We start from the raw sequence: 53,331 nt of genomic DNA, 5'->3' as shown, positions 1-53,331 counted from the left end.
TCAGCTACTACGACTACTACCAGCCGGAAGCCTACGTACCGTCGTCGGATACCTTCATCGAGAAGGACAGTTCGATCAACGAGCACATCGAGCAGATGCGGCTGGCGGCGACCAAGACCCTGTTGTCGCGCCCGGACGCGATCGTGGTGGCGACGGTGTCGGCAATCTATGGCCTGGGCGCGCCGGAAGACTACCTGTCGCTGCGCCTGATCCTTTCCAAGGGCGAGCGCATCGACCAGCGCGACCTGATCAACCACCTCACCCAGCTGCAGTACACGCGCAACGAATACGAGCTGCAGCGCGGTACCTTCCGCGTGCGTGGTGAAGTCATCGACGTGTTCCCGGCCGAGTCGGATAGCGAGGCGCTGCGCCTGGAGCTGTTTGATGGCGAGGTCGAGAAGATCACGTTGTTCGATCCGCTCACCGGCGAGACGCTGCGCAACATGCAGCGCTTCACGGTCTACCCGAAGACCCACTATGCGACCACGCGCGAGCGTGTGCTGGCGGCGATCGAGACGATCAAGGTCGAGCTGAAGGAGCGCCTGGAGCAGCTGTACGCGCAGAACAAGCTGGTGGAGGCGCAGCGCCTGGCGCAGCGCACCCAGTTCGATCTGGAAATGATGGCCGAGGTCGGCTACTGCAACGGCATCGAGAACTACTCCCGGCACCTGACCGGCAAGAACGCCGGCGAACCGCCGCCGACATTGTTCGACTACCTGCCGGCCGACGCGCTGCTGGTGATCGACGAATCGCACGTGACCATTCCGCAGATCGGCGCCATGTTCAAGGGCGACCGTTCGCGCAAGGAGACGCTGGTCGAGTTCGGGTTCCGGCTGCCCTCGGCGCTGGACAACCGGCCGCTGCGCTTCGAGGAGTGGGAAGAGCGCTGCCCGCGCAGCATCTATGTGTCGGCCACGCCAGGCCCCTATGAGTACCGCGAGGCCGGTGACGAGATCACTGAACTGGTCGTACGCCCCACCGGCCTGATCGACCCGGTGGTGGAGATCCGCCCGGTGGGCACCCAGGTTGACGACCTGATGAGCGAGGCCAACGCGCGCATCAAGGCCGGTGACCGGGTGCTGGTCACGACGCTGACCAAGCGCATGGCCGAGAATCTCACCGAGTACCTGACCGAGCACGGCATCCGCGTGCGCTACCTGCACTCGGACGTGGACACGGTCGAGCGCGTGGAGATCATCCGCGACCTGCGCCTGGGCAAGTTCGATGTGCTGGTGGGCATCAACCTGCTGCGCGAGGGCCTGGACATGCCCGAGGTGTCCCTGGTGGCGATCCTGGATGCCGACAAGGAGGGCTTCCTGCGCTCGACCGGCTCGCTGATCCAGACCATCGGCCGTGCCGCCCGCAACGTGCGTGGCAAGGCGATCCTGTATGCGGACAAGATCACCCGTTCGATGCAGGCGGCGATCGACGAGACCGACCGCCGTCGCGCCAAGCAGGTCGAGTACAACGAGCAGCACGGCATCGTGCCGCGCTCGGTGGCGCGTCCGATCACCGACGTGCTGGAAGGCGCGCGCTCCGATGCGGCCGAGAAGGAAGCAAAGAAGGGCAAGGGCAAGGGCAGGCCCGGCGTTGCCGAGGAGGGGAGTGACTATCGATCGCTCAGCCCGGCCCAGCTGGCATCCCGTCTCAAGGCGCTGGAGCAGCAGATGTACCAGCACGCCAAGGACCTGGAATTCGAGGATGCAGCCCGCGTGCGTGACCAGATCCGGCAGCTGAAGGAAGCGAGTCTGGGCTGAACGCGGCAGTGCAGCATCTTCTTCACAAAAGTGTTGCGCTTCACGGCCGGCATCCGTAATATACGCGGCCTGCACCGACGCAATCGCGGACGTTCAGAAGCAAAAACGGGCGGTTAGCTCAGCGGTAGAGCACTACCTTGACATGGTAGGGGTCACAGGTTCGAACCCTGTACCGCCCACCACGAAGTCTCTGGAAGGGGGCTGTCGTGAACTGCAAAGCCCGGCCCTGGCGCCGGGTTTTTACGTAGCAAGGCCAGCTTTCGGGCGGCAAGAACAAGATGGGCGGTTAGCTCAGCGGTAGAGCACTACCTTGACATGGTAGGGGTCACAGGTTCGAACCCTGTACCGCCCACCACCTGGCTCCCGGCATTGCCGGTGCAGCGGTGGATCACGACGGAAGCCGGCCTTGTGCCGGCTTTTCTCGTTTCAGGCATCGATCACGGTTCCACATGGTCAGCGTTGCACGACCAGGTCTTCGACGCTGATCATCCGCTGCAGCTTCCAGTGACCGTCCACGCGCTCCCAGAGCTGGGCGACGCGAACCGTCGCACCACGCGTGGGCTGGGCAACGCCGGGTTCGTGTTGCAGGGGCTGGTTGGCCAGCCTCAGGACCCGGTCCTGGCGCAGCCGGTAAAGCAGCAGGGAGGGCGAACCGCAATCCTGTCGTGCGACGTCCGGCTGCTGGGTTTCGGCACGCAGGATCTGGCTGCGAAGGGCCTCTTCAGTGGGCCCGTTGCCAGCGCCGAACAGGCTGGAGAGCAGCAGCATCAGGGCAAGCATCGGCATGGCACGGTGCTCCAGCGGGAAAGTGCACGCAGGCTGGCATGACATGTGGGGTGCTGCAGCCGGCCTGCGACGAAGGCCGGAATTGAACCGCCAAAGACGGCCGGGGGGCGATGAATCCGGGCCGTGCAGGCGTAGACTCCGGTCTACCGCGCAATCGCGCCGTCACTGCAAGGAGCTGCCGCATGAGTGATCACGTTCCGGTTTCCCGGCCCAATCCCATCATCGAACTGCTGTTCGGCGGCAACATGCTGGAGGGTACCTTCAAGGCGGTGATCTGGGTGGCCCTGCTGGCGGCAGTGCTGGCGTGGACCACGTTCCGCTGAGTCTTCCCGCTGCCTGCGGCAGCGGCGGCGTCGCAGGCCTGCGCTCAGGCGCTGAAGGCCTGGCGCAGGCTGCGCAGCGTGGCCTGGCGATGTTCCTTTGCGGTCGCTTCGCCCATCTCCAGTTCCTGCAGGCGCAATCCCACCAGCGTCATCGACAACGCGTAGCCGCGTGCCGCATCGGCAGCACGCGAAAGGCCCAGTGCGCGGCGCGTCAGCGCGTTCACGTGTTCCAGGTCGGGCAGCAGTCCCAGGTAGACGCGCTCGGCGCTGTCCAGGTCGGGGGCACGCAGGATCGCGTGCGCTTCAGCAGCAGGGGAGACGGAGGCCATGGGGGGGTCCTTGTCCGTTGCGGGCGCTCGATCAGAACGAGCGCATCAGGGAAACGAAGGCCGACGTCTGCGTACCGCGACGGGCCATCGGGCTGTCCTTTACTGCATCGCCGAACCACTGGTTGGCGACGACGCCGGTCGCGCGCCACTTCGTGCCCAAGGGCGTGCTGACTGCGATCTGCAGGCTCGGTGATGTCGCGCTGCCCGGGTTGTAGGCGGCAAGTCCCGAGCGCAGCGCTTCTTCGTCGGTGATGCCGTAGTAGTAGTCGAGCAGGCGCGCACTGGAGTGCACCACGCCGACCTTGGGCACCCAGGTGAAGCGACCGGCCTGGATCGGATAGCTGTAGTGCAGGCGCGACTCCATGCCACCTCCGTGCCCGGTGACCTCGCGCATCACGCTGGCCTCGACGATGCCCCAGTCGGCGCTGTACTCACCGTTGATGCCGGCCATGGCCGACATCTGCCGGCTGTGCAGGCGACGCAGCTGCGGATCGTTCACGTCGTCGGTCTTGAAGCGCAGCGTGTAGGGCGTGACTGCCGCCGACAGGCGCAGGCCTTCGCGCTTGTACAGGTACATGCCCAGTGAGCCCGGGCTGGCGAAGAAGCGCTCGCCCTGCCAGGCAATGGACGGTACGACCAGCGGCTTGACGTCGTAGTGGGCGTAGGCCCCTGAGGTCGCGCCGGCACTGATACCGGCCTGCACCCCCGGGTTCCGGTCGGCGGCGTGGGTGATCAACGGCAGGCCGATGGCAGCGGAGAACAGCAACGGGCGCAGCAGGGTCGGGGACAGCGACGGCATCGATCAACCACTTTGCGGGGGATGGCTGTGCATGGTGCGGGTACAACATTGTCAGAACATTGCGCCCTCGCAACTGGCATACGAAGACGCCCAAACCTGGCGCCAGGCACTATGATCGGCACCGTTTCCGGTAGCCGAGCCCCTGATGCGCATTCTCCTGGTCGAAGACGATCCCGATCTGTCCCGAGCCCTGCAGTCGGGCCTGGAGCGGCAGGGCGTGGTCGCCGACGTGGTCGGCAGCCTGGCCGAAGCCGCGGTTGCGCTGCGCGAGCCGGTGCATCAGCTGATGCTGCTGGACCGTCAGCTGCCCGATGGCGATGGCGTGGCTTTCGTCGCCACCGCACGCGCGCTGCGCCCGAACCTGGCGGTGATCATGCTGACGGCCAAGGGCAGGTTGTCGGACAAGGTCGAGGGCCTGGATGTCGGTGCCGACGACTACCTGGTGAAGCCGGTGGCGATCGAGGAGCTGATGGCGCGGATCCGTGCTGTCTCGCGGCGGCCCTCTGCGATGGTGACACCGAGCCTGCATCTGGGCCGGCTGGAATTCGACTTCGAATCGCTGCAGGCACAGGTGGAGGGCCAACCGCTGGCGCTGCCGCGGCGCCAGGTGCTGGTGCTGCAGGCACTGGCGATGCGCCGGGGGCGCACGGTCACCCGCACGGCACTGGAGGCCGCCGTGTACGGCTTCGACGATGAGATCCAGTCCAATGCGCTCGATGCGCACATTTCCAAGCTGCGCAAGGCGCTGCAGCAGGCCGGGGCGGGCGTTGAAATCCATGTGATCCGGGGCGTCGGCTACCTGCTGGCGGAGGCCTGAGATGGCGCGTCCGACACGTCCGATCCGTTCCATCACGCTGGGGTTGGCCTGGCGGTTGTTCCTGGCGCAGGCCTTCACCGTGCTGTTCGCCGTTGTTGCGCTGATCCTGACCTGGGGCGACAAGGACACCTGGGGCATGGACATGTTCATGGCCGAAGCCGTGGCCAAGGCCGTGCACAGTGAAGGCGGGCGGTTGGTGCTGGACCAGGCGCGCTGGAACAAGCTCGACGCCGAGGCCGGGGGCAACCTCTGGTTCGCGGCGGTCGACGACAAGGGTGTCTGGCTGGAACGCGGCACGATTCCGGCGATCCACGCCCCGCTGCTCGCGCGCCTGCCGACGCTGGGTGCCACCGAACTCGGCTCGCTGGTGCCGCCGTACCTGGACGTGGCGCGGGTCATGATCCGCAAGGAGGACGGGCGGCGCATCACGGTGATGGTGGGTGGGGCGCCGAAGGGCGGGTTGCTGGACGGTGCGCTGATGGTGCTGCGCCTGATCGGGCTGTGGTTTTTCCTGCCGCTGATCGTGATCACGCTGCTGGTCATGCCGACCGTGATCCACCGCGCGATGCGCGGCGTGCGCCGCTCCGCACAACAGGCCAAGGAGCTGGATATCGGCCAGCCGGGGGCGCGTCTGGATGCGCAGCTGGTGTCGACCGAGGTCGCACCGCTGGTGGAAGCCTTCAACGACGCGATCGACAAGGTGCAGCAGGGGTATGCCGCGCGTGACAAGTTCCTCGCCGATGCCGCGCACGAACTGCGGGTGCCGATTGCAGTAGTGCAGGCGCGCCTGTCGCAGTTGCCGCAGGGCGAGTTGAAGTCGCAGCTGTTGACCGATGTTGCCCGCCTCGGCAACGTCGCCGAGCATCTGCTCGACCTGCAGCGACTTGATCGTAATGTCGGCGCACTGCAGCGGCTGGATCTGGCGTTGCTGGTGCGCGAAGCGGCCGCCGATCTGGCGCCGCTGGTGGTGGGGGCCGGTTACGGCTTCGAAGTGGATGCACCCGAGATGCCAGTGTGGATCCATGGCGACAGCCTGGCGCTGGGGCGGGTGATCGCCAACCTGGTGCACAACGCCATCGTCCACGGCGGCGGACGCGGCACCATCTGCGTGCGCCTGGATGCACGTGGCCTGCTGGAGGTCAGCGACCAGGGCGCCGGTATTCCGGTGGGCGACCGTGAAGCGATCTTCGAGCCGTTCCATCGTCTGCGCGCAGCGGGTAGCGGTAGTGGCCTGGGCCTGCATCTGGTGAAGGAAATCGTGCAGCATCACGGCGGTTCGGTCAGTGTCGGCGAAGCTGCCGGCGGTGGTGCCAGCTTCCGGGTCAACTTCCATCGCGGCACCGTCCGGCGCTGACAGCCACGCGGGGAAATCCCCGATAGGCAACCTGCTACGTCCCTCGGCAGGCTGCTGGAATGGTTCCCGAACGTTCTGCTCCGGCACTGTTTGGCCCCGGCTGCGCCGCCGGCCTGGTGCTGGGCGCGCTGGCCTGCGTGCAGATGCCGGCACTGCTGCCGTTGTGGCTGAGCGCGCCGATGGCCGTTGCCGGCGTCGCGGGCTGGCTGCTGCGCTGGCGCGGCCGCGCGTGGGCTGCAGTCCTGCTCGGCCTGGCATGGGCAACAGTGCACGGGCAGTGGGCCCTGCACGGCCAGCTTCCACCCGGTGCGCCGCCGCAGGATGTGCAGGTGCGGGGGCGGGTGGCCGATCTTCCACAGAGAGGGCCCGGCTACACGCGTTTCGTGCTGCACGTGGATGAGACCGATGCGCCGCCAGTGCTGCGTGGAAAGCGCCTGCAGGTCACCTGGAACGACCCGTGGCGCGGATCGCCAGCGCACCAGGCGGAGGGCGGGCGCCACGCGGTTCGTGCGGGATCACATTGGCAGTTGTCGTTGCGCGTGCGCGCGCCACGCTCGCGGATCAATCCTGGCGGCTTCGACGGCGAACGCCATGCATTGCTGCGCGGTATTTCCGGCAATGGCACGGTGCGCGACCCCGGCGCTGCGCGTGAGCGCGCGCCTGCACAGGGCCTGCCGGCCTGGCGCGAGCGCAGCAGTGACGCCATCGCAACGCAGGTGGCACATCCTGCCGCGCGGTTCGTGCAGGCGCTGGCACTGGGCGACACGCGCGGCCTGTCCGATGCCGACTGGGAGCACCTGCGCGCGCTGGGCCTGACCCATCTGGTCGCCATTTCCGGTTTCCACGTTGGCGTGGTGGCTGGCTTTGGCGTACTGCTGTGTCGCGTGTCGTGGTGGCTGTGCCCGGTGCTGGGACGGTTCTGGCCTCGGCCGCAGGCGGCGGCATGGGGCGCGGCGCTGGCCGCAGCCGTCTATGCCGTGGCCGCCGGCGGCGCGCTTCCAACAGTGCGTGCGGCGCTGATGATCGGGCTGGTGGCACTGGCCCGTGCCGGGCGTCGCCCGGTGGGTGCGGGGCAGGGACTGGCCCTGGCCGCGATGGTGATGCTGCTGCCGGCGCCGCTGTCGGTGCTGTCGGCCGGCTTCTGGCTCAGCTTCGGGGGCGTGCTGTGGCTGCTGTGGTGCCTGCCACGAACCGGGCCGGACGGCGTCGGTGGGGGCCTGCGCGGCTTTCTGGCCGCCCAGGGCGTGGCCAGCCTCGGCCTGTTGCCGCTGTGCGTGGCCCTGTTCGGCGGCACCGCGCGCTTGGGGCCGCTGGTCAATCTGCCGATCATTCCGTGGTGGACCCTGCTGGTGGTGCCGTTGTCGCTGCTGGGTACCGGCCTGCACGCGTTGCATGATGGCGCCGGGCGCTGGGCATGGCGCGCCGCCGCCTGGCTGTTCGAGCTCAGCTGGCAGGCCCTGCAGCCACTGGCGCTGCACCCGCAGGCGATGTGGTGGCTGGCCGAGGCACCGCGCTGGGCGGTGCCGGCGGCATTGGCGGGGGTGTTCTGGTGGCTGCTGCCACGCGGCGCTGGCGGTGGCCTGGCAGGCCTGCTGCTGTGCCTGCCGCTGCTGTGGCCCGCCCGGCATGCACCGGCTGAAGGCGAACTGGAGCTGCTGGTGCACGACGTAGGGCAGGGCACCGCGGTGCTGGTGCGTACGGCGCGGCACGCGCTCTGGTACGACGTGGGGCCGCCGACCGGCGGCGACGGCAACGAACGCATTCTGGTCCCGGCCCTGCGCGCGCTCGGACAGGGGCCGCCCCAGCAGGCGATGCTCAGCCATGACCATCTTGATCACACCGGCAGCCTGCCGAGCCTGCGAAGGCAGCTGCCCGGGCTGCAGCTGCTGGCGCCACCGGGCAGCACCATCGCCGGCGCTGCGCCCTGCCAGCAAGGGATGCAGTGGCAGTGGGACGGAGTTGATTTCCAGGTCCTGCACCCGGCACCGGGCAGCCGCCAGGCCGAGAACGAGGACAGCTGCGTGCTGCGCGTCGCCAGCCGTCACGGCGTGGTCCTGCTGCCTGGCGATATCGGCCGCCCGGCCGAGCAGGTGCTGCTGCAGGCGTTTCCGGCAGCACTGAAGGCGGATGTGGTGCTGGTGCCGCACCATGGCAGTGGCGGCAGCTCCAGCGCGCCGTGGGTGGCCGCCGTGGCGCCACGGCTGGCGGTGGTCTCGGCCGGGCACCGCAACCGCTTCGGGCACCCCCGCCAGGACGTGGTCCAGCGCTGGCAGGCGCAAGGGGCGGAAGTGCTGACCACGGCTGATTCCGGGGCGATCCGCATATGGCTTGGCGCACAAGGGCTGCAGCTGCGTGAACAGCGCATCCACGCATCCCGGTGGTGGGATGCCGCTGGGCGGGCGCGGTCGGCTGCTATCCTATCGCCGATCGAACAAGCGGCCGTTGGGCCGGAGGGTTGAAACGTGTGGGAACTGGTCAAGGCCGGTGGCTGGCCGATGGTGCCGCTGCTGCTGTTGGGCGTACTGGCTTTGGCGATCATCCTGGAGCGTTTCTGGTCCCTGCGACGTACTGAAGTGCTGCCGCCCGGCCTCGGCCAGGAAGTGCGCAACTGGGCGGCGCGCGGCAAGCTCGACCCGGCCCACCTGCAGACCCTGCGGGCGAACTCGCCGCTGGGCGCGCTGCTGGCCGCTGCGCTGGAAGCACGCAACCGCCCGCGCGACCAGATCCGCGAGCGCATCGAAGACACCGGCCGCCACCTGGTGCACCGCATGGAGCGTTTCCTCAACGCGCTGGGCACCATCGCATCGGCCGGGCCGCTGCTGGGCCTGCTGGGCACGGTGATCGGCATGATCCAGATGTTCCTGGGCATCCTCGACCATGGCGTGGGTGATGTGAACCAGCTGGCCGGTGGTATCGGCAAGGCGCTGGTGTGCACCGCCACCGGCATGATCGTCGCCATTCCAGCACTGATGTTCCACCGCTACTTCAAGGGCCGTATCCACGGTTACGTGGTAGAGATGGAGCAGGAAGCCAGCGCGCTGCTGGATACGCTGGATGGCCGCCCCGGCGTGATGAACCCTGCTGCTGCCACGCGCCCGGCCGGCGCGGCCACGGCGAAGGCCTGATCGATGCGTATCGGCAACGACCGATCCCAGGATGAGCCGCATATCGACCTGGTGCCACTGATCGACGTCATCCTGGTGCTGATCATCTTCTTCGTGGTCACCACCACCTTCGATGCGCGCTCGACACTCCAGGTGGAGCTGCCTACGGCCAGCCAGCAGCCCAGCAACGAGCAGCCGCGCTCGTTGAGCGTGCTGATCAACGCCGAGGGCCGCTACTTCATCAATGACCAGGAAGTGCTGCGCAGCGACGTCGAGTCGGTCAAGCAGACCATCGCGGCCGTTGCCGGCAGCGACCGTACCCAGCCGGTGCTGTTGCGTGCCGATGCCCGCACGCCCTATCAGGCCGTGGTGACCGCGCAGGATGCGCTGGGTCAGCTCGGCTTCCGCCGTATTGCCATTGCAACAGCACCCGAGGTGCGTCCATGAGTTCCAAACACGCGCCGGTGTGGCCGATCTACAAACGTCTGCTGGGATACACCCGTGCCTACTGGGGCATGATGGTCGCCGCCGTCATCGCCATGGCGGTGGAGTCGGTAGCCGGCTACCACTTCACCAAGCTGATGGAGCCGCTGGTCAACCGTGGCTTCGTCAATCCCGAACCGAAAATGGCGGTGATCCTGCCGCTGACCATCCTTGGCCTGTTCCTGATGCGCAGCGCCGCCACCTGGGTGAGCGACTACGCGCTGGCCAAGACCGGTCGCAGCGTGGTGCGCGACCTGCGTGAACAGGTGCTGGCCAAGTACCTGCACCTGCCGTCCTCGCATTTCGATACCGAATCGACGCCGGTGATGGTCAGCCGCCTCAACTTCGATACCGAGCAGGTTACCCAGGCCAGCGCCGATGCGCTCAAGACCGTGGTTGCCGACACCCTGACCATCATCGCCATGCTGGCGGTGATGCTGCAGATGAGTGTCAAGGTGACCGTGGCCATGCTGGTGGTGGTGCCGATGATCGGCGTGATCGTGTCTTACGTGGGCAAGCGCTACCGGCGCATCAGCCGCGGTATCCAGGACGGCATGGGCACGATGGCGCAGACCGCCGAGCAGTCACTGGCGGCCCAGCAGGAAGTGAAGGTGCACGGCACCCAGCAGCATGAGATGTCGCGCTACTCGCGCCTGGCCAACCGCATGCTGGCGCTGAACATGAAGGTGGAAATCACCCGTGCCGGTGCCTCCAGCGTGGTCCAGTTCCTGGCCGCGCTGGCGCTGGCGGTGATCGTCTGGGTTTCGACCCGTGAAGCACTGGCAGGGCGCCTCAATGCCGGCCAGTTCATGGGCCTGATGATCTCGATGACGGCGATCATCCCGTCGCTGCGCCGCCTGACCAGCGTGCAGTCCTCGATCTCCCGCGGTGTGTCCGCCGCCGAGCGCCTGTTCGACATCCTCGACATGCCGGTCGAGCGCGACGAAGGCCGCAACACGGTGCAGCGCGTGCGTGGCGAACTGGCCTTCGAGCACGTCATGCTGCGTTACCGCGAAGACAGTGGCATCGCCCTGGACGACATCAGCTTCGTGGCCAAGCCGGGTACGGTCACCGCCATCGTTGGTCGATCCGGCAGCGGCAAGACCAGCCTGATCCGGCTGGTGCCGCGCTTCTACGAACCCAGCGGCGGGCGTATCACCCTCGACGGGGTGGCACTGGACGACTATCCGCTGGCCGACCTGCGTCGCCAGGTGGCGATGGTCGGGCAGAAGGTCATGTTGTTCGACGACACCATCGGCGCCAACATCGCCTATGGCATGGACGCGACCGATGAACAGATCCGAGCGGCAGCTGAAGCCGCGAATGCCTGGGAGTTCATCGCACGCATGCCGCAGCAGCTGCAGACCCCGGTGGGCGAGAACGGCGCGCTGCTGTCCGGTGGCCAGCGCCAGCGCCTGGCGATCGCCCGCGCGATCCTGCGCGACGCGCCGATCCTGATCCTCGATGAAGCCACCGCAGCGCTGGACAACGAGTCGGAGCGCCTGGTGCAGGACGCGCTGCAGCGATTGATGCCCGAGCGCACCACGCTGGTCATCGCGCATCGCCTGTCGACCATCGAGCATGCAGACCAGGTGCTGGTGATGGACCACGGTCGCATCGTCGAGCGCGGTACCCACAAAGAGCTGCTCACCATGGGTGGCCTGTACCAGCATCTGCACAGCATGCAGTTCCGCGAAAGGCAGGACTGATGGCCGGCAAGGGTACCCAGACCCCGCCGTACTGGTACGACGGCACCCCGGTTCCGTGGGCGATGCGCCTGCTGGCGCCGCTGTATGCCGGCGTCACCGCGCTGCGCCGGCGCGCCTATCGGCGTGGCTGGCGCAAGCGCTACACGCTGCCGGTGCCGGTCATCGTGGTTGGCAACATCACCGCCGGTGGAACTGGCAAGACGCCGCTGACCATCGCGCTGGTGGAGCGCCTGCGTGCCGCCGGTTGGAAGCCGGGCGTGGCCAGTCGTGGCTACGGCCGCGAAGATGCCGACAAGCCGCTGTGGGTAAAGGCCGATACGCCGACCGCCAAGGGTGGCGACGAGCCGGTGCTGATTGCCTGGAAGACCGGCGTGCCGGTGCGCGTGGACAGTGATCGTGTTGCAGCCGGCAAGGCGCTGATCGAGGCCGGCTGCGATGTGATCGTCTGCGACGACGGCCTGCAGCACTACCGGCTGGCACGCGACATCGAGATCGAGGTGGTCGATGCGCAGCGCCGCTACGGTAATGGCCGGATGATTCCGGCCGGGCCGCTGCGTGAGCCGGTCAGCCGCGCCAGCGAGTGCGATTTCCGCGTGGTCAACCTCGGCCAGGCCGATGAGGAGACTGCAGCACAGGCCTGCGGCTTCGGCCAGTGGCCGATGGCCCTGCACATCGACAGCGCACAACCGCTGGCCGGTGGCCGTGCCCGTCCGCTGTCGTATTTCAAGGGCCAGCGCGTGCACGCCGTGGCCGGCATCGCCCACCCGCAGCGCTTCTTCGACATGCTGCGCGCGCGTGGCATCGGCGTCGTGCCGCACGCCTTCGCTGACCATCAGGCCTATCAGCCGCAGGACCTGTCCTTTGGCAGCCAGCTGCCGGTGCTGATGACCGAAAAGGACGCGGTGAAATGCCGCGCGTTCGGCAATGACTGGTACTACGCGGTCCCGCTGCGCGCCGAGCTGCCTGCCGCATTCTGGGTGGCGCTGACCGACCGCCTGGACAAGCTGCGACCGAACTGAGTGGCGCGGCGGCGCTTGCATTCATGCGCCGCCGGCCGCATTCCCGTTGTAACGAGCCTGCCGAGTACCGCCCCATGACCGAATTCGTCGTCGCCATCCCGGCCCGCTATGCCGCCTCGCGGCTGCCGGGCAAGCCGCTGCGCCCGCTGGGCGGTGAGCCGCTGGTGCTGCACGTGGCACGTCGCGCACTGCAGGCCGGTGCCGGCGAGGTCTGGGTCGCTACCGACGATCAACGCATTGCCGACGCACTGTCCGGTCTGGCCGAAGTGAAGGTGGCGATGACCGCCACCTCGCATGCCTCCGGTACCGACCGCCTGGCCGAGTGCGCGCGCATCGCCGGCTGGGCCGATGACACCGTCGTGGTCAACCTGCAGGGCGACGAGCCGTTCGCACCGGCGGCGGGTATCCGCTCGGTGGCCCAGGCACTGGTTGAAGGCAATGCGCCGATGTCGACCCTCGCCACGACCGTCGAAGACGCGCATACCCTGTTCGACCCGAACGTGGTGAAGCTGGTGCGCAACGTGCGCAACGAGGCGATGTACTTCAGCCGCGCCCCGATCGCCTGGCACCGCGATGGCTTTGCACGCAGCCGTGACACGCTGCCGGCCGGTCACAACTGGCTGCGCCACATCGGCATCTACGGCTATCGCGCCGGTTTCCTGCAGCAGTTCGCGGCGATGCCGCCGGGCCAGCTGGAGCAGATCGAATCGCTGGAACAGCTGCGCGTGCTGGAAGCGGGTTTCCCGATCAGCGTGGCGATCTCGCCCGAACCGTTCCCGCCGGGCATCGACACGCCCGAGGACCTGGAACGCGCCGAAGCATTGCTGCAGACGCTGGCTGCCCGATGAAGCTGCTGGTCGTCTGCCTCGGCAACATCTGCCGTTCGCCGATGGCCGAAGGTGCGCTGCGCGCGCGCCTGGACGCCTCGCCGCTGGCTGGTCGGGTGCAGGTCGATTCGGCCGGCACCGGCGACTGGCATGTGGGCGAGCCACCGGACCGGCGAGCGATCGCCTGCGCGGCCGGGCATGACGTGGACATCGGCGGCCTGCGCGCGCGCCAGCTGCAGGTCGCGGATTTCGACCGTTTTGACTGGATCCTGTGTGCCGATGAGGCCAATCTGCGCGATGCCGGTCGCTTGGCCACACCCGCCCAGCGCGAACGCCTGGCGCTGTACCTGCCGTGGTCCGGCGGGCAGGGCAGGGGTGCGATCCCGGACCCGTACACCGGCGGCAGTGAGCATTTCGAACAGGTCTGGACATTGGTCGACGATGCTGCAAAACGTGCCGTGGCACGACTGTTGCATGACGCCGACTCCGGCATAATCGGGCCATGAACGTCCAGCCCGTCCCGGACCTGCCCGAGTTCGCCACCTGGCTCAATGCCACCCCCTGCACCCTGACCGAACTGCGCGGTCGGCCGGTGGCGCTGTTGTTCGTCAACGCGGCTTCCGCCTGGAGCGCGCAACGCCTGGCCGAGTTCGGCCAATGGCTGTCGCGCCACCCCGGCAAGCTGCAGCCGCTGGTGCTGCAGGTGCCGCGCTTCGATTTCGAACGCGAGGCCGGCGCCGCATTGAAGCTGCTGCGTCGCCAGGGCCTGACGATGCCGGTGCTGCTTGATGCCGACTGGGATGGCTGGCGCCGCTTCGGCATCACCGCCTGGCCGACCCTGGTGCTGCTGGATGCGCAGGGCCGCGAACAGCAACGGCTGGTCGGGCAGGGTGCACCCGGTGAGCTTGAGCGTGCCTTGAACGCGCTGTGCGAGGGCGCACCGTCGGCGCCGCCGCGCGGCGGCAGCGAACTGCATCCGGAACCGCGCCAGGCGCTGCGCTTCCCGCTGGGCCTGGCAGTCAGTACCGAACGCCTGTACATCGCCGACAGCGGCCATCACCGCATCCTCGAATGCAGCCACGGTGGCCGCATCCTGCGCCAGTTCGGGCTGGGCACCGCCGATTTCATGGACGGCAACCTCGCCGAAGCCGCGTTCCACCGCCCGCAGGCGCTGGTGCTGGAGCGCGATTCGCTGTACGTCGCCGACACCGGCAACCACGCGGTGCGCCGCATCAACCTGTTGACCGGGATCGTCGATACCCTGTGTGGCAACGGCCGTCCCGGTGCGCCGGTGGAAGGCCCGGTCGCGCAGGCGCGGCAGGTTGCGCTGGACCATCCGGTCGGCCTGGCCATCGCCGACAACCAGCTGCACATCGCGATGGCCGGCGACAACCGCATCTGGAGCTACCACCTGGGCCAGCGCAGCCTGCAATGGCGCGCCGGCAGTGGTTCCATCGACGAGCGTGATGGCAGCGGGCATCTGGCTGCCTTTGCCCAGCCGACTGCGCTGGCCGTGGTGCAGCAGGTGCTGTACGTGGCCGATGCGCTGGGTTCCTCGATCCGCGCGCTGCAGTTGCGCGGCGATCTGGTGCAGACCCTGGTTGGGCAGGGGCCGTGGCGTTTCGGCAGCGAAGACGGTCCGCGTTCGGACGCCAGCCTGCAGTTCCCACAGGCCATCGCGCTGAGTCCGGATGCGCCGCTGTTGTGGATTGCCGATACCGGCAACGGCCGCCTGCGCACGCTGCGCCTGGGCGGTGGCGAACTGACCACCCAGCCGTTGCCACGACGCCTGCATGGCCCGGCGGGGTTGGCGGTAGGCGCCGGTGCGGTGTGGATCGCCGAGACCGACGCCCATGCCGTGCTGCGATTCGACCCGGACAGCGGCGTGCTCAGCGAAGTCCCGATCAGCGAATGACCGACGTTCCCGCCCCGGCCTTCGATGGCAAGGCCTTCGCGGCCCAGCTCAGTACCGCCCCTGGCGTGTACCGCATGTACGCTGCCGACGACACGTTGCTGTACGTGGGCAAGGCGCGCGCGCTGCGCAACCGTGTCGGCAGCTATTTCAACGGCAGCCCGAAGAACGCGCGGATCATGTCGATGATCTCGCAGATCGCGCGCATGGACGTGACCGTGACGCGCTCGGAAGCCGAGGCGCTGCTGCTGGAAAACCAGCTGATCAAGTCGCTGTCGCCGCGCTACAACGTCTCGCTGCGCGACGACAAGACCTATCCGCATGTGCTGCTGACCCGCGAGGACTGGCCGCGTATCGCGCTGCATCGCGGCCCGCGCGCCATTCCCGGCCGCTATTTCGGGCCGTATCCCGGCGTCACCGCGGTGCGTGAAACGCTGAACCTGATGCACAAGCTGTTCAAGCTGCGCAGCTGCGAGGACAGCGTGTTCCGCAACCGCTCGCGGCCGTGCCTGCAGTACCAGATCGGTCGCTGCAGCGCGCCCTGCGTGGAGCTGGTGCCGGCGCCGGACTACGCCGAGTCGGTGCGTCGCGCCGCACTGTTCCTGGAAGGCAAGAGCGACGAGCTGACCCGCGAACTGGGCGAGCAGATGCAGGCCGCCAGCGAGGCACTGGAGTTCGAGCAGGCCGCGCGCCTGCGCGACCTGATCTCCTCGCTGCGCAGCATGCAGACCCGCCAGTACGTGGATGGCCGTGCCGCGGATCTGGACGTGCTGGCGGTGGCCATGCAGGGTTCGCAGGCCTGCGTGCTGCTGCTGGCCTTCCGCGATGGCCGCAACCTCGGTACCCGCCCGTTCTTCCCACGTACCAATGGCGAGGAGAGCCCGGAGGAAGTGCTGGCCGCGTTCGTCTCGCAGTACTACATCGAATTCGAGCCGCCGCGCGAGATCCTGCTGGACCGCGAGATTCCCGACGCCGACCTGCTGGTCGCCGCGCTGTCGGCCTCGGCCGAGCGCAAGGTGCAGCTGAAGTGGAACGTGCGCGGCGAACGCGCCGGCTATGTGGAACTGGCCAGCCGCAACGCGCAGCTGACCCTGGCGACCGAACTCAACAGCCGCAACGCGCAGCACGCGCGCAGCGATGCACTGCGCGACATGCTGGGCCTGGCCGAGCCGGTCAAGCGTGTTGAATGTTTCGATATCAGCCACACCATGGGTGAGGCCACCGTGGCCTCATGCGTGGTGTTCGACGCCGCCGGTCCGGTGCGCGCACAGTACCGCCGCTTCAACATCAGCGGCATCGAGCCGGGCGACGACTACGCCGCCATGCGCCAGGCCATCGACCGCCGTTTCCGCCGTGCGGTGGAAGAGCAGGGCGTGCTGCCGGACGTGCTGCTGATCGACGGCGGCGCCGGCCAGTTGGCCCAGGCCCAGGCCGCGCTGGCCGACCTGGGCGTGGAAGGCGTGTTGCTGGTGGGCGTGGCCAAGGGCGTGGAACGCCGCGCCGGCCACGAAGCGCTGGTGATGCCCGATGGCCGCGAGCTGCGCCCGGGCGCGGCCAATCCGGCGCTGCAGTTCATCCAGCAGGTGCGCGATGAGGCGCACCGCTTCGCCATCACCGGCCACCGCGGCCGCCGCCAGAAGGCGCGGATGACCAGCAAGCTGGAGGACATCCCTGGTATCGGGCCGCGCCGCCGCGCCAGCCTGCTCAAGCATTTCGGCGGCCTGGTGGGCCTGAAAGCCGCTGGTGAAGCGGAAATCGCCAAGGTGGAAGGCATCAATGATGCCCTCGCGGCACGTATCTACGCTAACCTGCACGGGTTGGCCACGCCTGATGCGGCCGAGTAGAGAGAGAAGCACGCAAGCATGAAGTTGACCCTGCCCACCTGGCTGACGTTGTTGCGGATCGTGATGATCCCGGTGCTGGTGCTGGTGTTCTACCTGCCCTGCACCTGGACCAACTTCGCTTCGGCGGCGATCTTCGGCCTGGCCGCGATCACCGATTGGCTCGATGGCTGGATCGCACGCCGTTACCAGCTGGAATCGGCCTTCGGCGCCTTCCTTGACCCGGTCGCGGACAAGCTGATGGTGGCGGTGGCGCTGTTCTTGATCGTGCAGGGTCACCCGACGCCGTGGATGGCGTTCTGGGCGGCGGTAATCGTTGGTCGTGAGATCGCGGTGTCGGCGCTGCGCGAATGGATGGCCGAGCTGGGCCAGCGCGCCAAGGTGCGCGTGGCGATGATCGGCAAGGTCAAGACCACGGCGCAGATGGTCGCGCTGCTCTGCCTGCTGTATTCGGTGGCACCGAACGTGCCGGTGGAAGACATCTGGATGGGCTGGCCGGTGTTCCACATCGGCGACTGGACCCTGGCGATCGCCGCGGTGCTGACCCTGTGGTCGGGCCTGCAGTACCTGCACGCCGCCTGGCCGAGCCTGCGTGATGACGAGCGCGCGGCGCGCGAGCGTGCGCGGCAGAAGAAGCTGGGCAACTGAGCCCCGGGGTCGGATCCCTTTCCGCAGGAAAGGGCTCTGACCCCATCGGTGCGTCTATCCACGCATGGCGTGCATCTACTGAGGTATGCCGTCTTCGACGTGTACATGCTCCATCGACGCGCATGTAAACCGTCCAATGAAGAGGGCTTCGCATTGCTCTGGGCACTTGGGCGTGAAGGTGCCCAAGCGTAGCGCCCAGTCGTACGCGCCTTCATTCAATGGATAGCAAGTCAGTACGCCTGTCAGGGAGTGCTTGGCCGCCCATGTCAGTCCCGACTCCCGGCTGACGAAGACACCTCCGGCGAAGCGCGCGCCTGCGCCGTGGAAGACCCAGATGCCATGGATTTCGGTGTTGATGCTCATCTCCTTGGTAGATCCACGCCATGCGTGGAATCAGCATTTCAGTGACTTCGTGAGGCCCCGGAAAAAGCGCTTGACGCCATCTCCAGAACAGGTAAAATTTCGCCTCCCAAGCGGGAATAGCTCAGTTGGTAGAGCGCAACCTTGCCAAGGTTGAGGTCGCGAGTTCGAGTCTCGTTTCCCGCTCCAGATTCAAGAAAAACGCTCCCGCGAGGGGGCGTTTTTCGTTATGGGCCATCAAAGTGCCCTGAGGTGATTTCGGCCGGGGTATGAGGGTTGCTCGATGTGGTGTCCCCAACATCCGGCCTGTCAGGCCGGTCGATCATCATCGCGCACCAGACTTGGTCCTTGGCTCGCGAGGCTTGGTGTCCTCCAGAAAAATTTTCATCCATGCATCCATGACGCTGAAGACATCAATGTCGAATTCTGGAATTTCAGGATTCTCATGCCACCAAATCAGGCCATCCGAATCACCATGGTTGTCGGCGTTTACTGCGACATAGTCTCCGCCGCCGTTTGAGAATACGGTGATCCAACCTGCTGCAAAGGAGTCGTCTGACTCGTCGACCAGTTCGGAGATCCGTGACTGGTCGCCAAGGCGTTGCGGGCCCATGGAGCGTGCAGGAAAGAAGGTATATCCGTCGTGCACTTCGCGATAGAAGTCCTGCAGTCTCCTGGGCAGATGCTTGAACTCGAAGGTCTCTGCGGCTTCACCTTCGACGGGCTTTCCCCCTACGTAGTAGTAGAGACCATCTCCGTCGTGAAAGATGTACGCCAATTCAACTTCATCACCTAGTAGCAGTGCTGTGCCCAGCAGGCAGTCGTTGAACAGTGCAATTGTCGATGGGAATTCATTGGAGAATGAGCTCCAGCCAGCAGGAAAGACCGGGGCGACGTCGGGCCTGAGTCCGAAGTTCTCCCAGCTTCTGGGCAATGCGACATCTTGAGGTACATCATCGAGTGAAAGACATACCTTGTGATGGGGGAATGTATTGCCAAGGTCCTTGGCAATGTCATCAAGCGTAGTCATGTAATTCTTCCTGCAGCGACCCGAAATAGTTTCCTGTAAACCAATCGTCCTGCTGATCGATAAATCCGGCTGTCTCGAAGTTTTGAATAAGCATCTGCTCGGCCTCTTGGCAGTGCACTCATTCCGAATGGCTTGTCGTACGTTGCTATGCTGGGCGGAAAGGGGCCATACAAATAGTCCGAAAAGACGCAGCAAATGCCCATGTTCGAATCTAATGTGACCAGGGCATTTCCGAGCGACGAGGAGGGGCCTGTCAGCCTTTGGAACAGTGCCAGTCCTCCGACGCAGATCGGTCGATGCCGGAGGGAATAGACCAGTTGGTAGAGCGCAACCTTGCAAGGTTGAGGTCGCGACTTCGAGTCTCGTTTCCTGCTGCAGATTCAAGAAAAGCGCTCCCGCAAGGGGGCGTTTTTCGTTTGCGTCCAACGCGCTTCATTGCCACTTCACCGTCGCTCCATCGCCCCACCACATGAAGGTTGGATGCTGCATCCTTCGTTCCAAGGGTGACGCCGCGATGCTTCATCAATCCTCCGCCTACGACCACGATGTGGTCATCGTCGGCGCCAGTTTCGCCGGTGCCGCCTGCGCGCTTGCCGCTGCCCAATACGGCCTGCGCGTCTGCGTACTCGAACGCAAGGCCGACCCTGGCGAGCGCCTGCACACCACCGGCATCGTGGTGAAGGAGGTGATGGAGCAGACCTGGCTGGGGCGAATGCCGGAACACCTGGTGCAACGCGTTGCCAATGTGCGTCTGTATGCGCCGAACCTGCGCAGCGTGCTGCTGGCAGCACCGGGCTATTACTTCCTCACCACCGATACGCCGAACCTGATGCGCTGGCTGGCCAGCGAGCTGCGCGCGAATGGTGTCGACCTTCGCCTGCAGCAGTCCTTCACCGGCGCCCATCGCAGTGGTGACGGCTGGCAGGTGGAAGGGGCAGGGCGGTGCGCCTACCTGGTCGGTGCCGATGGTGCACGCTCACGCGTTGCCCCGCGCACCGGGCTCGGCAAGGTGCCTGACAACCTCTACGGCGTGGAACGTGAGTTCGCCGGCCTCCAGTTGCCGCAGGGCGACGCACTCCATTGCTTCGTCAGCAAGCGCTTTGCACCGGGTTACATCGGGTGGGTCGCACAGAACCCGACCGGGCTGCAGGTCGGCTTGGCGCTGCGCCATGACCCGAACCAGGTGCGGCCGCCTGATATCGATGGCTTTCTTGAGCACGTGCGCGATGTGGTCGGCATTCCGCCTTCGGCGCGTCCCTCGGCCACCCGCGCAGGGCTGGTGCCCTGCGGCCGGCCGGATGGGCCGTTCACCGGCCAACGCGTGATCCTGACCGGCGACGCGGCGGGCATCGTCTCACCACTGTCCGCCGGAGGCATCCATTCCTCGTGGCGGCATGGCTGGGCAGTCGGCGAGGCGATTGCCCGCCATCTGCGTGGGCAAGGGCGGGAAGCGGAACGGGTGGCGCGGCAGGTGGCGCCGGCATTCCATGGCAAGCGCCTGCTGCGCTGGGCGATGGATCATCTGCAGGCCGACTGGCCGCTCAACGCACTGCTGCATACGGCGGCCACGCGGCGCATCGCTGAGCAGGTCTACTTCCACCGCCGTGGCCTACGCACGTGATGCGCAATTCGATGGCCATCTAATTCCATGATTCTGTATTTATTTACGTGAATACACATATAAGCAACAAAATTAGGGAATTAAATTCATTGGACAGGAGTGGTGTCGATTCTATAATTTGGGTGCCAACTGGCATGGGAAGAGGGTGGTGAGCGCTATGTTGGATTTGGGCTTCAGCAAGCCCGGCGAGGTCGTCAAGCGACTCTGCGAGCGCTTGCGCACAGAGCGCATGGCGTTGGGCATGACACAGTCGGATCTGGCCGGGCGTGCCGGCATTGGGACCAACACCGTGTCCAATCTGGAGGCCGGGCGCAATGTTGGCTTCGAGGCGGTGGTCCGCGTGGCGATGGTCCTTGGTCGGATCAACGAACTCGAAGCCCTGTTCCAGCCAAAGCTGGACAGCATCGAAGACATTCGGCGCTACGAAGAGGCCGCGAATCGCCTCCGGACGAAGAGGAAGCCCCGCAATGCCTGAGCAAGTGAATGTCTTCTACGAGGGGTGGGGAGAGCGATGGCTCTGGGGAACGCTGGTCTCCACCACCGCCCTGACCGGTCGCCCGCTGATCGCGTTCGAGTACAGCAACGAGGCCAGGCAAAGGGGGCTGGAGCTGTCTTCGTACAAGCTGCCGCTGGCCGGCCCTCCGTTGCGGCGGGATTTTCCGGACCATCAACTGCAACTGCCCGGGCCCGTGTATGACGCCTTGCCAGACGGCTGGGGCATGCTGCTGATGGACCGCATGTTCAGGCGCCGAAGGATCAGCACAGCACGCATCGGCCCGCTCCAGCGTTTGGCCTGCATCGGTGGCAACGCGATGGGGGCCATGACGTTTGAACCTGTGGCACCCGAGGGCGAGGCGCCGCAGGTCCACGTCCCGCTGGAGCAGCTTGCCGCCGAAGTGCAGGAGGTGCTCCGGGGAGAAGGTGGCGAATTTCTGCAGACCTTGCTGCTGGTGGGCGGCTCACCCCAAGGTGCAAGGCCCAAGGCACTTGTCTATCGCGATCCGCAGTTCGGTGGGTTCACCACGGCCGCCGAGCCAGGGTTCGAAGCCTGGCTGGTCAAGTTCCCGGCCAGAGAAGAGCATGCCGAGGTGTGCGCCATCGAAATGGTCTACGCCGAGTGCTTGCGCAGGTGCGGCATCGAGACCCCGGACACGCAGTACTTCAGCCTGCCCAATGGGCTGGCCGCGTTCGCCAGCAAGCGCTTTGATCGCCACGATGGGTTGCGTGTACCCATGCAGAGTCTTGCCGCATTCACGGGCGCCAACTACCAGACGGCGGGGTCCTTGGACTATGTCAACTTCCTGCGCGCGACCCAGCTGTGTACCAATGACGTGCGGCAAATGGCCGTGGCCTTCGCGCGTGCGGTCTTCAACGTCGCCTTCAACAACCGGGACGACCATCCGAAGAATTTTGCCTACATCATGTCGCCGGATGGGCAATGGCGCCTGGCCCCGGCCTACGACGTGACCTTCTGCGAAGGACCCAACGGATATCACCAGATGGACGTCATGGGGGAGGCACTGGCGATTTCCCGTGCTGACATGCTTCGGCTTGCCGAGGAAGCAGAAGTGCAGCAGGGTGACGCCAGTCTGGCGATTGACAGCATCTGCGAGGTGGCCAGCCAATTCACCGAAATCGCCAACGGCATGTATTCAAGCGTTATTGCTCAAGACACCTTGAGCATGATCCAAGGGCGTATCAACGAGAACGTGGCTCTGCTGCGGCAAGTCCGGCCTGGCCTGCGGACCTGAGGCCCGGGCGCAGGGGCCTGAACGCCCCCCTTCACTTCACCTGAAAATTCCTGTTGACGCCGTGCAGCAATATCGACACAATAGCGCTCCTTCGACGCAAGTCGAACGGAATCTGCGGGAATAGCTCAGTTGGTAGAGCGCAACCTTGCCAAGGTTGAGGTCGCGAGTTCGAGTCTCGTTTCCCGCTCCAGATTCAAGAAGAACGCTCCCGCAAGGGGGCGTTTTTCGTTTGTCACACCGGTTGCACCACCGCCGCGCTAGCGTGCCTTGCCGGGCAGGGCGCTGCACCAGGTCCGGGCATCCTGCCGGTGGAAACCGGGGCAGCGGTTGTCCTGTGGGATGTAGACGTAGGGAGCGTCATCTTCGTAGGTGAAGTGGTAGTAGTAGGTCCGGTCCTTCCCGTACAACCAGTAGTTCGACGAGCCCTGGTTGATGGCATACGGCTCGAACGTGAAGATTGAGGATTCGGCGGGAATGAAGTTGCTGCGCTCCATCAGTAGCAGCGTGGCGTTCGAGACCAGTGGGGTGGTCAGGACGAGCACGATCACACCGACAGTCGCTGTCGTGATCGAGCCAATCAGCAGCCAGCGGCGGGGACGTTTCACGGTCGGGCAGCATCGAAGCAAGACAATGCCGCAATGTGCAATACGCTGTGAAAGTCGTCCAGTGTTCCGTGCCGGGAACGCATTGAAAGCGTAGTGAAAGACTGGGTCGGCGTTGCCTGAACCGCACGCGTGCTGTGACCTTTTTCGGACCAATTCTCCATGTTCGCTCCACAATCGCACGGTAGCCTTCATGCTCCTTCTACACGTTGGCGGGCTGGTGGTCAGGCGTATCACTTCAGTGGCAGTGCCCAAGGCCGGGCACGGACTCTCCCTGCATGCAGTGCTGCGCCCTGGTGCGTTGTTGGCAAGCCTGGCCCTGGCCGGCTGCATGTCGGTGCCTGTTCCGGACCTGCCTGACCGCACGCCCAGCACCTGGACCCAGGTGCCGCAGGGCCAGGGCGTGGCAGTGGATGCCAGACAGTGGTGGAAAGTGCTGTCCGACCCGGCACTGGATGGCCTGGTCGACCAGGCCATCGCCGGCAATCTGGACCTGCAGCAGGCTACGCTGCGCCTGCAGGCCGTTCGGATCGTCGCCGGCACTTCCGACTCGCGTTTCCTGCCGGAGATCTCGGCCAGCGCCAAGCAGGTGCAGGACGCCGCCGCCGTCGATACCTACTTCCATGCCGGCATCGAAGCGATCTGGGACCTGGGCCTGTTCGGTGCCGCCGAGAGCGCGCAGTTGAGCGCGCAGGCTTCGGCCGGCAATGCCGAGGCGCTGCGCAATGCCGCGCAGGTGGCGGTGATTGCCGACGTGGTGCGCAGCTATCTGGACCTGACCGTTGCACAGGCCCAGCAGGACCTGCTGGCCCGCCAGCAATCGGTGGATGACCGCGGCGAGCACCTGGCCCTGGTCCGCCAGCGCCTGCGCCTGGATGAGCCTGGCGAACTGGATCGCCTGCGTGCACGCCAGGCCGCGACCCGCGCCGCCATCGCACAGGCCCGGGAAAACGCTGACAACGCGGCTCGCGCGCTGGCATTGCTGCTGGGCCGCGATGGCCCGGATCCAGCCTGGCGCGCCTATCGCACGCCGCCAAAGCTGGGTACGTTCTCGCTGCAGCAGGTGCCGGCGGATCTGCTGCGTCATCGCCCGCAGATCCTGTTGGCCGAAACGGAGGTGATGCAGGCGGCGGCCAGCAAGGGCTCCGCACGTGCCGCGATGTATCCGCGGGTCAGCCTAGGCGGCTCGATCCTGTACGCCTACAACCTCACCCAGAACGCGCGCTCCAATTCCGACTCCAGTCCCTCGATCGGCCCATACATCGATATCCCGCTGTGGGATTGGGGCCAGCGCCGCGCGCGCTTCAATGCCGATGAAAAGCAGCTGGATGCCGCGTTGCTCGGTTACCGCAAAGCGGTACTGGAAGGCGTGAGCGAAGTGGAAGGCGCGCTCGGCAGCCTGGCGCGGCAGGACAGCAGCATCCAGGCGCTGCGCGCGGCCGATGATGCCGCCGGCCAGCAGGTCAAGCGCCAGGCGCGGCAGGTGCAGTTGGGCCTGTCCAGCGAGTTCGATGGGCTCGACACGCAGCGTGCTGCACTCGCCTCGCAGGCCGACCTGATCGGTGCGCAGGGCGCACGCGTGCTCGCGTTTGCTTCGCTGTACCGCGCGCTTGGCGGTGCACCGCTGCCGGTCGAAGCCGAGGACGCGTCGCAATGATTGCGCTGGCCCGAAAGACCCTGGCCTATGAGTGGCGCCGGTTCCTGCCGGTAGTGCTGGCGATGTGCTTCGCTGGCGTGCTGCTGATCGTGCAGGCGGCGCTGGTGCTGGGTATCTTCGGTACCGCCGCGATCTACGTGAAGGCATCTTCGGCTGATATCTGGGCCGGTTTCCCCGGCACCCAGAGCGTGAACTACGGCCATGCAATCAGTGCGGATGTGGAAAGCCACCTGCGCATGGACCCGGATGTCACCCGCGTCGAACCCTACGAATGGGTCGATGGCGAATGGCGTTCCAGCGCGCAGGGTACCGGTAACGTGTCTGTGTATCTGTCCGGCATCTCCACCCAAGGCGACGCGATGATGTTCGCGCGCATCCTGCCCGCCGACCTGCGCGTGCAGCTGCGCGAACCCGGTGCGGTGATCGTCGATAGCGCCGATCTGGATACGCTGGGCGTGGACCTGCAGAACAACCGTGCGTGGATCAATGGCAAGGCAGTGCGCGTGGTCGCGGCACAACCGGGCCTGCGTGGCCTTGGTGGCGTCAACGTGCTGGCCTCGCTGGATACCGCGCGCGCCATCGCGGGTACCGATCCGCACGAGGGCAGTACCTATTTCGTGGCGGGCCTGCGTTCGCCGGACCTGGCCGACCGTGTGCGCGACCGCCTGGCCACGTCGATGGGGCAGGCCACGCCGGTCGAGTTCTGGACCGCACCGGAGTTCGCCAGCCGCTCGCAGCAATACTGGCTGTTCGATACCGGTGCCGGCATCGCAGTGTTGTTCATGGCCGTCATCGTCTGCTTCGTCGGCGCGGTGATCACCAACCAGTCGTTTGCTTCGGTGGTGGCCGGTTCGGTGCGCGAGTACGCCACGCTCAATGCACTCGGTGCCGGGCGCTATGCGCTGGCGCGGGTGGTGTTCGAGCAGGCGCTGCTGATCGGCGGCGTGGGCATGTTGCTGGCGGCGGCGTTCAGCACCGTGGTGTTGTTGATCGCACAGACCCAGCGCGTGCCGGTGCAGCTGACACCGATGGTGATCATCGGTTGCGTTGCACTGGTCGCGGTGATGGCCATGCTGTCGAGCATCATGGCGGTACGCAGTGTCGTCCGCTCCGATCCATCGTTGCTGTTGCGTTGAGGACCGGCCGATGACTTCCATACGCGCCGTCGCCCCGACCCTGCAGGCCGACGCACTTGAAAAGGGTTTCATGTCCGGCGATGTACAGGTGCCGGTGCTGCGTGGCCTGTCGCTGGACATCTATCCCGGTGAACTGACCCTGGTATCGGGCCCATCCGGTTGCGGCAAGAGCACGCTGCTGTCGTTGCTGTCTGGGTTGTCTGCGCCCGATGGCGGCCGCGTGCACGCGCTCGGGCAGGATGTGGGCCACATGACGCGCAGTGAAGTGGAGCGCTTCCGCCTGCACCATGTCGGCTTCGTGTTCCAGGGCTTCAATCTGTTCCCGGCACTGACCGCACTGGAACAGGTGCAGCTGCCGCTGGGCTATCGCGGCATGAGCAATCGCGAAAGCGAACCGCTGGCCCGCAAGGCATTGGACGAGGTGGGCCTCAGCCACCGCAGCCACATGCGACCGGCGCAGCTGTCCGGTGGTGAGAAGCAGCGCGTGGCCGTTGCGCGCGCCTTCGCCAAGTCGCCGACGCTGATCTTCGCCGACGAACCCACCAGCGCGCTGGACGCCGAGAACGGCCAGCGCGTGATCGACATCCTGCATCGCTACGCACGTGCGCACGGCGCCACCGTGTTGTGCGTGAGCCACGATCCGCGCCTGATCCGGCATGCCGATCGGGTGATCGCCATGGAAGACGGCATGGTCCGTGATGACCGCCGCCAGAACGAAACTGTAGAGTCCGCCCCATGACCAAGACGTTGCACCTGCTTCCCTTCAGCCTGGTACTGTCCGCGGCGGCGCTGCTCGGCGCCTGTTCCAAGGACGCGCCTGCCCAAGCACCTGCAGGTAAAGCCGGCACTGCCACCGCCGGAAAGGTCGCGGTGGCGCGCGGCATCATCGACGTCGAGGGTGGCCTGATCGCGCTGGCGCCGCCAGTGGATGGCTCGATCACCGCCGCGCCGGTGAAGGAGGGTGCCACGGTGAAGAAGGGACAGCTGCTGCTGTCGCTGGATGGCGCCCTGCTGCAGCAGGAAGTGGCGATGGCCACCGCCGATCTGGCCCTGGCCAACGACCGCCTGAAGGGCAGCCAGGCGCAGCTGCGCGAACTGGAGCGCAATGCGACTCGCCTGTCCACCGGCGCCAGCGAAGGCGTGTCGTCCAACCAGCAGGCCGATGCAGCCAAGCAGCAACTGGCCGGTGTGCGCGCCGATGTCGACGTGGCCGGTGCGCAGGTCGACATGGCCCAGCACAAGTTGGAGCACGCGAAACTGAAACTGCAGCAGATGTCGCTGAGCGCGCCGGAAGCCGGCACCGTGGTCGGCCAGGTGCCGGGCCTCGGCGCCTTCGTGCAGGCTGGCAAGCCGGCGATCTCGCTGCTGCCGGCACGCCCGCTGCAGGTGCGTGCAGAACTGAGCGCCGCCTATGCCGATGCCGTGCAAGTGGGCATGAAGGCCACCGTCGTGCCGGACAGCGATGGCGCTGAAAACACCGGCTCACTGCCACCCGCGCGCGTGGTGCGCATCAGTCCGGTGTTCGCGCAGGCACGCTTGCCCGAAGACGCGGGGCGTGGCGTGGCCAAGGTGGTGGAGTGTGTGCTGGAGTTCGACGGCGAGGCCAAGGCGCGCTTCGGCCAGCATGTGCGGGTGGAGTTCCGGAAGTAGGCGCTGGCCTCAGTTCCCGAGCCAGCGTCGCAGGCGAGGCCAGAGCGAGGCCGGCACAACCACGAGCAGTGCCAGCAGCAGGATGGCGCTCATGCCGAGCAGCCAGTTCGAATGGACGTCGCTCACGGGGGATTGATGCATGGCAGCCAAGCCCCATAGGACGTTCCACCCCAGCCATGGAATGAGGCTGATCAGGATCCGCAGCCACAGGCGGCGGAACCGCCATGGCTGCACAGCCAGGCCCAGCGCTGTCATTTCCACGAGGACGATCAGCGCGAACGTGATCACCGAGCCGATGGGATAGGGCAGTGTCCCGGACTCGGTGTGACGCAGTTGCCAGTAGTCTGGCTTGAAGCCGGCATGGATGAGCGCGCAGACGAGCAGCAGCCACACAACCAGTGCGAACTGCCAGAAGCCTCTTGATGCTGCAGGGGGCTGGAAAGAGGATTTCATCTACTGGGTCAGGTAGCCCTGCCGCTTCCAGAAGTTCATCGCGAACACATCATCTCTCGCGAAGTACGGGGCTTCTCCGCTCAGCAGGTCAGCATTCGCACTGCGCATTTCCCTCGCGCCACGCTTGTAGATACGCAGTGCGCCTGCCAGTTCAGCCCCTCCAACGGGATCCAGTTGAGCCGGAGAGTCCTCCAGATCCTGGTCGGCCTTGTAGCGGATTCGGACGCGCTCACTGCCATCCATGCAGGTTTCAACGTCGAAGTAATAGCTCTCGATCACGCTCGTGCCGTCAGGCTGATTCAGTTCGCGAGACAGGCGAAGTGTAGGTTCCACTGGATCTGGTCCCTGCTCCTGTTGGCGAAATGCCGCATGACAGTGACCGATCCAGAATCCGCAACGGTCATCATCGTCATAGTTGTCGTAGGGCTGGCAGATCTCCAGCGCAAGAAGATCCTTGATCTCGCTCGCTGGAATGATCTCCGCGGTCCAATGGCGGCTGGACGCCCCTTCCTGCAGAAGTTGCCAGGCTTTTAGGACGAGTGAAACGTGAGCGGGCGGGATCTCATGCGCTTCCACTCGCGCCCATTCGCTCTGGTCGCTATTGACATCACTGCAGATGTAATTCCAGAGACCCCAGCCAGTCTCGGGCCTTCGTCCCTTGAGGCGATCAATTATTCCGACAGATGTCTCAACCCGCTCCATGACGAAGCGTGCGGCGATATTCCTTGATGGGTCTTCCATCTGCATGATGTAAGAGGGGGCGCCAGCATCCTCGATGTCCGCTCGTACTTGAAGTGAGAGGCCGTCACGATGGAAATCATAGCCGCAGATATTCATCGGAAGCATGTCTTCGGCGCAGATCCGCAGGAAGTTGTCTGGACTGATAGTGCCGTCGCCAAACAGATTCACTGTGCATAGCAGCGGGTCCGGCGCTGACAGGCCCTCCGCACGGATGACGCTCTTTCCGGCAGTGAGCCTTTCCAGCATGGCTCCCGCGTCCAATGACCAGAAGCTGTCCGGATCCTCGGATTCGCGTGACAGACAGTCGGGTTCGATGATCTGCTCAATTCCGTCGTCAGTGATGGCTTCGTCGTCCATCCGACGCACGCAGTGAACCGAGCCATCGAATTGCATGGAGTAGTCGGTTTGAATGAGAACCGCTGCCTCGGTGTTCCCAACGACGTGCAGTTCCCCATGGTTGTAGTCGCCCCAGAACAGCTCGCGGACCCGTAGGTTGCCGCCTACGCGGATTTCCTGTCCGCCGACGATGGCATTGGTTGTCGTCAGGTCGCCCGAGACAAGCAGTCCGCATGCGCCGTCGGTTTCAAGGCTGTGAACATGGCGTGTGATCTCTGCATTGCCGCGAACCAGAATGAAACGGATGTACGCACCAAGATCCTCTTCCCGCCACGGGGCCAGCGGGTCGTCGAGATCCAGTGTGTCCAGCTTGAGATCGCCATCAACTAGGAGAACCAACTCATCGGGATCACCCCAGACGTAGTGCTCTGGTGCGTATGTTGAGTCCTGCGGTACCTCAGCCTTTATGTCGGCGTATCGGACGACCTGAAAGGGGCACTCCGGAGAAAGGTGAGCAACGATTTCCTCAGGTGTCGGTACGGGCGGTTGTCGCATGACGGCGACGAGTTCGCCATGCGACGCTTCACGGAAAAGCTGGAACTCGACAAGCTGGGCCAGTATCGAGAAGTGCACGGGTGCCTCAACCACCTGCAATGAGTCCAGTTGCGCAATGCCTCCCAAACCGAGTGCAGGGAAGAATCCGTAGCAATGTCCAACACCCAACAGACCATGCTTCAGCACTGCTGCATCGAACATTGGATGGCCGTCGTGGCCGATCAAGTCCAACCTCTCGTCAGCGAGCCGGAAGACAGAAGTTGCGCCTCCGCCGATATCACCCGGCGAGAATCTGCCCTCCGTCAATCGCCTGCAGAGGATTGAGCCGCTCAAGAGATCGATCTGGCCCGGACCGTACTGTGCATGCACGAAGTAGATGGTGCCGAACGCAGAGTAAGCGTAGGCGAGTGTGTCCTCTGGAGCGAGATCCGGATCGTGCCGTAGCACCAGCTCCATCACCATTGCGAGATCCTGCGGATGGCAGAGCTGGATTCGGCCGCTTCTGAAGACTGATCGGCCGTGTCGGATCAGAAGGTCGTGAAGTGCTGCTGGCAGTGCATTCTCGAGTGCGTCTGCTTCTGCGTTGCTGAGGGGTCGAGAAATCAGGTGATTCGACTGCTGCATGGACGGTCCTGGATCGACAGGAGGTCATTGCGGGCGTGTAGATAGGAACGTTGCCGGCGCTGTAGACCTCGGGTCAGGTACTGTCCGTCACCGATCTACTGCGAGGCCATACAACTAGTCTGAAAACTGCGGAACGGGCGGATGTGCCTTCAGCGTTCGGGGCTGAACGTCATTGGCTACTTTGATCCAGCACTGTTGGCAGGCGACCGCCGAAGTCTTCGCCACGCACTCAGCAGCGACACCACGCACAGTGCCAGCAGCAGCCCCACGTCCAACAGCAGCAACCACAGCAGGTGCATTCCCTGCACCGGTGGTTGGTGCATCGCCGACAGCAGCCATGGTACCGACCAGGCCAGCAGCAGCACGAAGGCGATCAGCAGGCGCAGCCACAGTCGCCCCAGTTTCCAGGGCTGCACGATCAGTGCAGCAACCACCAGTTCGACGGTGCTCAGCAGCGCGAACACGATCACGGTGCTGGTCGGGTAGGGCAGTGTCACGATCACGGTGCTGGTCGGGTAGGGCAGTGTGCCGCCTTCCAGGTGGCGCAGCAGCCAGTAGTCCGGCGTGAAGCCGGCATTGACCAGTGCGGCGATCAGCGCCAACCAGGTCAGTGCGACCAGCAGCCAGAACAGGCGGATGTAGCGCTCAGGCATGAGGGGCGTCCGGTGCAGGAAGTGCTGTGCCGCGTGATGCAAAGCGCAGGGTGGCGAAGATCGCGGCCAGCGCCAGCAGGCCAGGCCCGACAGTGAAGTACAGCAGGCGCAGCGGGTGGTTGTGCATCAGCGTCCAGGTCGCGAACGTCAGCGGAACCGCCAGCACCAACAGTTTGGCGAACAGCGGCCGCAGCACCGCAATCAGTGGCTGGGCGCCGAGGAACATATGGAACAGATAGAACTGGGCGATGCCAAGGCTGATGTCGCGATGGGAGGTGAAGCCGAAATGGTCGCGATACCAGTTCATTCCCAGTGGAATCAGTGCCCAGTACAGCAGGGCCACCAGCAGATGCAGCAGCAGGGCGATCAACAGGGGCTTGCCGCGAAGGAACATGGGCGCACGGGGTTGGGCGGGGCAGCGTACCCCAGTGCGGACGCCCATGACCGCATCGTGTGAAGACTGTTGACGGCGTGAAGGAATTTGGACACAATAGCGCTCCTTCGACGCAGGTCGAACGGAATCTGCGGGAATAGCTCAGTTGGTAGAGCGCAACCTTGCCAAGGTTGAGGTCGCGAGTTCGAGTCTCGTTTCCCGCTCCAGATTCTACAGGGCCCCGGTAGGGGCCTTGTTTTTCTCCCGCCACGGCAAGGCGGGGCACGTTGGGCCACAAGGCTTTACGCGCAGTCAGAAAAGTGAAATCGCTGGTGTGTGTTCCGGATTTCCGGTACCATGGCGGCTTATGCGGGAATAGCTCAGTTGGTAGAGCGCAACCTTGCCAAGGTTGAGGTCGCGAGTTCGAGTCTCGTTTCCCGCTCCATGTTCCGACAGGCCCCATCATGGGGTTTTGTCTTGTCAGGGCTCCGTTCCTGGCGCGCAGTACGTTGGCCTCATGGCAGAGTGGCTATGCACCGGATTGCAAATCCGTTTACAGCGGTTCGATTCCGCTTGAGGCCTCCAATTGAAAAGCCCTGACTCCCGTCGGGGCTTTTTTGTTTGTCTGGATGCCAGCTAACCTGCGTCCGGATCGATATCCGCTACAGCCTGGCCAGCGCCTGCACCGTGGCCTGGGTCAGTGGCTGGGGCAGCGCATCCAGCGCGAACCAGCCCAGCCCTGTCTGCACACCCGGCTCCTGGATGGAGGCCTCGGCACCGGCAGGTGCCCGAGCCTCGAAGATCGGCGCAACCCAGTGCTGCGCAAGTGTCGGCTCGAAATGATCGGCCACGCACAGCAGGCGCAGCAGCGTCACTTCCAACGCCGTCTCCTCGCGAGTTTCGCGGACCACGGCAGCCTCCACCGTTTCCATCCAGTCGACTTTGCCGCCGGGCAGGCCCCAGTGCCCGCGCTCCGGATCGCGTCCGCGCTGGATCAGCAGGATGCGGCCGTCGGCATCACGGACGACGGCGCCGCATCCAACGCGGGGAATCTGAAGTTCAGTCATGGCAGAGAATGAAGAAGGAGCCGTCTTCATTCTTGCATGCACGCCGTATCAGGCGAACCCGCGCTAGGCTGGGCACCTGTGCATCAGCATCCTCACAGGTGTGTCGCATGCTTCTCCGGCAACTCAGCGCTGACGACGCCGATATTCTCTGGCAAGCACGGTTGCAGGCCCTTCGCGAGTCGCCCGCGGCGTTCCTGTCCACGCTGGCCGAGGCGCAGGATGACTCGGCGGACGTGATGCGCGCCCAGCTTGCCGATCCCGGCACGCGCTACTTCGGCACGTTCGTTGACGGCATGCTGGTGGGCTTCCTGCGTTACGTACGCCCGGTGCGGATGGCGCGACGGCATACGGCGGAAGTGCACAGTGTCCATGTGGGTGCTGGCCATCGAGGCCAGGGTGTCGCCCGTCAGCTTCTTCTTGCCGCGTTCGCGGCTGCGCGCGCGGAAGGCATCGAATCGCTCACTCTCACGGTACTGGCGGACAACGCCGCCGCGCGCGCGCTGTATGAATCGCTGGGTTTCACCGAATCCGGCGTCGAGCCGCGCGCGGTGAAGCGCGACGGCCGCTATGTGGACATGGTGTCGTACTGGATTTCAGTGACCAGTCACCGACCATCGCCGGCACCTTGAATCACCCGCTCTACGCCGGATCGTAGACCGGCGTCTGCGCGCGGAAGTTGCGCCCGACTGGTTCACCCACGCTCAGGTAGTGGCGGAACAGATAGATCAACGGTTTCCAGTGGGCGACATCGATGTGCTGGGTGCCAGCCACGGTGATCGCTTCGTGCGCATGCACGCAACGGATCCGTCCTTCGACGATCACGAAGCCCTGACCGTCATCCTCGCCGGGCGGGTGCATCGCCATCACGCTGACTTCCACCTGCAGCGGGCACTCGGCAATCGCCTCTGGTGCGACGTGCGTCGAGGCGACCGCACTGAAGCCCCCCAGCGCGAACTTGTCGCGGACGTGCACGTAGCCCATCGCCTGTTTGGCAGTGGGCACCGGGTGGCAGCCTGTCGCGCGCGCGATGGCCTCGACCTGTGCGGCCTGCGCGGAGGATGGGAAGTTCAGTACGCACTCGTTGCGCAGCTGCAGGTTGCGATAGCCCTGACCCTGCACGCCGAGGCCCAGCACTACCCGGTTGCCCAGGGCCCAGAACGAAGACAACGGACTGATGTTGCTGCTGCCGTCGTCGTTCAGCGTGGTCATCAGCAACACAGGCGTGCCCGGGTACAGGACCGAAGGGGTGATGCAGCGGCGGGGAATCGGAGCGGTTTTCACGGCAGGCCTTGCGCTATCGGGGTGGCCACTGTGCCTTGGCAGCGGGTGCCGACGCTTCGGCCTGCATCGAACTGTCGGCCTGCAACGGCGTGCCACAATGCGGGCATGGTCCACACCTCCGGTTCCCTTGTCAGCGTCGGTGCCCTGGTTGGCGACCAGGCGCGCGCATCCATGCTGCTGCAGTTGATGGATGGGCGTGCGTATACTGCGACGGAGCTGGCACGCGTGGCTGGGGTGACACCGCAGACGGCGAGCACGCATCTGCGCAGGCTGGTCGAGGGCGACCTGCTGGTCGCTGTCGCGCAGGGGCGCCATCGCTATCACCGGCTGGCCTCGCACGAAGTCGCCGACATGCTGGAGGGCATCCTGCGCGTTGCGCACCGCACGCCGTCCTGCACCGCTGAGGCATCACGCAGCATGCCGGCGTTGCGCCAGGCGCGTTCCTGCTACCGGCATCTGGCCGGTGTGCATGCGGTGGCGATCACCGACCGCTTGTTGCAGGCAGGGCACCTGGTCCCGCACCAGGCGCATTGGCGGGTGAGTGTGGAGGGCGCAGCGTTCCTGCAGGAGCTCGGCCAGCCGCTGGCTGAGCTGCTGCGGCTTCCCGTGACGGTCAAGCCTGCGCGCTACTGCCGAGGATGCCTGGACTGCACCGAGCGGCGCCCGCATCTGGCCGGGCTGGTCGGCGAGGCGATGCTGGACAGCTTCGTGAAGAACGATTGGCTTCGGCGGGTTGAGGGTCGACGCGAACTGCGCCTGACGCAGCCGGGGCGCGAAGCGCTGTGGACGCGGTTCGGCCTGGCGACATAAGGGCCCCTCCAGTCTCATTCGCCCACGACATGGCAAGGCGCTATGGTCGAGTTCCAAGTCTTAGGGAGCTGCAATGGCGAGCAAGGACATGAACGATCGCGGCACGCTGGCGGTATGCCGGCAATGAGCAAATCTTCTGTGGAAGTACGTTGGCTGACGTTCCGCCTGATGAACGGCCAGTCGATCGGACCGGATCGGCTGAAGGATGGATGGGTGATTGCTTCGGAGACCCGCCACTGTGGCGTGCGGCGTGAAGCCATCGAAGGCGCGGGCGTGGTCTACGCGCTGTATGCACCGGCCAACCTCGCCTCACCGCGGCGCGCGGAGATGCGCATGCGCGAATTCCTGATGAGCTCCGGCTACACCTTCACCATGGGTACGCTGGGCGGCTGACGCCGCCCTTTGGGGTCACGGGCGTACGGTCAGTGCCTGGCCGAGCATGCCGATCGGACCGCGCGCATCGTGCAGCACGGTGCTGGTCAAGCCGAGACCCTGGTGGCCAAACGACACCGACGTGTCGAAGCCCAGCCACTCGCCTTCGGGCATGCCGAACAGGTGCGCGGTCAGATCGAGGGTGGGGAAGGCGACCTCCTTCGGATCGGCGCGCACGGCCATGCCATTGGACAGATCGAACAGGGTGGCGGCACGGGCCAGCGGACTGACCGGCTCGCCGTCCAGCAGCGCGTGCTTCGCGCGCGCCCAGTAGGTGGCACGGCCGGGCCCCTGATCATGTCGGCGGATCTCCACGCTCTTGATGAAACCGCCTGGCCAGACCGTACCTGGGTCCCACGCGGGCATTGATTCCGGCGGAGCAATGCCGGTGATCGGCGTGCCGGCGATGGCCTGCGTATCGTTCGGGCGCATCAGCCATGCACGCACGCGCAGCGCGGGGCGATCGTCATGGCGCAGCGTGGCTTCGACCAGTTCGATGGTGCGACCACCGCGCAGCACCTGTACGTGGGCCTCCATCGCTTCGATCGGAATGGTGCCGAGGATGTCGTAGGACAGGCGCGCGATCAGAAAACCGTGCCCACGCGCTGCGGCGTCACGTTCCAGGTGGTGCGCCAGCAGCCCGATCGCAGGTGCGATGTGTTGTTCGCGGATGTTCCAGGCGCCGCCCGTGTGTTCGGTCGGCAGGTAGCGGGTGTCGCTCAGTCGTTCGAAGAAGGCCATCGTGTGCGTTGTGTCAGCAGGGAGGGGCGGCGGCAGATGCTGCGCGGGTCCCTGCATCGTAAGCGTTTGGCAGCGTGGCCGGCTGAGCCGGCTCCCGCAGGAGCCGGCCGGATGCCGGTCAGGAGGACTGGCAATCCATTTCGCGGCACATCTTGTACTGGGCCAGGCATTCTGCGGGTGTCTTGGCCAGTGGGCCTGAGGTTGCGCGCAGACAATACTCGTACTGCTGGCTGCAGAATTCACAGGGGCCTGCGGCGAAGGCCAGCCCGGTCACGGCCATGCCAAGGAACATCACGGTCTTCAAGGTCGTCTTGATCATCACGTCAGTCCTTTGTGTGCCCGTCAATGGGCCCGGCCACCATAGCAGTCCTTATGGCGCGCCCCTGATGCGCTGCGACACGTTGAGCTCAACGCTGGATTGCCTTCAAGGCATCGACAACCTGTGCTTCAGAGAAGCCACAATGCCCTTCGCCCACCGGCGGCAGCACGCGCGGCAATGGTCGCGCGCCGGCCTGTGCGGCCATCTGCGGATACACCGCCTGCATGTGCGGCACGATGGTGGGATCGTTGTTGTTGAACTGGACCACCAGCGGTCGCTTCAACGCGCCGCTCAGTGCCAGCTTCGCGCGGACATCGGCCTGTGCCGCAGGCACGGGAGCGATGCGCTGCACGCCTGCATTGAACGCGGCGTCGTCACCGAATCCGCTGTACACCACACCAAGGTTGCCGGCCGGCATGCCGCCGCTGCGCGTGGCCAGTTCATGCAGGACCAGCGTGTGCAGGCTGATTGTCCCGGCCAGTGCATCCGGAGCGACCTGCAGTCGCTTGGCGAGCACGTCGGCATGCTGGGGATTCCGTTGCAGCGCGCCGGCGATGCCCTGATAGAGCACTCCCTGCGGCAGCACGGCCGCTTCATGCGAAGCCAGTCCGGTGGCCGGCAGGCCTGCAGCGTTGGGGAAGAAGTAATCGAAGGCGACCAGCGTGGTCAGCAGATCTGCGGCGATCTGTTCGCCACTGAGATTGGCACCGCACAGCGAGACGCCACCGGTGTAGTGCTGCGGGAAGCGTTCGAGGCTGGCGAGTGTCACCGCGCCGCCCATCGAGAATCCGAGCAGCCAGGTGTGGCGCACGCGCTTGAGTTCGCCCAGCGCGTGCTGGCGCAGGCGCTCCATGTCGGTGATCGCATCGGCCACTGCCCAGCCCTGGCTGGCGTAGGCACTCTGCGCGACGGCGTAGCCTGCGGACAGCAGCGTTGCGGTGCTGTCATTGGCGGTCATCGGCGTAGTGCGTGGCACGCCCACCGGCTCGTAGCCGTGCGCCAGCATCACCAGGTCGCCGTTCCAGTCAGCCGGCACGTCCAGGCGCCAGGGTGCGCCCTGCAGCTCACCGCTGAGGGTGCGCGGCGCTGGCGGCGGTGCAGCCAGCGATGTCATCCAAGGCATCAGGCAGAGGGCAAGCGCGTATCCGGGCAAGGGTCGCATCGTGGTCATTCCATGCGGGAATGGCGCCGAGCATAGATCCCCGCAAAACCTTGCGCGCGCTGCACTGCCGCAGGGGATTGCCCGCCGGCCAGGCTGCGCTCTACGCTGGCGGCATGGTCCTGCACAGCACCGCGTCGATTATCCGCATTCCCCACGGGAAGGCGGGATAGCGCGCGGTCGCCACGGCCATGCAACCCGCCCGGGAAGGCGGGTTGCATGCGGCGCTCTCCCGGGTACTGGAATCCATCGAGGAGAACGCAGATGCATCATCTTTCATCGACCGACAATGCGCCGACCCTGCACCTGGTGTGCGGCAAGATCGGTGCCGGCAAATCCACCCTGTCGCAGCAGCTGGCGGCGCAGCCACGTCATGTGCTGATCAGCGAGGACGCCTGGCTGGCCGCGCTGTATCCCGACCAGATCCATTCCGTTGCCGATTACCTGCAGCACGCGGCCGCGCTGCGCGGAGCGCTGACGCGGCATGTATGCGCGATCCTGCAGGCCGGCGTTTCGGTCGTGCTCGACGTTCCGTTCAATACGCCGGCCGCCCGTGCATGGGGCCGCGAACTGTTCGAGTCGGCCGGTGTTGCCCACCAGCTGCATTTTCTCGATGTTGCCGACGCCATCTGCAAGGCGCGGCTGCATGCCCGCAACGCGCGCGGCGAGCACCCGTTCCAGGCCAGCGACGAAGCCTTCGAGCAGATCACCCGTCACTTCGTGGCACCTGCGCAGGAAGAGGGCTTCATGGTGATCCGTCATTCACAGGAGGCTTGAGGGCGCAGAGAGTGCGGCGTTCAGTCGACCATTTCGGTGGCGATTCCGATACGATCTGTCGCATTGAGCTCGCCTCGCTTGACCCGGAGTCCCGTCATGGTCGACCGTCTCGCCATACTGCTTGAACGTTTTGCGGTGACCGCCTCGGTATTCCATGCCGGTGCGCTGTGCGGCATCAACACGCTGGAGGGAGAAGACGAGGCGGGTCAGCTGCACCTGGTGCGGCGCGGGCCGGTGCAGGTCAGCCACGGGCAGCAGACCGTGCAGGTCGAAGTGCCGAGCCTGCTGCTGTATCCGCGGCCGATGCCGCATCGCTTCAGCACCGACCCGCAGCAGGGCGCCGACATGGCCTGCGCCAACCTGCATTTCGAGGGCGGCCGGCTCAATCCGATCAGCGCCGCGCTGCCTGATTTCATCTGCCTGCCGCTGGCCGATCTGTATGGCGGCAACGCGGCGCTGGAACTGCTGTTCGAAGAAGCGTTCGAGCAGCGTTGCGGGCGGGCGGCGATGGTCAACCGGCTGTTCGAGGTGGTGATGATCCAGGTGCTGCGCCAGCTGATGGAAGGCGGCGAGATGCGTGGCGGCCTGTTCGCCGGGCTGGGTCATCCGCGGCTGCGGTTGGCGCTGGTGGCGATGCATGAAGCGCCGGCGCAGGCGTGGACGCTGGAGGACCTGGCCGAAGTGGCCGGCATGTCACGCAGCGTGTTCGCCGCCAGCTTCCGCGAGGCGATGGGCACCACGCCGGGCCAGTACCTGCAGGGCTGGCGGGTGGGGTTGGCGCAGCAGGCACTGCGCCAAGGCAGACCGCTGAAGCGGATTGCCGATGATGTGGGCTATGGCAGCGAAGCGGCGCTGTCGCGCGCGTTCAAGGCGCACACCGGGCAGTCGCCGCGGGAATGGCGGGGACAGGCCCGTGCCAGTGCGGCCTGAGCGTCAGCCGAGCACCAGCCGGGCCAGCTTCATCCCACCGAACAGGCCGGCCAGGCCCAGTGCCACCGAGCCGCCGGCATACAGTGCCGCCAGCCCATGCTGGCCACGCTGCAGCAGCAGGCCGATCTCCAGCGCATAGGTGGAAAACGTGGTGTAGCCGCCGAGGATGCCGGTGGCCAGCAGCAGGCGCAGCTGCGGCGAGGCGCCATTGCGCATCGCGAAGACCTCGACCACCACGCCCATCAGCAGGGCGCCGCTGACGTTGATCAGGAAGGTCGACCAGGGCCAGGGACTGCCGACGGCCACCCGCGCGCCGATCAGGTTGCAGGCATGGCGCAGGCAGGCACCGATGCCGCCTCCGACGAAGACCAGGAAATAATTGTTCAGTGTTTGCATGGCGTGCCTCGAATGCGGGTTCGCAGGGTCAATGGCGAACGCCGAGGGCAGGCACGACCTGCCGTCGACGAACACCGGGTTCGTCCTGGCAGGAGCCATCAGCCTTCTCAGGCGGTTATCGGGGGAGCCCCATCCCCATCGCGGTCCATGCTACCAGCGGCGGTGCATTCACGTCATCGAGGTCGTCAGCACGCGGGCGACCTTGCTGCGGCTGAAGCCATCCATCAGCAGTTCGAACGCGAGCAGATCCAACGCTGCATGGCGGCGATGGTCGATCTCCAGCCCGTTCTCGGCCACCAGGTGACTGACCAGCTCGTAGGCGTCCTGCCAGACATCCAGATGGGCCTGGCTGGGGATGTAGGCACTGCCAGGCTCACCGACGCCGAGCCCGCTGACCCCGTACAGCAGCTCGCGTGCGTCCAGCTTGGCCGCATCGGCGATGCGGAACAGCTGTTCGGCTTTCACGTGCGAGGCGCTCACGTGGTCGTTGAGCCAGTTGCTGATGGTTGCTGTCGTTGATTTGGCGGCGCGTGCCAGATCGGCCGGGCGTGGGTGCCCGGCTTTCTTCATGGCTGCCGCGAGTCGTTGGCCGAGAGTATTCATCTATGCAAGCCAGCTTAACGCGTGGATTGCGAAGAAGCCTTGTCGCAAGAATCAGTCTGGTTAACAGAAGGACCGACCGTGACCGAATTCTGGAGCAAGCGGCAGGTGCGCACCCGGCTGGGATTCCAGACCGATGCCGAACTGGCCCGCTTCTTTGGCATCAGCCGTTCCGCAGTGTCGCAATGGCCGAAGGATTTCCCGATTCCGGCCCTGCGGCAGTACATCCTGCATCAGCGCTATCCGAACCTGTTCCCCACGACAGAAGCGTCGGCGGGCGAATCCATCTGACTTGCGCCGCCTTTTGTCGCATTTAGCACGCTAAGCGCAATTTGCTAAGTATGCTTAGCAAAATAGGCAAGATCGATCGATCTGAGGGTCACAATCGGCGCCATCTACTGGAGTCATCGGTCCATGGTTCCCGCGGCCTGTCGGCTTCACCCCATCCGGGGGCCCCGGGGTCCCGTATGTAGTTTCGTGAACGATTAATAATTTCAATCGCTAAAGTCGCCGCATGTAATTGACCTGTCGTGAAATCTATGACTAATTGGAGTCAACCAAGCGTGAAGCCTGGGAGTCTTTCAGTAGCACGCAAGTGAGTCGGTAGACCGTCAACAATGCAGAACAAGTCCAACGGAGGTCGTATGGAATACGGCATGCATGGCTTGGCTGAACGGGTACGCCGCGAACTGGAAGCCAGTTACCACAAACACGGATGCGGTCCGGCGTTCTGGGATACCTACCAGCAGGTGCTGGACCGTCTGGTCCCGCAGGGGACCGAGCGTACCGAAGTCACCAATGAAATGGCGCTGATCATCGAACAGCTGGGCATCGTCCGGCGTGCGCAGCTTGTGCCGCCGCACGCCAGCGGGTCGCGTTGATTCAGAGCAGGCGCCAGGCGCCGCAGGCAAGCAGCGCCAGCAGCAAGGACAGCAGGGCCAACGTCCGGGGTCGCCACAGGCGCTTCGGTTGTCCGGCCATTGCCTGCGGACTGCAGTAGCGCACCAGCGCCGGACCGAAACCGGCCCGGTGCTGCTGTTGTGCGCAGGCCTCCAGGCAGGCACCGCAGGCCAGGCAATCGGCTTGCGGTCCCTGTCGGATGTCCAGTTGCATCGGGCAGGCAATGACGCAGGCCGCGCAATCGGTGCAATCACCCAGACGGTCGGCGCTGAAGGTCGGCATCGGTCCAGCCAGCAGCGGATGCGCGGCGCGGAATACGTAGTCCTGCGCAGTGGTCGGGTCGAGCAGGCCGCGGCCACGGCCCAGCACCCCGCCGAGCCCGGATGGACGTGGCCCGCGCGGCTCACCGCGACGGGCGTCGTACAGCATGCGCGGCGTATGCGGATCGGTCAGCAGTGGTTGCATGCGTGCGAACGGGCACAGCGAACGGCAGACCTGCTCGCGCAGGAAACCGGCGTTTCCCCAGGTGGCAGCGGCATAGAACAGTACCCAGAACGTTTCCCAGCCGCTCCAGCCAGCGTTTGGCGCGGCGGCCAGCAAGCCGGTGATCGGGCTGAACAGGCCGACGAAGGTAATGCCGGTCCACACTGACAGCAGTCCCCAGGCAAGCTGGGTGACCGGGCGTACAGCAGGTGCCGGCAGCATGCGGGCCGCGCTGCGGGCGATCCAGTCGAAGGCGCGCCGCCACAGCGTCTGCGGGCAGGCATGGCCGCACCAGATGCGTCCGGCGAGGTGGGTAAGCAGCGCCAGGCCGACGGCCAGTACCGCCAGCAGGCCGATCAGTACGCCGACGTCGCCGGGCCACAGGGTCCAGCCGAACAGGTCGAATCGCCGCGCGTTGATGTCCAGAAGCAGCGCCTGGCGGCCCTCCCAGCGCAGCCACGGCAGTGCGTAGAACAGCGCCAGCAGGGCGGCGCTGAGCGTGCCGCGCCAGTGCCAGGGACGGGGAGTCCGGGTACATGACGTGCTCATCCCAGCGGCAGCTCGTCGTCGTCATCGCTCGGCATGGGCCGCTGCAGGTACCAGGTGACCGCGCTGGACAGTGCCGTCACCGACCAGAACATGAAGAATCCCGCCGTGTAACCCAGTTCGCGGCTGATTGCGATGCCCGGGAAACTGATGGCCTGCAGGCGCAATGGATCGACGAAGGCGAAGAACACCACGCTGGCCACGCCGGCGGCGATGAAGCTGGGCCAGAGGATGGCGCCCCACTGCTGGATCAGCCGCTGGCGGCGGTTGGGAGAAGGTCTGTTCATGCTGTCCCGGATCGAAAAGTGGGCGGCGCGTATACTTCGCCAGGGTCGGCGCCGCATCCGCAGGGCATGCTTCCTGCAAGCGTGCCAGCCTAGGCGCAGCGGACTGCGCCGACATTGATCTGGATCAACGGTGGTGATGGCCGGCTGCGGCACACTGCCGGCACGCTTTGGGTACCCCGATGAACGCAACACCGCCGCCTGTCCTCCCCGTCGCCTCGCCCGAGTTGTGCACCGAGCAGGAAGTGACCCGCCTGGTTCACGACTTCTATGCGCGCGTGCGCGAGGAAGAGCGGCTGGGGCCGGTGTTCGGCGCGCACGTCCACGATTGGCCCGAGCACCTGGCGCAGCTGGTCGACTTCTGGTCGGCGATGCTGCGCGGCACCCGCCGGTTCAAGGGCTCGCCGATGTCCAAGCACATGGCCATCGAGCTGGACAAGGACCTGTTCGACCGCTGGCTGGTGCTGTTCCGGATCACCACCGCCGAATGCAACAACCCGCCGATGCAGGAGCTGGCCAACGACGTGGCCGCGCGCATCGGTGACACCTTCTGGAAGCGCTACCAGATGCTGCGCTGGCCACAGGTCGGCCTGCCGGTGCTGGGCATCCCTGCCAAGGATTGATCTGGGTCAAGGCGGCGCAGGCCGCCCGGCGCGATGCTGGCGGCATGGACACGTTCTCTCCCGCCGCTGGTGGCCTGGCCTGGACCTTCGACCCCGATCTTCTGCGTCGGCACGACCGGCCGGGCCCGCGCTACACCTCGTACCCGACCGCGCCGCATTTCCATGATGGCTTCGACGCGCCGGCACTGCGCCAGGCGATCGCCGACAGCAACCAGCTGGCCCGTGCGCTGTCGCTGTACGTGCATGTGCCGTTCTGTTCCAGCCCCTGCTTCTACTGCGGCTGCAACCGGGTGATCACCCGTGATCGCGGTCGTGGCCACAGCTACGTCTCACGCGTGCTGGCCGAGGCCGACCTGCTGGCGCCGCAGTTCGATGACGGCCGCGAGGTGATCCAGCTGCACCTGGGTGGTGGTACGCCGAACTTCCTCGATGCCGAAGCGATGACCACGCTGGTGGAAGGGTTGCGCCGGCGCTTCGATTTCAGTGATTCGCCGCAGCGCGATTTCTCGATCGAACTCGATCCGCGCTTCATCGACACCCGCGACGTCGCCATGCTGGCGCGGCTGGGCTTCAACCGGGCCAGCCTGGGCGTGCAGGATTTCGATCCGCAGGTGCAGGAATCGATCAACCGCGTGCAGGGCGTGCAGCAGACGCTGGACATCCTGCGCGCCTGCCGCGACAGCGGCATGCGTTCGGTCAACGTCGATCTGATCTATGGGTTGCCGGGACAGAGCCTGGAAGGCTTCGGTCGCACCCTCGAGCTGGTGCTGGCGCTGCGCCCGGACCGCCTGGCGGTCTACGGCTACGCGCATCTGCCGCATCTGTTCCGCGCACAGAAGCAGATCGACGAAAGCTGTTTGCCGTCGCCGGAAGACAAGCTGGCGCTGCTGGGCCTGGCGGTGGAGAAGCTCTCCGCGGCGGGCTACCAGTACATCGGCATGGATCACTTTGCGTTGCCGGAAGAGGATCTGTCGCGCGCACAACGCGCAGGCCAGCTGCATCGCAACTTCATGGGCTATACCACCCACGCCGATACCGATCTGCTTGGCCTGGGCGTGAGTGCGATCAGCCACATCGGTGCCACCTACAGCCAGAATCCGCGCGACCTGCCGTCGTGGGAGGATGCGGTGGACCAGGGCCAGCTGCCGGTCTGGCGCGGCGTGGCACTGAGTGCCGACGACCAGCTGCGCGCGGAACTGATCCAGCAGCTGATGTGCCAGGGCGAAGTGGATGGCACGGTGCTGGGCCAGCGTCACGGCGTGGATTTCGAGCAGTACTTTGCCGAGGACCTGCGTTCGGTACAGCGGCTGCAGGAAGACGGCCTGGCCGAATACCGCGATGGCGTGGTGCGCGCCAGTGAACCCGGGCGACCGCTGCTGCGGCTGCTGGCGATGTGCTTTGACCCGTATCTGCGTGCCGCGCACGAGCAACCACGTTATTCGCGGGCGATCTGAAAGCGGGACGTGCTGCGTGCGTGTGGTGCCCGGAGCCGGAATCGAACCGGCATGACCTTGCGGTCGGCGGATTTTAAGTCCGATGCGTCTACCAGTTTCGCCATCCGGGCCTGCAGCGCGGCGCCGATTGTAGCCCACCTGCGGTTCCGCAACCGGATTGCATCATGGCCGCGGCGTGCTTAACTGTCGATCGCATTCATGTCATAGTCCCTGCCATCGTTCCCAGGGGGGGAGCCACCTGATGTCGCTGCACGCGATTGCCTATGCCAGTGAGGCCCGCGCCGATCTGCAGACAACCGATCTTGACCGCCTGCTGGCCGACGCCACGGCATTCAATCGTGTAGCCGGTGTCACCGGTGTGCTGATGTTCGACGGAGCGCGCTTCCTGCAGTATCTCGAGGGCCCGGAGGACGGCATCGATTCGGTGTTCCAGCGCATCCTCAATGCGCGCAGCCACGGGCAGCTGAAAGTGTTGTGCCGTGCCCCCGTGGTGCAGCGCGCATTTCCGCGCTGGTCGATGGGCACGCGGCGGATCGAACCGGAGCTGCTGGCACAGATCGTCGACGCCGCGTGGCCCGGCTTCCTGCTTGGCAGCGGTGGATTCGAGCGCCTGCTGCAGGCCTGGACCGGCGCAGACGGCGAACTGGAACCGGCCGCGGTGGCGTTGGGGTCCTGAGCCCGCCTTGGCGGCAGGGCGCCGGGGCCGGTAGGCTGTACCCTTTCTGGCGCAGGTTTTCCGGAGTGGTGCAGCAGATGAGTGTGTTGGCCGAGGCCATGGCAGCGTATGTGCGATCGCATCCGTTGCGCGGGATGTGCCGATGAGTGCGCCGGTAGCGGCGGCCAGCGCACCTCGGTTTGCGGTGATCGGCCTGGGCTACGTCGGCCTGCCGTTGGCGGTGGCGTTTGGCCGGCAGTGGCCGACGTTGGGTTTCGATATCGATGCCGGTCGCATCGCCGAGCTGCGCAACGGCCAGGACCACACGCTGGAAATGGAATCCGACGAACTGGCCAGTGCGCAGCTGCTGCAGTACGGCAGCGATCCGGCACTGCTCGATGCCTGCAACGTCTACATCGTCACCGTGCCGACCCCGATCGATGCTTACGAGCAGCCCGACCTGGAGCCCCTGCGTTCGGCGACACGGCTGATTGCCAGTCATCTTCGCGCCGGCGACCTGGTGATCTACGAGTCCACGGTCTACCCCGGTACCACCGAGGAAGTGTGCGTGCCGCTGCTGGAGCAGGGTTCGGGCCTGCGCTTCAACGAAGACTTCTATTGCGGCTACAGCCCGGAACGGGTCAGCCCCGGCGACCGCCAGCGGCGCCTGGCCGACATCCGCAAGATCACTTCCGGCTCGACAGCGGAAGTTGCTGCGGTGATTGATGGTCTGTACCAGCGCATCATCGCTGCCGGTACCTTCCCGGCACCGTCGATGCGGGTGGCCGAAGCGGCCAAGGTGGTCGAGAACATCCAGCGCGACGTCAACATTGCGCTGGTCAACGAGCTGGCCCTGATCTTCGACAGGCTGGGCATCGATACCCAGGACGTACTGGACGCCGCCGGCAGCAAGTGGAATTTCCTGCCGTTCCGGCCGGGGCTGGTCGGCGGCCATTGCATCGGCGTGGACCCGTACTATCTCCTGCACAAGTCCGAGAGCGTGGGCTATCACCCGGACCTGATCCACACCGCACGGCAGGTCAACAACCGCGTCGGCGAGCACGTGGCGGCGCGGGTGCTGGCGATGCTGGCCGAGCGTGGCCGTGCGCCGGCGGACGCACGCATCCTGGTGCTGGGCGTGACCTTCAAGGAGGATTGCCCGGACCTGCGCAACAGCCGCGCGCTGGAGCTGGCGCAACGCCTGCGCGATGCCGGTGCGCAGGTGGAGGTCAGCGACCCCTGGGTCGGCCCGGCGGCGTTGACCGGCGAGGGCCTGGATTGGCTGGCCGATCCCGGGGCGGGGTGTTATGACGCGGTGGTGCTGGCGGTGGCCCACGCCCGTTTCAAGGCGATGGATGAATCCGCAATCCGGGGGCTGCTGGCGCCGGGAGGCCTGGTCTACGACGTGAAATCGGCCTGGCCGCGCAACGTGGTTGACGATCGCTTGTAAGCCTTGGCAGCGGGCGGCGCGGTAGACTCGGGGGCAGTTGCAACCGAGGAAAGCCATGCACCGGTATATCGTCTACCTGCTCGCCATCCTGATGTTCCCGATATGCCTGTGGCTGGCCACGATCTGGCCGGCCTGGTATTGGGGCGTCGGCCTGACTGCCGCGATGGTGGCGCTGGGGACCTGGGACCTGCTGCAGAAGCGCAGCACGCTGCGCCGCAACTATCCGGTGATGGCGCACTTCCGCTACGGGCTGGAATCGATCGGCCCGGAGATCCGCCAGTACTTCGTGCAGAGCGACCTGGAAGACGTGCCGTTCTCGCGCCAGCAGCGTGCACTGATCTACCAGCGCGCCAAGAACGAGATGGACACGGTGCCGTTCGGCACCCTGCGCAGCACCTATGCGGTGGATTACGAGTGGATCAACCATTCGCTGGCACCGACCGCCATCGCCAGGCATGACTTCCGTGTGTTGATCGGCCCGAACTGTGCCAAGCCTTATTCGGCCAGCGTGTTCAACATCTCGGCGATGAGCTTCGGTTCGCTGTCGGCCAATGCCATCCGCGCGCTGAACGAAGGCGCACGCCGCGGTGGCTTCTATCACGACACCGGCGAAGGTTCGATCTCGCCCTACCACCGCGAGATGGGCGGCGACCTGGTGTGGGAGATCGGCTCGGGCTACTTCGGTTGCCGTGACGAGAAGGGCGGTTTCAGCGAGGAACGCTTCGTTGCCAATGCCACCCATGATCAGGTCAAGATGATCGAGATCAAGCTGTCGCAGGGCGCCAAGCCCGGCCACGGTGGCGTGCTGCCGGCGCCAAAGGTGACCGCCGAGATCTCGGTGACGCGTGGCGTGCCGATGGGTGTGGACTGCGTGTCACCGTCGCGTCACTCGGCGTTCTCGACGCCGGTCGAGCTGCTGCAGTTCGTTGCACGCCTGCGCGAGCTGTCCGGTGGCAAGCCGGTCGGTTTCAAGCTGGCCATCGGCCACCCGTGGGAGTGGTTCGGCATTGCCAAGGCGATGCAGGAAACCGGGCTGCTACCGGACTTCATCGTGGTCGACGGCGCCGAGGGTGGCACGGGGGCGGCACCGGCGGAGTTCGTCGACCATGTCGGCGTGCCGATGCACGAAGCGCTGTTGTTGGTGCACAACACCCTGGTCGGCCTGGATCTGCGCGATCGCATCCGCATCGGTGCGGCCGGCAAGATCACCAGCGCGTTCGACATCGCGCGGACCATCGCGCTGGGGGCTGACTGGTGCAATGCCGGCCGAGGCTTCATGTTCGCGCTGGGCTGCATCCAATCACTGAGCTGCCATACCGACAAGTGCCCGACCGGCATCGCGACCCAGGACCCGGCACGCTGGAAGCATCTGGATGCACCGGACAAGGCCACCCGTGTGTACAGTTACCACGAGCACACGCTGCACGCCCTGAAGGAGCTGCTGTGTGCGGCGGGCCTGAACGATCCGGCCGAGCTGGGGCCGGAGCACATCCTGCGCCGCGTCTCACCGGTGGAAATCCGTTCGCTGGCCTCGCTGTACCGCTACCTGGATCCAGGCGAACTGCTGCACAAGGTGCCCGACCATGCGGTGTTCCATGCGTTCTGGGCCGATGCACGCAGCGACTCGTTCCAGCCGCCGCCGAAGATCCAGGCGCTGCGCGCCAGCAAGTCGCGGTAACCGTTGCTGTAGCGTCGAGCCCTGCTCGATTGCCTTTCGATCAGGCGTCGAGATTAACGATTCTGTAGAGTCGAGTCTTGCTCGACTGCCTTTCAATCAGGCATCGCGCTGTTGGAACGAAGAACAGCCGAGCATGGGCTCGGCTCTACAAGGAGGCGTCATGCAGTTCAGGACCGGCACCATGGATGATGTGGCCAGGCTGTGGGCCCTGCGCACGCGCTGTGTGCGCGAGACCTGCAGCAGCCATTACCCTCCCGAGGTCATCGCGCCCTGGTCTGCCTCGCCGCCACCGTCGCAGTACGCGCGGCTGTTGTCGCAGGGGGGCTGCGTGGTGGCCGAGGACGGGCAGGGTGTCCTGCTCGGGTTCGGCGTGTTTGATACCGATGCCAACGAGGTTGATGCGTTGTTCGTCGATCCGGATCGCGGCGGTAAGGGCATCGGCCAGGCGCTGATGCAGCGCCTGCTGGCGATGGCCGATCGTGATCGTGAGGTAGTGCTGTCGGCCTCGCTCAACGCCGTGCCGTTCTATCAACGGCACGGGTTCATCAGCGTGCGCGAAGAGACCTATCCGCATCCCAGTGGCGTGGCGCTGGCCTCGGTGAGCATGCGCCGGCCGTGGTGATGTAGCGTCGGGCTTGCTCGATGTTTTTTGTAGAGTCGAGCCATGCTCGACTGCTCTATCGCCTGAATCAAAAGCAGTCGAGCATGGCTCGACTCTACAACGCAGGTGTCAACGCGCCGCCAGCCACCCGATCACGCCTTCCGCAGCACGCAGGCCACTGGCGTAGCACGCGGTCAGCAGGTAGCCACCTGTCGGCGCCTCCCAGTCCAGCATCTCGCCGGCACAGAACACGCCGGGCACTGCCCGCAGCATCAGGCCATCATCCAGCGCATCCAGGCGCACGCCACCGGCGGTGCTGATCACCTCGGCCATCGGCCGGGGGCGCAGCAGGCGCAGGGGCAGGCGCTTGAGCGTAGCTGCCACGGCAGGCAGGTCGTTGCCCGCTTCCTTGCCCAGCATCTCGAACACCAGTGCGGCTTTCACTGCATCCAGGCCGGCCTGGCGGCGCAGGTGCTCGCCGAAACTGCGACCCTTGCGCGGGCGTGACAGGTCGGCCAGCAGGCGTGCTTCATCGCGGCCCGGTACCAGGTCCAGCCACAGCATCGCGTGGCCATCGCGGTTGATGGTCTCGCGCAGGTCTGCGGCCAATGCATAGATCAGGCTGCCTTCGATGCCGTACTCGCTGGCCACGCACTCGCCCTGCAGCGACTGCGGTTGTCCCGCCAGGTCCAGCCAGTGCGCGACCACCGGCTTCAACGGTGCGCCGGCATTGCGCTCGGCGAAGAACGGCGTCCAGTCCACGTCGAAACCGCAGTTGGCCGACTGCAGCGGTGCGATATCCACGCCACGTGCCTGCAGTGGCGAGACCCAGGCGCCGTCGCTGCCCAGCTGCGGCCAGCTGCCGCCGCCCATGGCCAGCACGGTAGCATCGGCATGCACTTCAACGGCGCCGTCTTCGGTTTCAAATCGCAGGGCGCCGTCGTCGCTCCATCCGATCCAGCGGTGGTTGGCGTGCAGGCGCACACCCTGTTCTTTCAGGCGGCGCACCCAGCCGCGCAGCAGTGGGGCTGCCTTGCGGTCGACCGGGAACACGCGGCCGGAGCTGCCCACATAGGTCTCCACGCCAAAGCCGGCAGCCCAGTCGCGTAGCGCCTGCGCGTCGAAGCCGTCCAGCCAGCGTCCCACGGCAGAGGCCTGCTCGCGGTAGCGGCTGTCGAACAGCGGCCGCGGATCGGAATGGGTGAGGTTGAGCCCGCCCTTGCCGGCGATCAGGAACTTGCGGCCGGGCGAACCCTTGGCCTCGTACAGGTCCACGTCCATCCCAGCGGCGCGCAGGCGCTCGGCGGCGAACAGGCCGGCCGGGCCGCCGCCGATGACGGCGACCCGCAGAGACGTTGCGGTATTACGGTTTGACATCGAGCAGCTCGACATCGAAGACCAGCGACGAGCCGGCTGGGATCGGGCCAACCCGGCGGTCGCCGTAGCCGTAGTCCGGCGGGATCATCAGCGTGCGCTTGCCGCCGACCTTCATGCCGGCCACGCCCTCATCCCAGCCGCGGATGACCTGGCCGGCGCCGAGCGCAAAGGTGAACGGTTCGCCACGGCTGACCGAGCTGTCGAAGGTCTTGCCGTGCTTGGTTTCGGTGCGGTTGTCGTAGATCCAGCCGGTGTAGTGCACGGTCACCTTGTTGCCGGCAACGGCTTCGGCGCCGGTACCCGGGACGGTATCGATGCGCTCGAAGGTGGTCAGGGTGCCACCCGGCGGCGGGCCGGACGGTTCGGTCGAGCAGCCAACGGCGGCGAGGGACAGCAGCAGGGGAAGCAGCAGGCGGCGCATCGGGCGTCTCCGGAAGGGCGCAGGGCGAGGGCGGCAAGGGTAGCGCATCGGCGCCGGGTATCATGGGGCCATGGCAAAACTCCTGCTCAATCTGCGCAATGTCGGCGACGACGAATACGCCGATGTCTGCACGCTGCTCGACCAGCACGGCATCGCCTGGTATCGCACCGAACCCAGCCCCTGGGGCATTTCCAACGGCGGCCTGTGGCTGCGCGAGGACGCCGATCATCCGCGTGCAAAGGCGCTGATGGCCGAGTACCAGGCCGAACGCGGGCCGCGCATCCGTGCCGAGCGCGAGCAGGCGTTGCGCGAGGGGACGGCGGAGACCTTCGGCAGCCTGTTCCGGCGCCGGCCGGTATATGTGGTGCTGGTGCTGCTGGCGATGGCCGGTGCGGCGGCGCTGGTGCTGCTGCCGTTCGTGCTGTTGCGGGGGTAATGGGGCTTCTGGCCGGGTTGCACCCGGCACCCGCGGTAGTGCCGGCCGCTGGCCGGCAACAGCAACAGCAAGAGCAACAGCAACAGCAACAGCAACAGCTGGCATTCCGTGGGATGGCGTGGCGGTGTGGGCAGGCGGGGGACGGCAAAAACTGCTCCTGCGTGCCTCGTAGAGCGCCATCCATGGCGCTCTGCGCCCCCGCCTGCCCACACCGCCACGCCTCTGACAGGTTCATGAACTCTGTAGATCCACGCCATGCGTGGATGAACGTGAAAATCTGACCCTGGAGTGGTCTGGCGCTAAAATGGCGGGATGATCGCCAATACCGCTGCCTACCATTTCGCCGTCATCGACGCCCCCCAGGCCCTGTGCGACCAGCTGCTGGCGCGTGCCGAGGCGGCGCAGCTGCGCGGCACGATCCTGGTGGCGGGCGAGGGGTTGAACCTGTTCCTGGCCGGTGCGCCGGAGGCGGTCGAAAGTTTCTATGCGGCGCTGCATGCCGATGCGCGCTTTGCCGATATGCGGGTCAAGACCAGCCTGAGCGAGCATCAGCCGTTCGCGCGGCTGAAGGCCAAGGTGAAGGACGAGATCATCAGCTTCCGCCGTGATGACGGCCAGCCGCTGGAGTATCCGCGTGCACCGGCGGTCGATCCGGCTACCGTGCAGCGCTGGTTGCGGCAGGGGCATGATGACGCCGGCAAGCCGGTGGTGATGCTCGATACCCGCAACCTGCAGGAAGTGGAGTACGGCACCTTCAAGGATGCGCTGGTGCTGCCGATTCACAAGTTCACCGACCTGCCCGAGGCGCTGGCGCCGCACCGTGAGGCGCTGAAAGACAGCACCGTGGTCAGTTTCTGCACCGGCGGCATCCGCTGCGAGAAGGCCGCGCTGTGGATGGTCAACGACGGCATGGACAACGTGCTGCAGCTCGATGGCGGTATCCTCGGCTACTTCGAGGAGGTGGGCGGCGAAGGTTACGAAGGCCGCTGCTTCGTGTTCGACGAGCGCGTGGCGCTGGATGCCGAGCTGAAGCCGATGGTCGACCAGCCGCTGCCGGAGCCGCGCCCCAGCGCGTTCTAAGCCGGGACGTCGATTCCCCGGTAGAGCCGGCCGCTGGCCGGCTGCCGGGGCAGGTTGCCTGCCGGCCAGCGGCCGGCACTACCGGATCAGCGCGGTCAGCCCTGAACCCGTCCCACGGGAATCAGCATCCCGCCACCGTCACTGGCCGCCGCGCCCGACCGACCCCATTCATGGGGGATCCTGTGACGGAAAACTGCTGATGATCCCGTTGTCGATCCTTGACCTGGCCCCGGTCTGCGAGGGCAGTGACACCACCGCTGCCTTCGCCAACATGCTGGAACTGGCCCAGCACGCCGATGCGCTGGGCTACCGCCGCTACTGGCTGGCCGAACACCACAACATGCCTGGCATCGCCAGCGCGGCCACCGCCGTGCTGATCGGTCACGTGGCGGGTGGCACAAAGCGCATCCGCGTCGGTGCCGGCGGCATCATGCTGCCCAACCATGCGCCGCTGCAGGTGGCCGAGCAGTTCGGCACGCTCGCCTCGCTGTATCCGGACCGCATCGACCTCGGCCTGGGCCGTGCGCCGGGCACCGATCAGCCGACCGCGCGTGCACTGCGCCGCTATTTCGACAGCGCCGACCAGTTCCCGCAGGACGTGCGCGAGCTGCTGCATTACTTCGAACCGGTACAGCCCGGGCAGGCGGTGCAGGCGGTTCCGGGTGGTGGCCTGCGGGTGCCGACCTGGATCCTCGGTTCCAGCCTGTTCGGTGCGCGCATGGCCGCGTCGATGGGCCTGCCATACGCGTTCGCCTCGCACTTCGCACCGGACGTGATGGACGAAGCGCTGGCGGTGTACCGCCGCGAATTCCGCCCCTCGGCCACGCTGAAGCAGCCGCACGCGATGCTGGCCCTGAACGTCGTTGCCAGCGACAGCGAAGCCGAATCGCGGCGCCTGTTCACCAGCCAGCAGCAGAGTTTCGTGAACCTGCGTCGTGGCCGACCGGGCAAGATTCCGGCACCCATCGACGACATCGAGTCCTTCTGGGAGCCGCACGAAAAAGTGGGCGTGGAGCGGGCACTGGCCTGCACCGTGCTGGGAGATCCGCAGCAGGTGGCGGAAGGCATCGCCGCGTTTGTCGAGCGCCACAAGCCGGACGAGCTGATGCTCACCGCCAACCTGTATGACCACCGTGCGCGCCTGCGCTCGTTCGAACTGGCGATGCAGGCCTGGCACGCCCGCCACGCGGGCTGAACAATTGCGTCACGGCCCATTGCGGCCGAACCGCGTCTGATGGGGGCTCATATCGAAGGAGCCCCCACATGGCCGACACCCGCGCCGAACACATTGCCCAGCTGGCAGAACTGATCAAGGACGTGGAGGTGGCGATGTTCACCACCACCGGCGTCGACGGCCGCCTCTACAGCCGGCCGCTGGCCACCCAGCAGGTCACCTTCGACGGTGATCTGTGGTTCGTCATCACTGCCGACAGCCCGAAGGTGGCCGAGATTGCGCTCGACCCGCGCGTCAACGTGGCCTATGCCTCGCCATCGAAGAACACCTTGACCCGTCCTGAATTGGGTTGACACCTTTTCCCTCTGGAAAAGGAATGTTCAATGAAATCAACAATCAGGCGCAGT

The 53,331-nt window shown here is 65.8% G+C and carries 58 protein-coding genes, 8 tRNA genes, 1 pseudogene and 1 riboswitch (1 of these 68 only partly in view); of the genes and pseudogenes, 45 read left to right on the top strand and 22 right to left on the bottom strand.

The genetic code is table 11. The features are described 5' to 3' along the window. The 3 genes from uvrB to ACX9OT_RS10875 all read left to right on the top strand — a co-directional run. Positions 1–1,757: the 3' portion of an excinuclease ABC subunit UvrB gene (gene uvrB / locus ACX9OT_RS10885; protein ID WP_032128896.1), read on the top strand. 268 nt of this gene lie to the left of the window's left edge; 1,757 of the gene's 2,025 nt are visible here — the last part of the coding sequence; its start codon lies off the left edge, out of view; its stop codon occupies positions 1,755–1,757. Positions 1,758–1,864: 107 nt separating this feature from the next. Then, positions 1,865–1,939, top strand: a tRNA-Val gene (locus ACX9OT_RS10880). A 98-nt stretch (positions 1,940–2,037) separates the two neighbouring features. Next, a tRNA-Val gene (locus ACX9OT_RS10875) sits at positions 2,038–2,112 on the top strand. 98 nt (positions 2,113–2,210) lie between these two features. On the opposite strand, the gene ACX9OT_RS10870 is transcribed toward ACX9OT_RS10875, so the two are convergent. Next, a complete protein-coding gene (locus tag ACX9OT_RS10870; protein WP_459002043.1) occupies positions 2,211–2,543 on the bottom strand; it encodes a hypothetical protein in 333 nt (110 codons plus the stop codon). A 182-nt stretch (positions 2,544–2,725) separates the two neighbouring features. On the opposite strand from ACX9OT_RS10870, the gene ACX9OT_RS10865 reads away from it, so the two are divergent. Next, positions 2,726–2,866, top strand: coding sequence for a hypothetical protein (locus ACX9OT_RS10865; protein ID WP_165929929.1), 141 nt, complete (start codon positions 2,726–2,728; stop codon positions 2,864–2,866). A 44-nt stretch (positions 2,867–2,910) separates the two neighbouring features. Here the strand turns inward: ACX9OT_RS10865 and ACX9OT_RS10860 are convergent, their stop codons facing one another. Together ACX9OT_RS10860 and ACX9OT_RS10855 are read right to left on the bottom strand one after the other, a co-directional pair. After that, positions 2,911–3,195 (bottom strand): hypothetical protein, encoded by a 285-nt coding sequence (locus tag ACX9OT_RS10860; protein ID WP_032128898.1) that lies wholly within the window; start codon positions 3,193–3,195, stop codon positions 2,911–2,913. A gap of 31 nt (positions 3,196–3,226) precedes the next feature. Further along, complete coding sequence (locus ACX9OT_RS10855) at positions 3,227–3,994, bottom strand: MipA/OmpV family protein (protein WP_049412592.1); 768 nt, start codon at positions 3,992–3,994, stop codon at positions 3,227–3,229. Positions 3,995–4,139: 145 nt separating this feature from the next. Between ACX9OT_RS10855 and ACX9OT_RS10850 the strand changes: the two genes are divergently transcribed. The 12 genes from ACX9OT_RS10850 to pgsA all read left to right on the top strand — a co-directional run bounded on the left by ACX9OT_RS10850 (position 4,140) and on the right by pgsA (position 17,708). After that, the gene (locus tag ACX9OT_RS10850; RefSeq protein ID WP_459002040.1) at positions 4,140–4,811 is read left to right on the top strand and encodes a response regulator transcription factor; all 672 of its coding nucleotides are present in this window, start codon (positions 4,140–4,142) and stop codon (positions 4,809–4,811) included. A 1-nt stretch (position 4,812) separates the two neighbouring features. Then, positions 4,813–6,165, top strand: a complete 1,353-nt coding sequence (locus tag ACX9OT_RS10845) for a sensor histidine kinase (RefSeq protein ID WP_049399928.1) — start codon at positions 4,813–4,815, stop codon at positions 6,163–6,165. Positions 6,166–6,224: 59 nt separating this feature from the next. Then, the gene (locus ACX9OT_RS10840) at positions 6,225–8,624 is read left to right on the top strand and encodes a DNA internalization-related competence protein ComEC/Rec2 (protein ID WP_459002038.1); all 2,400 of its coding nucleotides are present in this window, start codon (positions 6,225–6,227) and stop codon (positions 8,622–8,624) included. Positions 8,625–8,627: 3 nt separating this feature from the next. Further along, positions 8,628–9,290 carry a MotA/TolQ/ExbB proton channel family protein gene (locus ACX9OT_RS10835; protein ID WP_019337175.1) on the top strand — a complete coding sequence of 221 codons (663 nt, stop codon included), beginning with the start codon at positions 8,628–8,630 and terminating at the stop codon, positions 9,288–9,290. Between the two features lie 3 nt (positions 9,291–9,293). Next, on the top strand, positions 9,294–9,716 hold the full coding sequence (locus tag ACX9OT_RS10830) for an ExbD/TolR family protein (RefSeq protein WP_189719754.1): 423 nt from the start codon (positions 9,294–9,296) through the stop codon (positions 9,714–9,716). Further along, positions 9,713–11,461: a lipid A export permease/ATP-binding protein MsbA gene (msbA, locus tag ACX9OT_RS10825; RefSeq protein WP_032128904.1), complete on the top strand. Its 1,749-nt coding sequence runs from the start codon at positions 9,713–9,715 to the stop codon at positions 11,459–11,461. Before ACX9OT_RS10830 ends, msbA begins: the two co-directional genes overlap by 4 nt. Next, on the top strand, positions 11,461–12,480 hold the full coding sequence (lpxK, locus tag ACX9OT_RS10820) for a tetraacyldisaccharide 4'-kinase (protein ID WP_049462675.1): 1,020 nt from the start codon (positions 11,461–11,463) through the stop codon (positions 12,478–12,480). The genes msbA and lpxK overlap by 1 nt, the downstream gene beginning before the upstream one ends. 74 nt (positions 12,481–12,554) lie before the next feature. Next, positions 12,555–13,328, top strand: coding sequence for a 3-deoxy-manno-octulosonate cytidylyltransferase (gene kdsB, locus ACX9OT_RS10815; RefSeq protein ID WP_317217843.1), 774 nt, complete (start codon positions 12,555–12,557; stop codon positions 13,326–13,328). Then, positions 13,325–13,813, top strand: coding sequence for a low molecular weight protein-tyrosine-phosphatase (locus ACX9OT_RS10810; RefSeq protein ID WP_180844471.1), 489 nt, complete (start codon positions 13,325–13,327; stop codon positions 13,811–13,813). Before kdsB ends, ACX9OT_RS10810 begins: the two co-directional genes overlap by 4 nt. Next, entirely contained in the window at positions 13,810–15,222 is a 1,413-nt protein-coding gene (locus tag ACX9OT_RS10805) for a hypothetical protein (RefSeq protein WP_423174066.1), read from the top strand. Before ACX9OT_RS10810 ends, ACX9OT_RS10805 begins: the two co-directional genes overlap by 4 nt. After that, on the top strand, positions 15,219–17,063 hold the full coding sequence (uvrC, locus tag ACX9OT_RS10800) for an excinuclease ABC subunit UvrC (RefSeq protein ID WP_071228378.1): 1,845 nt from the start codon (positions 15,219–15,221) through the stop codon (positions 17,061–17,063). The genes ACX9OT_RS10805 and uvrC overlap by 4 nt, the downstream gene beginning before the upstream one ends. Before the next feature lie 18 nt (positions 17,064–17,081). After that, complete coding sequence (pgsA, locus tag ACX9OT_RS10795; protein WP_459002033.1) at positions 17,082–17,708, top strand: CDP-diacylglycerol--glycerol-3-phosphate 3-phosphatidyltransferase; 627 nt, start codon at positions 17,082–17,084, stop codon at positions 17,706–17,708. Positions 17,709–17,783: 75 nt separating this feature from the next. Here the strand turns inward: pgsA and ACX9OT_RS10790 are convergent, their stop codons facing one another. Further along, on the bottom strand, positions 17,784–18,071 hold the full coding sequence (locus ACX9OT_RS10790) for a DUF7710 domain-containing protein (protein ID WP_459002031.1): 288 nt from the start codon (positions 18,069–18,071) through the stop codon (positions 17,784–17,786). 110 nt (positions 18,072–18,181) lie between these two features. On the opposite strand from ACX9OT_RS10790, the gene ACX9OT_RS10785 reads away from it, so the two are divergent. Beyond that, positions 18,182–18,257: transfer RNA gene (locus tag ACX9OT_RS10785), tRNA-Gly, on the top strand. 136 nt (positions 18,258–18,393) lie between these two features. Here ACX9OT_RS10785 and ACX9OT_RS10780 read toward each other — a convergent pair. Next, on the bottom strand, positions 18,394–19,098 hold the full coding sequence (locus ACX9OT_RS10780) for a hypothetical protein (RefSeq protein WP_459002029.1): 705 nt from the start codon (positions 19,096–19,098) through the stop codon (positions 18,394–18,396). Between the two features lie 514 nt (positions 19,099–19,612). Between ACX9OT_RS10780 and ACX9OT_RS10775 the strand changes: the two genes are divergently transcribed. The 4 genes from ACX9OT_RS10775 (at position 19,613) to ACX9OT_RS10760 (ending at position 22,660) form a co-directional block, all read left to right on the top strand. Further along, positions 19,613–20,719, top strand: a complete 1,107-nt coding sequence (locus tag ACX9OT_RS10775) for an NAD(P)/FAD-dependent oxidoreductase (RefSeq protein WP_459002027.1) — start codon at positions 19,613–19,615, stop codon at positions 20,717–20,719. Positions 20,720–20,876: 157 nt separating this feature from the next. Next, positions 20,877–21,194 carry a helix-turn-helix domain-containing protein gene (locus tag ACX9OT_RS10770; protein ID WP_180844468.1) on the top strand — a complete coding sequence of 106 codons (318 nt, stop codon included), beginning with the start codon at positions 20,877–20,879 and terminating at the stop codon, positions 21,192–21,194. Next, on the top strand, positions 21,187–22,470 hold the full coding sequence (locus tag ACX9OT_RS10765) for a type II toxin-antitoxin system HipA family toxin (RefSeq protein ID WP_459002026.1): 1,284 nt from the start codon (positions 21,187–21,189) through the stop codon (positions 22,468–22,470). Before ACX9OT_RS10770 ends, ACX9OT_RS10765 begins: the two co-directional genes overlap by 8 nt. A gap of 114 nt (positions 22,471–22,584) precedes the next feature. Next, positions 22,585–22,660 (top strand) — tRNA-Gly (locus ACX9OT_RS10760). A gap of 67 nt (positions 22,661–22,727) precedes the next feature. On the opposite strand, the gene ACX9OT_RS10755 is transcribed toward ACX9OT_RS10760, so the two are convergent. Continuing rightward, positions 22,728–23,075, bottom strand: a complete 348-nt coding sequence (locus ACX9OT_RS10755) for a hypothetical protein (RefSeq protein ID WP_050509834.1) — start codon at positions 23,073–23,075, stop codon at positions 22,728–22,730. A gap of 190 nt (positions 23,076–23,265) precedes the next feature. Here ACX9OT_RS10755 and ACX9OT_RS10750 point away from each other — a divergent pair, with 190 nt between their 5' ends. From ACX9OT_RS10750 to ACX9OT_RS10735, 4 genes are read left to right on the top strand one after another with little or no spacing between them, the layout of a single operon-like run. Then, positions 23,266–24,729: an efflux transporter outer membrane subunit gene (locus ACX9OT_RS10750; protein WP_459002024.1), complete on the top strand. Its 1,464-nt coding sequence runs from the start codon at positions 23,266–23,268 to the stop codon at positions 24,727–24,729. Beyond that, positions 24,726–25,865, top strand: coding sequence for an ABC transporter permease (locus ACX9OT_RS10745; RefSeq protein WP_071228370.1), 1,140 nt, complete (start codon positions 24,726–24,728; stop codon positions 25,863–25,865). The genes ACX9OT_RS10750 and ACX9OT_RS10745 overlap by 4 nt, the downstream gene beginning before the upstream one ends. Before the next feature lie 10 nt (positions 25,866–25,875). Next, positions 25,876–26,604, top strand: coding sequence for an ABC transporter ATP-binding protein (locus ACX9OT_RS10740; RefSeq protein ID WP_032128913.1), 729 nt, complete (start codon positions 25,876–25,878; stop codon positions 26,602–26,604). Further along, on the top strand, positions 26,601–27,515 hold the full coding sequence (locus tag ACX9OT_RS10735; RefSeq protein ID WP_071228369.1) for an HlyD family secretion protein: 915 nt from the start codon (positions 26,601–26,603) through the stop codon (positions 27,513–27,515). Before ACX9OT_RS10740 ends, ACX9OT_RS10735 begins: the two co-directional genes overlap by 4 nt. A 9-nt stretch (positions 27,516–27,524) precedes the next feature. On the opposite strand, the gene ACX9OT_RS10730 is transcribed toward ACX9OT_RS10735, so the two are convergent. The 4 genes from ACX9OT_RS10730 to ACX9OT_RS10715 form a co-directional block, all read right to left on the bottom strand. Next, positions 27,525–27,968 carry a hypothetical protein gene (locus ACX9OT_RS10730; RefSeq protein ID WP_459002020.1) on the bottom strand — a complete coding sequence of 148 codons (444 nt, stop codon included), beginning with the start codon at positions 27,966–27,968 and terminating at the stop codon, positions 27,525–27,527. Further along, positions 27,969–30,224, bottom strand: coding sequence for a T6SS immunity protein Tdi1 domain-containing protein (locus ACX9OT_RS10725; RefSeq protein ID WP_459002018.1), 2,256 nt, complete (start codon positions 30,222–30,224; stop codon positions 27,969–27,971). A gap of 176 nt (positions 30,225–30,400) precedes the next feature. After that, the gene (locus tag ACX9OT_RS10720; RefSeq protein WP_459002016.1) at positions 30,401–30,877 is read right to left on the bottom strand and encodes a hypothetical protein; all 477 of its coding nucleotides are present in this window, start codon (positions 30,875–30,877) and stop codon (positions 30,401–30,403) included. Further along, positions 30,870–31,271, bottom strand: a complete 402-nt coding sequence (locus ACX9OT_RS10715) for a hypothetical protein (protein WP_459002014.1) — start codon at positions 31,269–31,271, stop codon at positions 30,870–30,872. The genes ACX9OT_RS10720 and ACX9OT_RS10715 overlap by 8 nt, the downstream gene beginning before the upstream one ends. Before the next feature lie 130 nt (positions 31,272–31,401). On the opposite strand from ACX9OT_RS10715, the gene ACX9OT_RS10710 reads away from it, so the two are divergent. The 3 genes from ACX9OT_RS10710 to ACX9OT_RS10700 all read left to right on the top strand — a co-directional run bounded on the left by ACX9OT_RS10710 (position 31,402) and on the right by ACX9OT_RS10700 (position 31,835). After that, positions 31,402–31,477 (top strand) — tRNA-Gly (locus ACX9OT_RS10710). 142 nt (positions 31,478–31,619) lie between these two features. After that, positions 31,620–31,695: transfer RNA gene (locus ACX9OT_RS10705), tRNA-Gly, on the top strand. A 66-nt stretch (positions 31,696–31,761) separates the two neighbouring features. Then, positions 31,762–31,835: transfer RNA gene (locus ACX9OT_RS10700), tRNA-Cys, on the top strand. Between the two features lie 77 nt (positions 31,836–31,912). Here ACX9OT_RS10700 and ACX9OT_RS10695 read toward each other — a convergent pair. Beyond that, positions 31,913–32,317, bottom strand: coding sequence for an NUDIX hydrolase (locus ACX9OT_RS10695; RefSeq protein ID WP_032128919.1), 405 nt, complete (start codon positions 32,315–32,317; stop codon positions 31,913–31,915). A 107-nt stretch (positions 32,318–32,424) separates the two neighbouring features. On the opposite strand from ACX9OT_RS10695, the gene ACX9OT_RS10690 reads away from it, so the two are divergent. After that, positions 32,425–32,946: a GNAT family N-acetyltransferase gene (locus ACX9OT_RS10690; protein WP_459002012.1), complete on the top strand. Its 522-nt coding sequence runs from the start codon at positions 32,425–32,427 to the stop codon at positions 32,944–32,946. A 10-nt stretch (positions 32,947–32,956) separates the two neighbouring features. On the opposite strand, the gene ACX9OT_RS10685 is transcribed toward ACX9OT_RS10690, so the two are convergent. Continuing rightward, positions 32,957–33,598, bottom strand: coding sequence for a flavin reductase family protein (locus ACX9OT_RS10685; RefSeq protein WP_189719739.1), 642 nt, complete (start codon positions 33,596–33,598; stop codon positions 32,957–32,959). Positions 33,599–33,703: 105 nt separating this feature from the next. On the opposite strand from ACX9OT_RS10685, the gene ACX9OT_RS10680 reads away from it, so the two are divergent. Continuing rightward, positions 33,704–34,408, top strand: coding sequence for an ArsR/SmtB family transcription factor (locus tag ACX9OT_RS10680; RefSeq protein ID WP_459002010.1), 705 nt, complete (start codon positions 33,704–33,706; stop codon positions 34,406–34,408). Positions 34,409–34,531: 123 nt separating this feature from the next. Continuing rightward, positions 34,532–34,801, top strand: coding sequence for a hypothetical protein (locus ACX9OT_RS10675; RefSeq protein WP_032128923.1), 270 nt, complete (start codon positions 34,532–34,534; stop codon positions 34,799–34,801). Positions 34,802–34,816: 15 nt separating this feature from the next. Here the strand turns inward: ACX9OT_RS10675 and ACX9OT_RS10670 are convergent, their stop codons facing one another. The 3 genes from ACX9OT_RS10670 to ACX9OT_RS10660 form a co-directional block, all read right to left on the bottom strand. Next, positions 34,817–35,581 (bottom strand): thioesterase family protein, encoded by a 765-nt coding sequence (locus ACX9OT_RS10670; RefSeq protein WP_459002007.1) that lies wholly within the window; start codon positions 35,579–35,581, stop codon positions 34,817–34,819. 118 nt (positions 35,582–35,699) lie between these two features. Next, positions 35,700–35,900 carry a hypothetical protein gene (locus tag ACX9OT_RS10665; RefSeq protein ID WP_032128925.1) on the bottom strand — a complete coding sequence of 67 codons (201 nt, stop codon included), beginning with the start codon at positions 35,898–35,900 and terminating at the stop codon, positions 35,700–35,702. Between the two features lie 88 nt (positions 35,901–35,988). Beyond that, on the bottom strand, positions 35,989–37,062 hold the full coding sequence (locus ACX9OT_RS10660; protein WP_459002005.1) for an alpha/beta hydrolase family protein: 1,074 nt from the start codon (positions 37,060–37,062) through the stop codon (positions 35,989–35,991). A 261-nt stretch (positions 37,063–37,323) separates the two neighbouring features. On the opposite strand from ACX9OT_RS10660, the gene ACX9OT_RS10655 reads away from it, so the two are divergent. Further along, entirely contained in the window at positions 37,324–37,836 is a 513-nt protein-coding gene (locus ACX9OT_RS10655) for a P-loop nucleotide/nucleoside kinase family protein (protein WP_459002003.1), read from the top strand. A gap of 96 nt (positions 37,837–37,932) precedes the next feature. Then, positions 37,933–38,766: an AraC family transcriptional regulator gene (locus tag ACX9OT_RS10650; protein ID WP_032128928.1), complete on the top strand. Its 834-nt coding sequence runs from the start codon at positions 37,933–37,935 to the stop codon at positions 38,764–38,766. Positions 38,767–38,769: 3 nt separating this feature from the next. Here the strand turns inward: ACX9OT_RS10650 and crcB are convergent, their stop codons facing one another. Both crcB and ACX9OT_RS10640 read right to left on the bottom strand, forming a co-directional pair. Next, on the bottom strand, positions 38,770–39,162 hold the full coding sequence (crcB, locus tag ACX9OT_RS10645; RefSeq protein ID WP_032128929.1) for a fluoride efflux transporter CrcB: 393 nt from the start codon (positions 39,160–39,162) through the stop codon (positions 38,770–38,772). Positions 39,163–39,244: 82 nt separating this feature from the next. Further along, a riboswitch (Fluoride riboswitch) is annotated at positions 39,245–39,308 on the bottom strand. 22 nt (positions 39,309–39,330) lie between these two features. Next, entirely contained in the window at positions 39,331–39,732 is a 402-nt protein-coding gene (locus tag ACX9OT_RS10640; RefSeq protein WP_010486043.1) for a transcriptional regulator, read from the bottom strand. 111 nt (positions 39,733–39,843) lie between these two features. Here ACX9OT_RS10640 and ACX9OT_RS10635 point away from each other — a divergent pair, with 111 nt between their 5' ends. Both ACX9OT_RS10635 and ACX9OT_RS10630 read left to right on the top strand, forming a co-directional pair. Further along, positions 39,844–40,053, top strand: a complete 210-nt coding sequence (locus ACX9OT_RS10635; protein ID WP_032128930.1) for a helix-turn-helix domain-containing protein — start codon at positions 39,844–39,846, stop codon at positions 40,051–40,053. Between the two features lie 353 nt (positions 40,054–40,406). Next, positions 40,407–40,643 carry a hypothetical protein gene (locus ACX9OT_RS10630; protein ID WP_032128931.1) on the top strand — a complete coding sequence of 79 codons (237 nt, stop codon included), beginning with the start codon at positions 40,407–40,409 and terminating at the stop codon, positions 40,641–40,643. A 1-nt stretch (position 40,644) separates the two neighbouring features. On the opposite strand, the gene ACX9OT_RS10625 is transcribed toward ACX9OT_RS10630, so the two are convergent. Then, the gene (locus ACX9OT_RS10625; RefSeq protein WP_121503772.1) at positions 40,645–41,694 is read right to left on the bottom strand and encodes a 4Fe-4S dicluster domain-containing protein; all 1,050 of its coding nucleotides are present in this window, start codon (positions 41,692–41,694) and stop codon (positions 40,645–40,647) included. Then, positions 41,691–41,978, bottom strand: a complete 288-nt coding sequence (locus ACX9OT_RS10620) for a hypothetical protein (RefSeq protein WP_459001998.1) — start codon at positions 41,976–41,978, stop codon at positions 41,691–41,693. The genes ACX9OT_RS10625 and ACX9OT_RS10620 overlap by 4 nt, the downstream gene beginning before the upstream one ends. Positions 41,979–42,157: 179 nt before the next feature. Between ACX9OT_RS10620 and ACX9OT_RS10615 the strand changes: the two genes are divergently transcribed. Next, the gene (locus ACX9OT_RS10615) at positions 42,158–42,598 is read left to right on the top strand and encodes a group III truncated hemoglobin (protein ID WP_032128934.1); all 441 of its coding nucleotides are present in this window, start codon (positions 42,158–42,160) and stop codon (positions 42,596–42,598) included. A 44-nt stretch (positions 42,599–42,642) separates the two neighbouring features. Further along, a complete protein-coding gene (gene hemN, locus ACX9OT_RS10610) occupies positions 42,643–44,052 on the top strand; it encodes an oxygen-independent coproporphyrinogen III oxidase (protein WP_459001996.1) in 1,410 nt (469 codons plus the stop codon). A gap of 23 nt (positions 44,053–44,075) precedes the next feature. On the opposite strand, the gene ACX9OT_RS10605 is transcribed toward hemN, so the two are convergent. Next, positions 44,076–44,162: transfer RNA gene (locus tag ACX9OT_RS10605), tRNA-Leu, on the bottom strand. 131 nt (positions 44,163–44,293) lie between these two features. Here ACX9OT_RS10605 and ACX9OT_RS10600 point away from each other — a divergent pair. From ACX9OT_RS10600 to ACX9OT_RS10585, 4 genes are all read left to right on the top strand, one after another. Next, a complete protein-coding gene (locus tag ACX9OT_RS10600) occupies positions 44,294–44,728 on the top strand; it encodes a BLUF domain-containing protein (protein WP_032128935.1) in 435 nt (144 codons plus the stop codon). Positions 44,729–44,870: 142 nt separating this feature from the next. Then, a complete protein-coding gene (locus ACX9OT_RS10595) occupies positions 44,871–46,157 on the top strand; it encodes a nucleotide sugar dehydrogenase (RefSeq protein WP_049399955.1) in 1,287 nt (428 codons plus the stop codon). A gap of 55 nt (positions 46,158–46,212) precedes the next feature. Next, a complete protein-coding gene (locus ACX9OT_RS10590) occupies positions 46,213–47,835 on the top strand; it encodes an FMN-binding glutamate synthase family protein (RefSeq protein ID WP_459001993.1) in 1,623 nt (540 codons plus the stop codon). Positions 47,836–47,995: 160 nt separating this feature from the next. After that, positions 47,996–48,457, top strand: coding sequence for a GNAT family N-acetyltransferase (locus tag ACX9OT_RS10585; protein WP_049399957.1), 462 nt, complete (start codon positions 47,996–47,998; stop codon positions 48,455–48,457). 108 nt (positions 48,458–48,565) lie between these two features. Here the strand turns inward: ACX9OT_RS10585 and ACX9OT_RS10580 are convergent, their stop codons facing one another. Both ACX9OT_RS10580 and ACX9OT_RS10575 read right to left on the bottom strand, forming a co-directional pair. Beyond that, on the bottom strand, positions 48,566–49,813 hold the full coding sequence (locus ACX9OT_RS10580; RefSeq protein ID WP_125894752.1) for a TIGR03862 family flavoprotein: 1,248 nt from the start codon (positions 49,811–49,813) through the stop codon (positions 48,566–48,568). Beyond that, on the bottom strand, positions 49,800–50,234 hold the full coding sequence (locus ACX9OT_RS10575; RefSeq protein WP_049421508.1) for an FKBP-type peptidyl-prolyl cis-trans isomerase: 435 nt from the start codon (positions 50,232–50,234) through the stop codon (positions 49,800–49,802). Before ACX9OT_RS10575 ends, ACX9OT_RS10580 begins: the two co-directional genes overlap by 14 nt. A gap of 70 nt (positions 50,235–50,304) precedes the next feature. On the opposite strand from ACX9OT_RS10575, the gene ACX9OT_RS10570 reads away from it, so the two are divergent. From ACX9OT_RS10570 to ACX9OT_RS10555, 4 genes and pseudogenes are all read left to right on the top strand, one after another. Next, a complete protein-coding gene (locus ACX9OT_RS10570; protein WP_032128940.1) occupies positions 50,305–50,670 on the top strand; it encodes a DUF6164 family protein in 366 nt (121 codons plus the stop codon). A 312-nt stretch (positions 50,671–50,982) separates the two neighbouring features. Continuing rightward, positions 50,983–51,750, top strand: coding sequence for a sulfurtransferase (locus tag ACX9OT_RS10565; RefSeq protein ID WP_049421507.1), 768 nt, complete (start codon positions 50,983–50,985; stop codon positions 51,748–51,750). 199 nt (positions 51,751–51,949) lie between these two features. Next, positions 51,950–52,945, top strand: coding sequence for an LLM class flavin-dependent oxidoreductase (locus ACX9OT_RS10560; protein ID WP_049400370.1), 996 nt, complete (start codon positions 51,950–51,952; stop codon positions 52,943–52,945). 68 nt (positions 52,946–53,013) lie between these two features. Further along, positions 53,014–53,253: pseudogene (locus tag ACX9OT_RS10555) on the top strand (pyridoxamine 5'-phosphate oxidase family protein); the annotation flags it as partial. Between the last annotated feature and the right edge of the window lie 78 nt (positions 53,254–53,331).

Source organism: Stenotrophomonas genospecies 3, from assembly GCF_054473855.1.
Note: the sequence above shows the minus strand (reverse complement) of the source record. Positions and strands in the feature narration are given on the sequence as shown.

Bases quoted from the DNA above. Each gene is read 5' to 3' on its own strand.
- ACX9OT_RS10870 (WP_459002043.1), bottom strand. From the start codon at position 2,543: ATGCCGATGCTTGCCCTGATGCTGCTGCTCTCCAGCCTGTTCGGCGCT.
- ACX9OT_RS10865 (WP_165929929.1), top strand. From the start codon at position 2,726: ATGAGTGATCACGTTCCGGTTTCCCGGCCCAATCCCATCATCGAACTG.
- ACX9OT_RS10860 (WP_032128898.1), bottom strand. From the start codon at position 3,195: ATGGCCTCCGTCTCCCCTGCTGCTGAAGCGCACGCGATCCTGCGTGCC.
- ACX9OT_RS10855 (WP_049412592.1), bottom strand. From the start codon at position 3,994: ATGCCGTCGCTGTCCCCGACCCTGCTGCGCCCGTTGCTGTTCTCCGCT.
- ACX9OT_RS10850 (WP_459002040.1), top strand. From the start codon at position 4,140: ATGCGCATTCTCCTGGTCGAAGACGATCCCGATCTGTCCCGAGCCCTG.
- ACX9OT_RS10845 (WP_049399928.1), top strand. From the start codon at position 4,813: ATGGCGCGTCCGACACGTCCGATCCGTTCCATCACGCTGGGGTTGGCC.
- ACX9OT_RS10840 (WP_459002038.1), top strand. From the start codon at position 6,225: ATGGTTCCCGAACGTTCTGCTCCGGCACTGTTTGGCCCCGGCTGCGCC.
- ACX9OT_RS10830 (WP_189719754.1), top strand. From the start codon at position 9,294: ATGCGTATCGGCAACGACCGATCCCAGGATGAGCCGCATATCGACCTG.
- msbA (WP_032128904.1), top strand. From the start codon at position 9,713: ATGAGTTCCAAACACGCGCCGGTGTGGCCGATCTACAAACGTCTGCTG.
- lpxK (WP_049462675.1), top strand. From the start codon at position 11,461: ATGGCCGGCAAGGGTACCCAGACCCCGCCGTACTGGTACGACGGCACC.
- kdsB (WP_317217843.1), top strand. From the start codon at position 12,555: ATGACCGAATTCGTCGTCGCCATCCCGGCCCGCTATGCCGCCTCGCGG.
- ACX9OT_RS10810 (WP_180844471.1), top strand. From the start codon at position 13,325: ATGAAGCTGCTGGTCGTCTGCCTCGGCAACATCTGCCGTTCGCCGATG.
- ACX9OT_RS10805 (WP_423174066.1), top strand. From the start codon at position 13,810: ATGAACGTCCAGCCCGTCCCGGACCTGCCCGAGTTCGCCACCTGGCTC.
- uvrC (WP_071228378.1), top strand. From the start codon at position 15,219: ATGACCGACGTTCCCGCCCCGGCCTTCGATGGCAAGGCCTTCGCGGCC.
- pgsA (WP_459002033.1), top strand. From the start codon at position 17,082: ATGAAGTTGACCCTGCCCACCTGGCTGACGTTGTTGCGGATCGTGATG.
- ACX9OT_RS10790 (WP_459002031.1), bottom strand. From the start codon at position 18,071: ATGAGCATCAACACCGAAATCCATGGCATCTGGGTCTTCCACGGCGCA.
- ACX9OT_RS10780 (WP_459002029.1), bottom strand. From the start codon at position 19,098: ATGACTACGCTTGATGACATTGCCAAGGACCTTGGCAATACATTCCCC.
- ACX9OT_RS10775 (WP_459002027.1), top strand. From the start codon at position 19,613: ATGCTTCATCAATCCTCCGCCTACGACCACGATGTGGTCATCGTCGGC.
- ACX9OT_RS10770 (WP_180844468.1), top strand. From the start codon at position 20,877: ATGTTGGATTTGGGCTTCAGCAAGCCCGGCGAGGTCGTCAAGCGACTC.
- ACX9OT_RS10765 (WP_459002026.1), top strand. From the start codon at position 21,187: ATGCCTGAGCAAGTGAATGTCTTCTACGAGGGGTGGGGAGAGCGATGG.
- ACX9OT_RS10750 (WP_459002024.1), top strand. From the start codon at position 23,266: ATGCTCCTTCTACACGTTGGCGGGCTGGTGGTCAGGCGTATCACTTCA.
- ACX9OT_RS10745 (WP_071228370.1), top strand. From the start codon at position 24,726: ATGATTGCGCTGGCCCGAAAGACCCTGGCCTATGAGTGGCGCCGGTTC.
- ACX9OT_RS10740 (WP_032128913.1), top strand. From the start codon at position 25,876: ATGACTTCCATACGCGCCGTCGCCCCGACCCTGCAGGCCGACGCACTT.
- ACX9OT_RS10735 (WP_071228369.1), top strand. From the start codon at position 26,601: ATGACCAAGACGTTGCACCTGCTTCCCTTCAGCCTGGTACTGTCCGCG.
- ACX9OT_RS10730 (WP_459002020.1), bottom strand. From the start codon at position 27,968: ATGAAATCCTCTTTCCAGCCCCCTGCAGCATCAAGAGGCTTCTGGCAG.
- ACX9OT_RS10725 (WP_459002018.1), bottom strand. From the start codon at position 30,224: ATGCAGCAGTCGAATCACCTGATTTCTCGACCCCTCAGCAACGCAGAA.
- ACX9OT_RS10720 (WP_459002016.1), bottom strand. From the start codon at position 30,877: ATGCCTGAGCGCTACATCCGCCTGTTCTGGCTGCTGGTCGCACTGACC.
- ACX9OT_RS10715 (WP_459002014.1), bottom strand. From the start codon at position 31,271: ATGTTCCTTCGCGGCAAGCCCCTGTTGATCGCCCTGCTGCTGCATCTG.
- ACX9OT_RS10695 (WP_032128919.1), bottom strand. From the start codon at position 32,317: ATGACTGAACTTCAGATTCCCCGCGTTGGATGCGGCGCCGTCGTCCGT.
- ACX9OT_RS10690 (WP_459002012.1), top strand. From the start codon at position 32,425: ATGCTTCTCCGGCAACTCAGCGCTGACGACGCCGATATTCTCTGGCAA.
- ACX9OT_RS10680 (WP_459002010.1), top strand. From the start codon at position 33,704: ATGGTCCACACCTCCGGTTCCCTTGTCAGCGTCGGTGCCCTGGTTGGC.
- ACX9OT_RS10675 (WP_032128923.1), top strand. From the start codon at position 34,532: ATGAGCAAATCTTCTGTGGAAGTACGTTGGCTGACGTTCCGCCTGATG.
- ACX9OT_RS10670 (WP_459002007.1), bottom strand. From the start codon at position 35,581: ATGGCCTTCTTCGAACGACTGAGCGACACCCGCTACCTGCCGACCGAA.
- ACX9OT_RS10665 (WP_032128925.1), bottom strand. From the start codon at position 35,900: ATGATCAAGACGACCTTGAAGACCGTGATGTTCCTTGGCATGGCCGTG.
- ACX9OT_RS10660 (WP_459002005.1), bottom strand. From the start codon at position 37,062: ATGCGACCCTTGCCCGGATACGCGCTTGCCCTCTGCCTGATGCCTTGG.
- ACX9OT_RS10655 (WP_459002003.1), top strand. From the start codon at position 37,324: ATGCATCATCTTTCATCGACCGACAATGCGCCGACCCTGCACCTGGTG.
- ACX9OT_RS10650 (WP_032128928.1), top strand. From the start codon at position 37,933: ATGGTCGACCGTCTCGCCATACTGCTTGAACGTTTTGCGGTGACCGCC.
- crcB (WP_032128929.1), bottom strand. From the start codon at position 39,162: ATGCAAACACTGAACAATTATTTCCTGGTCTTCGTCGGAGGCGGCATC.
- ACX9OT_RS10640 (WP_010486043.1), bottom strand. From the start codon at position 39,732: ATGAAGAAAGCCGGGCACCCACGCCCGGCCGATCTGGCACGCGCCGCC.
- ACX9OT_RS10630 (WP_032128931.1), top strand. From the start codon at position 40,407: ATGGAATACGGCATGCATGGCTTGGCTGAACGGGTACGCCGCGAACTG.
- ACX9OT_RS10625 (WP_121503772.1), bottom strand. From the start codon at position 41,694: ATGAGCACGTCATGTACCCGGACTCCCCGTCCCTGGCACTGGCGCGGC.
- ACX9OT_RS10620 (WP_459001998.1), bottom strand. From the start codon at position 41,978: ATGAACAGACCTTCTCCCAACCGCCGCCAGCGGCTGATCCAGCAGTGG.
- ACX9OT_RS10615 (WP_032128934.1), top strand. From the start codon at position 42,158: ATGAACGCAACACCGCCGCCTGTCCTCCCCGTCGCCTCGCCCGAGTTG.
- hemN (WP_459001996.1), top strand. From the start codon at position 42,643: ATGGACACGTTCTCTCCCGCCGCTGGTGGCCTGGCCTGGACCTTCGAC.
- ACX9OT_RS10600 (WP_032128935.1), top strand. From the start codon at position 44,294: ATGTCGCTGCACGCGATTGCCTATGCCAGTGAGGCCCGCGCCGATCTG.
- ACX9OT_RS10595 (WP_049399955.1), top strand. From the start codon at position 44,871: ATGAGTGCGCCGGTAGCGGCGGCCAGCGCACCTCGGTTTGCGGTGATC.
- ACX9OT_RS10590 (WP_459001993.1), top strand. From the start codon at position 46,213: ATGCACCGGTATATCGTCTACCTGCTCGCCATCCTGATGTTCCCGATA.
- ACX9OT_RS10585 (WP_049399957.1), top strand. From the start codon at position 47,996: ATGCAGTTCAGGACCGGCACCATGGATGATGTGGCCAGGCTGTGGGCC.
- ACX9OT_RS10580 (WP_125894752.1), bottom strand. From the start codon at position 49,813: ATGTCAAACCGTAATACCGCAACGTCTCTGCGGGTCGCCGTCATCGGC.
- ACX9OT_RS10575 (WP_049421508.1), bottom strand. From the start codon at position 50,234: ATGCGCCGCCTGCTGCTTCCCCTGCTGCTGTCCCTCGCCGCCGTTGGC.
- ACX9OT_RS10570 (WP_032128940.1), top strand. From the start codon at position 50,305: ATGGCAAAACTCCTGCTCAATCTGCGCAATGTCGGCGACGACGAATAC.
- ACX9OT_RS10565 (WP_049421507.1), top strand. From the start codon at position 50,983: ATGATCGCCAATACCGCTGCCTACCATTTCGCCGTCATCGACGCCCCC.
- ACX9OT_RS10560 (WP_049400370.1), top strand. From the start codon at position 51,950: ATGATCCCGTTGTCGATCCTTGACCTGGCCCCGGTCTGCGAGGGCAGT.